The organism is Streptomyces tamarix, from assembly GCF_032423885.1.
GTDB classification, from domain to species: Bacteria; Actinomycetota; Actinomycetes; order Streptomycetales; family Streptomycetaceae; genus Streptomyces; species Streptomyces tamarix.
Window position 1 is genome coordinate 54,341 of sequence record NZ_JAWCTQ010000016.1, and the last position, 57,671, is coordinate 112,011.

The 57,671-nt window shown below is 34.4% G+C and carries 46 protein-coding genes and 17 tRNA genes (1 of these 63 cut by a window edge); all 63 read left to right on the forward strand.

The features are described from left to right. The first annotated feature begins 6 nt into the window (after positions 1 to 6). The gene (locus RND61_RS15055) at positions 7 to 471 is read left to right on the forward strand and encodes a hypothetical protein (protein WP_315878456.1); all 465 of its coding nucleotides are present in this window, start codon (positions 7 to 9) and stop codon (positions 469 to 471) included. A gap of 55 nt (positions 472 to 526) precedes the next feature. Next, complete coding sequence (locus tag RND61_RS15060) at positions 527 to 979, forward strand: hypothetical protein (protein WP_315878457.1); 453 nt, start codon at positions 527 to 529, stop codon at positions 977 to 979. A 29-nt stretch (positions 980 to 1,008) separates the two neighbouring features. Then, the gene (locus tag RND61_RS15065; RefSeq protein WP_315878458.1) at positions 1,009 to 3,846 is read left to right on the forward strand and encodes a hypothetical protein; all 2,838 of its coding nucleotides are present in this window, start codon (positions 1,009 to 1,011) and stop codon (positions 3,844 to 3,846) included. A 105-nt stretch (positions 3,847 to 3,951) separates the two neighbouring features. Next, a complete protein-coding gene (locus tag RND61_RS15070; protein ID WP_315878459.1) occupies positions 3,952 to 6,699 on the forward strand; it encodes a CHAP domain-containing protein in 2,748 nt (915 codons plus the stop codon). 12 nt (positions 6,700 to 6,711) lie between these two features. Then, complete coding sequence (locus tag RND61_RS15075) at positions 6,712 to 7,431, forward strand: NlpC/P60 family protein (protein ID WP_315878460.1); 720 nt, start codon at positions 6,712 to 6,714, stop codon at positions 7,429 to 7,431. Positions 7,432 to 7,436: 5 nt separating this feature from the next. Next, on the forward strand, positions 7,437 to 13,091 hold the full coding sequence (locus RND61_RS15080) for a hypothetical protein (RefSeq protein WP_315878461.1): 5,655 nt from the start codon (positions 7,437 to 7,439) through the stop codon (positions 13,089 to 13,091). Next, positions 13,088 to 13,336, forward strand: coding sequence for a hypothetical protein (locus RND61_RS15085; RefSeq protein WP_315878462.1), 249 nt, complete (start codon positions 13,088 to 13,090; stop codon positions 13,334 to 13,336). Before RND61_RS15080 ends, RND61_RS15085 begins: the two co-directional genes overlap by 4 nt. Next, positions 13,336 to 13,497 (forward strand): hypothetical protein, encoded by a 162-nt coding sequence (locus RND61_RS15090; RefSeq protein ID WP_315878463.1) that lies wholly within the window; start codon positions 13,336 to 13,338, stop codon positions 13,495 to 13,497. Before RND61_RS15085 ends, RND61_RS15090 begins: the two co-directional genes overlap by 1 nt. A gap of 75 nt (positions 13,498 to 13,572) precedes the next feature. Beyond that, positions 13,573 to 14,175, forward strand: coding sequence for a hypothetical protein (locus RND61_RS15095; protein WP_315878464.1), 603 nt, complete (start codon positions 13,573 to 13,575; stop codon positions 14,173 to 14,175). After that, a complete protein-coding gene (locus tag RND61_RS15100; protein WP_315878465.1) occupies positions 14,175 to 14,687 on the forward strand; it encodes a hypothetical protein in 513 nt (170 codons plus the stop codon). Before RND61_RS15095 ends, RND61_RS15100 begins: the two co-directional genes overlap by 1 nt. Beyond that, positions 14,677 to 15,375, forward strand: coding sequence for a baseplate family protein (locus tag RND61_RS15105; RefSeq protein ID WP_315878466.1), 699 nt, complete (start codon positions 14,677 to 14,679; stop codon positions 15,373 to 15,375). Before RND61_RS15100 ends, RND61_RS15105 begins: the two co-directional genes overlap by 11 nt. A gap of 37 nt (positions 15,376 to 15,412) precedes the next feature. Then, complete coding sequence (locus tag RND61_RS15110) at positions 15,413 to 16,435, forward strand: baseplate J/gp47 family protein (RefSeq protein ID WP_315878467.1); 1,023 nt, start codon at positions 15,413 to 15,415, stop codon at positions 16,433 to 16,435. A gap of 9 nt (positions 16,436 to 16,444) precedes the next feature. Continuing rightward, the gene (locus tag RND61_RS15115; RefSeq protein ID WP_315878468.1) at positions 16,445 to 19,087 is read left to right on the forward strand and encodes a hypothetical protein; all 2,643 of its coding nucleotides are present in this window, start codon (positions 16,445 to 16,447) and stop codon (positions 19,085 to 19,087) included. A gap of 1,169 nt (positions 19,088 to 20,256) precedes the next feature. Next, a tRNA-Lys gene (locus tag RND61_RS15120) sits at positions 20,257 to 20,328 on the forward strand. Between the two features lie 3 nt (positions 20,329 to 20,331). Further along, positions 20,332 to 20,405, forward strand: a tRNA-Lys gene (locus RND61_RS15125). 78 nt (positions 20,406 to 20,483) lie between these two features. After that, entirely contained in the window at positions 20,484 to 21,191 is a 708-nt protein-coding gene (locus tag RND61_RS15130) for a hypothetical protein (protein WP_315878469.1), read from the forward strand. A gap of 594 nt (positions 21,192 to 21,785) precedes the next feature. After that, positions 21,786 to 21,861: transfer RNA gene (locus RND61_RS15135), tRNA-OTHER, on the forward strand. Positions 21,862 to 22,217: 356 nt separating this feature from the next. After that, positions 22,218 to 22,299, forward strand: a tRNA-Leu gene (locus RND61_RS15140). 79 nt (positions 22,300 to 22,378) lie between these two features. Further along, positions 22,379 to 22,450: transfer RNA gene (locus RND61_RS15145), tRNA-Gln, on the forward strand. A gap of 64 nt (positions 22,451 to 22,514) precedes the next feature. Beyond that, positions 22,515 to 22,599 (forward strand) — tRNA-Leu (locus RND61_RS15150). A gap of 3 nt (positions 22,600 to 22,602) precedes the next feature. Then, positions 22,603 to 22,685: transfer RNA gene (locus tag RND61_RS15155), tRNA-Tyr, on the forward strand. A gap of 86 nt (positions 22,686 to 22,771) precedes the next feature. Continuing rightward, positions 22,772 to 22,844, forward strand: a tRNA-Asn gene (locus tag RND61_RS15160). A 34-nt stretch (positions 22,845 to 22,878) separates the two neighbouring features. Further along, positions 22,879 to 23,604, forward strand: coding sequence for an HNH endonuclease signature motif containing protein (locus tag RND61_RS15165; protein WP_315878470.1), 726 nt, complete (start codon positions 22,879 to 22,881; stop codon positions 23,602 to 23,604). A 14-nt stretch (positions 23,605 to 23,618) separates the two neighbouring features. Continuing rightward, positions 23,619 to 23,704 (forward strand) — tRNA-Leu (locus RND61_RS15170). A gap of 453 nt (positions 23,705 to 24,157) precedes the next feature. After that, positions 24,158 to 24,248, forward strand: a tRNA-Ile gene (locus RND61_RS15175). Positions 24,249 to 24,251: 3 nt separating this feature from the next. Then, a tRNA-Ser gene (locus RND61_RS15180) sits at positions 24,252 to 24,340 on the forward strand. Between the two features lie 444 nt (positions 24,341 to 24,784). Next, positions 24,785 to 24,855: transfer RNA gene (locus tag RND61_RS15185), tRNA-Thr, on the forward strand. Between the two features lie 75 nt (positions 24,856 to 24,930). After that, positions 24,931 to 25,003, forward strand: a tRNA-Met gene (locus RND61_RS15190). Positions 25,004 to 25,040: 37 nt separating this feature from the next. Further along, positions 25,041 to 25,111: transfer RNA gene (locus RND61_RS15195), tRNA-Trp, on the forward strand. Positions 25,112 to 25,187: 76 nt separating this feature from the next. Beyond that, positions 25,188 to 25,258 (forward strand) — tRNA-Phe (locus tag RND61_RS15200). A gap of 895 nt (positions 25,259 to 26,153) precedes the next feature. Then, a tRNA-Ser gene (locus tag RND61_RS15205) sits at positions 26,154 to 26,241 on the forward strand. Between the two features lie 15 nt (positions 26,242 to 26,256). Next, positions 26,257 to 26,475: a glutaredoxin-like protein NrdH gene (gene nrdH / locus RND61_RS15210; protein WP_315878471.1), complete on the forward strand. Its 219-nt coding sequence runs from the start codon at positions 26,257 to 26,259 to the stop codon at positions 26,473 to 26,475. A 9-nt stretch (positions 26,476 to 26,484) separates the two neighbouring features. Then, positions 26,485 to 26,555, forward strand: a tRNA-Gly gene (locus RND61_RS15215). A 156-nt stretch (positions 26,556 to 26,711) separates the two neighbouring features. Next, positions 26,712 to 27,230: a hypothetical protein gene (locus RND61_RS15220; protein WP_315878472.1), complete on the forward strand. Its 519-nt coding sequence runs from the start codon at positions 26,712 to 26,714 to the stop codon at positions 27,228 to 27,230. A 13-nt stretch (positions 27,231 to 27,243) separates the two neighbouring features. Continuing rightward, entirely contained in the window at positions 27,244 to 31,083 is a 3,840-nt protein-coding gene (locus RND61_RS15225) for a DUF4815 domain-containing protein (protein WP_315878473.1), read from the forward strand. 72 nt (positions 31,084 to 31,155) lie between these two features. Next, on the forward strand, positions 31,156 to 31,365 hold the full coding sequence (locus RND61_RS15230) for a hypothetical protein (RefSeq protein ID WP_315878474.1): 210 nt from the start codon (positions 31,156 to 31,158) through the stop codon (positions 31,363 to 31,365). Next, entirely contained in the window at positions 31,337 to 31,825 is a 489-nt protein-coding gene (locus RND61_RS15235) for a hypothetical protein (RefSeq protein WP_315878475.1), read from the forward strand. The genes RND61_RS15230 and RND61_RS15235 overlap by 29 nt, the downstream gene beginning before the upstream one ends. A gap of 86 nt (positions 31,826 to 31,911) precedes the next feature. Beyond that, complete coding sequence (locus RND61_RS15240; protein ID WP_315878476.1) at positions 31,912 to 33,639, forward strand: DEAD/DEAH box helicase; 1,728 nt, start codon at positions 31,912 to 31,914, stop codon at positions 33,637 to 33,639. Between the two features lie 34 nt (positions 33,640 to 33,673). Then, positions 33,674 to 34,906 (forward strand): hypothetical protein, encoded by a 1,233-nt coding sequence (locus RND61_RS15245; protein WP_315878477.1) that lies wholly within the window; start codon positions 33,674 to 33,676, stop codon positions 34,904 to 34,906. Continuing rightward, positions 34,899 to 36,428 (forward strand): DnaB-like helicase C-terminal domain-containing protein, encoded by a 1,530-nt coding sequence (locus RND61_RS15250; RefSeq protein WP_315878478.1) that lies wholly within the window; start codon positions 34,899 to 34,901, stop codon positions 36,426 to 36,428. The genes RND61_RS15245 and RND61_RS15250 overlap by 8 nt, the downstream gene beginning before the upstream one ends. Before the next feature lie 3 nt (positions 36,429 to 36,431). After that, positions 36,432 to 37,481 (forward strand): metallophosphoesterase family protein, encoded by a 1,050-nt coding sequence (locus tag RND61_RS15255; protein ID WP_315878479.1) that lies wholly within the window; start codon positions 36,432 to 36,434, stop codon positions 37,479 to 37,481. Between the two features lie 62 nt (positions 37,482 to 37,543). Beyond that, positions 37,544 to 39,427, forward strand: a complete 1,884-nt coding sequence (locus RND61_RS15260; RefSeq protein WP_315878480.1) for an AAA family ATPase — start codon at positions 37,544 to 37,546, stop codon at positions 39,425 to 39,427. A 7-nt stretch (positions 39,428 to 39,434) separates the two neighbouring features. After that, entirely contained in the window at positions 39,435 to 39,920 is a 486-nt protein-coding gene (locus tag RND61_RS15265) for a hypothetical protein (protein ID WP_315878481.1), read from the forward strand. A gap of 8 nt (positions 39,921 to 39,928) precedes the next feature. Beyond that, positions 39,929 to 41,002 (forward strand): CHC2 zinc finger domain-containing protein, encoded by a 1,074-nt coding sequence (locus RND61_RS15270; RefSeq protein WP_315878482.1) that lies wholly within the window; start codon positions 39,929 to 39,931, stop codon positions 41,000 to 41,002. 12 nt (positions 41,003 to 41,014) lie between these two features. Then, positions 41,015 to 41,329, forward strand: coding sequence for a hypothetical protein (locus tag RND61_RS15275; RefSeq protein WP_315878483.1), 315 nt, complete (start codon positions 41,015 to 41,017; stop codon positions 41,327 to 41,329). Further along, entirely contained in the window at positions 41,301 to 41,813 is a 513-nt protein-coding gene (locus RND61_RS15280; RefSeq protein ID WP_315878484.1) for a hypothetical protein, read from the forward strand. Before RND61_RS15275 ends, RND61_RS15280 begins: the two co-directional genes overlap by 29 nt. A 48-nt stretch (positions 41,814 to 41,861) precedes the next feature. After that, positions 41,862 to 42,536 carry a putative PDDEXK endonuclease gene (locus RND61_RS15285; RefSeq protein ID WP_315878485.1) on the forward strand — a complete coding sequence of 225 codons (675 nt, stop codon included), beginning with the start codon at positions 41,862 to 41,864 and terminating at the stop codon, positions 42,534 to 42,536. Between the two features lie 76 nt (positions 42,537 to 42,612). Further along, positions 42,613 to 43,329: a hypothetical protein gene (locus RND61_RS15290; protein ID WP_315878486.1), complete on the forward strand. Its 717-nt coding sequence runs from the start codon at positions 42,613 to 42,615 to the stop codon at positions 43,327 to 43,329. Then, positions 43,310 to 43,606, forward strand: coding sequence for an HU family DNA-binding protein (locus tag RND61_RS15295; RefSeq protein WP_315878487.1), 297 nt, complete (start codon positions 43,310 to 43,312; stop codon positions 43,604 to 43,606). Before RND61_RS15290 ends, RND61_RS15295 begins: the two co-directional genes overlap by 20 nt. A gap of 51 nt (positions 43,607 to 43,657) precedes the next feature. Beyond that, positions 43,658 to 46,732, forward strand: a complete 3,075-nt coding sequence (locus RND61_RS15300; RefSeq protein WP_315878488.1) for a DNA polymerase — start codon at positions 43,658 to 43,660, stop codon at positions 46,730 to 46,732. 61 nt (positions 46,733 to 46,793) lie between these two features. Continuing rightward, a complete protein-coding gene (locus RND61_RS15305; RefSeq protein ID WP_315878489.1) occupies positions 46,794 to 47,261 on the forward strand; it encodes a hypothetical protein in 468 nt (155 codons plus the stop codon). Between the two features lie 103 nt (positions 47,262 to 47,364). After that, a complete protein-coding gene (locus RND61_RS15310; protein ID WP_315878490.1) occupies positions 47,365 to 48,579 on the forward strand; it encodes a hypothetical protein in 1,215 nt (404 codons plus the stop codon). 60 nt (positions 48,580 to 48,639) lie between these two features. Continuing rightward, positions 48,640 to 49,857, forward strand: coding sequence for an ATPase domain-containing protein (locus RND61_RS15315; protein ID WP_315878491.1), 1,218 nt, complete (start codon positions 48,640 to 48,642; stop codon positions 49,855 to 49,857). A 3-nt stretch (positions 49,858 to 49,860) separates the two neighbouring features. Then, positions 49,861 to 50,322 carry a hypothetical protein gene (locus RND61_RS15320; protein ID WP_315878492.1) on the forward strand — a complete coding sequence of 154 codons (462 nt, stop codon included), beginning with the start codon at positions 49,861 to 49,863 and terminating at the stop codon, positions 50,320 to 50,322. Beyond that, positions 50,303 to 50,956 carry a hypothetical protein gene (locus RND61_RS15325; protein WP_315878493.1) on the forward strand — a complete coding sequence of 218 codons (654 nt, stop codon included), beginning with the start codon at positions 50,303 to 50,305 and terminating at the stop codon, positions 50,954 to 50,956. Before RND61_RS15320 ends, RND61_RS15325 begins: the two co-directional genes overlap by 20 nt. A gap of 71 nt (positions 50,957 to 51,027) precedes the next feature. Next, positions 51,028 to 51,495, forward strand: a complete 468-nt coding sequence (locus tag RND61_RS15330) for a phage holin (protein ID WP_315878494.1) — start codon at positions 51,028 to 51,030, stop codon at positions 51,493 to 51,495. A gap of 15 nt (positions 51,496 to 51,510) precedes the next feature. After that, entirely contained in the window at positions 51,511 to 52,185 is a 675-nt protein-coding gene (locus tag RND61_RS15335) for an Ig-like domain-containing protein (RefSeq protein ID WP_315878495.1), read from the forward strand. Between the two features lie 79 nt (positions 52,186 to 52,264). Further along, a complete protein-coding gene (locus tag RND61_RS15340; protein ID WP_315878496.1) occupies positions 52,265 to 53,164 on the forward strand; it encodes a hypothetical protein in 900 nt (299 codons plus the stop codon). A 256-nt stretch (positions 53,165 to 53,420) separates the two neighbouring features. Continuing rightward, positions 53,421 to 54,689 carry a metallophosphoesterase gene (locus tag RND61_RS15345; protein ID WP_315878497.1) on the forward strand — a complete coding sequence of 423 codons (1,269 nt, stop codon included), beginning with the start codon at positions 53,421 to 53,423 and terminating at the stop codon, positions 54,687 to 54,689. A 419-nt stretch (positions 54,690 to 55,108) separates the two neighbouring features. Then, entirely contained in the window at positions 55,109 to 55,660 is a 552-nt protein-coding gene (locus RND61_RS15350; RefSeq protein ID WP_315878498.1) for a hypothetical protein, read from the forward strand. Continuing rightward, positions 55,657 to 56,406 (forward strand): sce7726 family protein, encoded by a 750-nt coding sequence (locus tag RND61_RS15355; protein ID WP_315878499.1) that lies wholly within the window; start codon positions 55,657 to 55,659, stop codon positions 56,404 to 56,406. Before RND61_RS15350 ends, RND61_RS15355 begins: the two co-directional genes overlap by 4 nt. Continuing rightward, positions 56,390 to 56,947, forward strand: coding sequence for a hypothetical protein (locus RND61_RS15360; protein ID WP_315878500.1), 558 nt, complete (start codon positions 56,390 to 56,392; stop codon positions 56,945 to 56,947). Before RND61_RS15355 ends, RND61_RS15360 begins: the two co-directional genes overlap by 17 nt. Then, positions 56,928 to 57,671: the 5' portion of a hypothetical protein gene (locus RND61_RS15365; RefSeq protein ID WP_315878501.1), read on the forward strand. Its footprint extends 75 nt past the window's final position; the window shows 744 of its 819 coding nt (coding positions 1–744); the start codon lies at positions 56,928 to 56,930; its stop codon lies off the right edge, out of view. The genes RND61_RS15360 and RND61_RS15365 overlap by 20 nt, the downstream gene beginning before the upstream one ends.

The following is a 57,671-nucleotide window of genomic DNA, read 5'->3' on the forward strand; positions in this document are numbered from 1 at the left end:
TTAAACATGAATAATGAAGAAGAATTAGAAGAGCAAGAAACTCCTATTGTATCTAAAAATAGTGAAGCAGCCGAAAACATACTCGAGCAGGTAATATATAACACTAATGATACCTTCAAGAAAACGTATGATTTTAGAAGAGAATTAGGTATTACTGTTGATATTAGTATTAAGATGCCTAATGCTTTTGAGCGTGCAACACTTGTCAAAGAACAGGTTGGTTTATTTGATGAACTATTTGCATATGTTGACCCTGCTAATAGAATTATCTATGATACACTAACATTAATTGAAAAGTTTGGCAAGTATAAAGTATACAAGTATACTAATGATAAAGATATTGATGGAAATCCTGTTATTAACAAACAAGAGATACCTGATTACTTTTCTATGAAGAGATTCCCTCGTGAAGACCTAGTTACACAAATATGGCAGGATTATCAAGAGTGGAGGTCTCGATTTCTCGGATGAGTTATCAAGTCTAGGAACAATGGATATGGTATCTAGGCATGCCTACTCTAGGAATATGTGGACGATTATGAAAAAGTTCAATGTATTACCTACAGACCCTAGATTCAAAGCATTAACAGAATCTCAAATATCATTTATATTTGCTAATATTGTTAATGATAATGAGGACATTAAACGAGCAAAGCAAGGTCTTGACCCTCTAGCATTTGAAGATGTTGCATATGATAGTACGTTTGACTATGATGGGGACGTAGATGACTTCGAACTTGTTCCTGAATGGTTAGATGTAGAATCGTTCACCAAGACTGTTAGAGATAATGCTCCAAAAGATGAAACATATGAGAGAAAAATAGAATCATTATACGCAGATAAAGATAAGGTATCTGAGACAATCGATGCAGGTATTGCACAACGAGATAAGAACCTACAAAGATTGTATGATGAAATGGATGCCAAAAAGAAGAAAGCTTCAAGTACGGACGATGAAGATGATTTGCCTGTACTATGATTGGATGAATTATGCCTAATGAATCAAGAGTGATTAACTATAAAATAAGTGCAGATAGTAGTAATGCTGAGCAGAGCTATAATAAGTTAATCAAAAAACAACAACAACTACAAGAGAGAAGTAACTCTAATAATGGATTTATAAGTCAAAAAGACATTGTTAATGTAAATAGGCTTATAAACCAACTCAGAGAAGTAGATACTATATCTAGTGATGTTATTAACAAACAAGTTAATGCGTTATCACAAACAGTAAAAGGCGCTCGTGGTGTTTCTCCATCACGTAATTTTTCTAATGCAGATTATGGTGGTACGAGTAGAGGAAGAGCATCAAATCTAGAAGATTCTAAGAGGGAACTCAAGGAATTTGAGGATATGATAAAAGGCTTAAATAAGTCAACTTCTGCTACAAGGGATGGGTATATCTCTAATAAGCAGTATCAGAACCATAGAGAACTGCAAGGAAGAGCATCACAGTACTTCCAATCAGGAACTGATAGTAGTGGTAGGGCTGTGCCACCAACTATGATAACTCAACTTAAACAGGATTTAGATAATCTTCATAAGACGTTATCTGCTGAAAATAAAAGAATAGATTCTTTGACAGAAGCAGGAAGAACTGATACTAAAGGTTATGCATCTGCTGTTGGTCGTGCTGATTCTATTAAAAAAGAGATGAACAATAAGCAGACTATTTTAAATAAGGCTAGTTCATCAAACTATCAGAGTGCTTACACAAACAGTCAAATAGACCCTAAACAAGTAAGACCAGACAGAGGAAGTCTAGCTTACACAATGTATGAACGTGCAGGTTCTATTGGTATGGGTATAACCGCAGGTGTTGCAGGTGTTGCGGGCACATCATTTTATTCCGGTATAAATGATAGAAAGAACATGGCAGGAGATACTAATGCTATTGCTCTTGGTACTAATACACTAACAGGAAGTGGTGCTTACGACCAAGTAGCGGTTAGACGAGCAAATCAAAGTCGATATCTAGAAAATCTAGGAGTGACAAATAGTCAGGCTGCTGGAACTGAAAATAACTTCATGCAGGCAACTGGTATTAGTAATTTAGCTAGTCTTGTTAGCGTTGCAGGCAGAACAGGAAAGTTCGCTAATGCTACAGGTACATCATATGATGAATCTTCTGCATTAACGTCAACTTACGCAACATCTGTACAAGGAGCTGATTCTAAAGGTCTAAAAGATTTGCAGAATACTATCGTTGGTGGATTGAAACAATCTGGAATGATTTCGCAAAGTAAACAGCAAGTAACTGCATTTAATAGTTTACTCCAAAGTGTTACATCAACATCTGGAACTTTAAGTAATAAACAAGCTCAACAATTAGCTGTAACACAGAGCTCTTTGGCTGAAACTGGTAAAGCAGGTCAAGGTACAAGTGGTAATGATATTCTAAATACAGTTAACAGTTCTTTGGTTGGTAACGCCTATAGTGCATCACAGATATCCATGCTAAGAGCCTCTAATCCAAATCTTAGTGTTTTCCAAGCTATAAAGCAAGGTAAACAGGGTATCACGAATACAGACAATCTTAGTTCTGCATATAACATGGCTCAATCTATGGGTGGTGGTGATGATGCATTAGACATATACTTAGATTCTATGCTTGGTGGAAAATCATTAAGTGACCCTCAAATGAAGTCGCTTAGAAAGTTAAGTAAGAAGGCTGCGGATGGTACGCTTACATCATCTGATAGTAAGAAATTACAAAATATAGGGGCTACAACAACAGATTCTAATAACGATAGCCAAACAAGCTCAACTAACGGAGAGCTATCTGACTTAACAGCTAGTCTAAAGGCTGCTAATGACAACTTCTCTGATTTAACTAATAAGTTAATTGGTGCTACAGCTAGTGCTGTTGGTATTACAGGAGCATTTGCTGTTGCTGCAAAAGCAGCTCTAGCATTCGCTGCAATGGCTGCAAGCGCTGGAATATCTTCAGGAATTGCAAGTACTATCAGAAGTGGAGCCACAAGAGCATCAACTGCTACTGCTCGCTCTGAACAAGCTTCGATGTCACGTTCTAGCGTAGGTGGTGGCGGTATCTCAGGTGGAAACAGTGGTGGTGGATTCTTCTCTAGTGTAAAGTCAAAAGCAAGTGCTGTAAAGGCTGGAGGATATAGAGGTGTTGTCAACAGTGCTAAAAACACACTTAACAATGTCCGCTCAACAGGTGTTAAGGGAATAGTAGCCAGTGGTGCTAGTAAGCTAAGAGGAATGTCTGGTGCTAGTAAGTTAGCTGTAGGAGGTAATGCTCTTCTAACGGCAGGATTAGCTATCCCAGAACTTGTGGGTGACTTCACAACAACAAAAAAAGGCTCTAAGAAGAGACATCAAGCTGTTGGTGAAACGACAGGTTCAGTAATTGGTGGTGGAATAGGTACAGCCTTAGGTGCTATGGTTCCTATCCCAGGTCTTGATATCGCAACATCTATCGGTGGAGGTTATATAGGTAGCATGATAGGTGGAAAGATTGGTAAGGGAATCGGAGGAATGTTTGGGACTTCTAAAGATTCACAACAAAAGACCAATAAAGATACTGCTAACCTTAAACTTCGTGAAAAAGTTGTTAATGAAGATTCATCAGTAGCAGATAAGTGGAAGAAAGTCTTACAAGACAAGGATTCTACAAGTAGCTCTAGTTCAACAAAACGTAAAAGCTCTAACAGCGGTAGTGGTAGCTCAGGAGATGCACTTAAAATCGTTCTATCTGGAACTGTTAATCACCAAGGTAGTGTAACAGATATGTCTGCTCTACAGAGTTCTATAACAGGTGACACAGGAATACAATCTTACCTACTATCACAGATAAGTGGTAATGAGAGTACTATAAACTAATAACTAACCTTTTCTAAAGAAAGGGTTTTTATTATGCGTATTTGCTTTTAGATTACGGGACGAATGAGTTAAAATAGATATATAATCAAAAAGGTAAGATAATACATGGCTGATGCTAACTACGCTAGAAACGTTACAGTAAGCGTTAAAATAACAACTGAAAAAAATGAATTCTTATTGACATATGATACTGAAGAGCAGGGTTCTAAGGATACTTACTTTAAGAAACTATCTACAGGAGAGATATCTGATGGTATAATTTCTCTAACAACAGAGAACCAAATGTCTAACGATATGGGTACATTTAACCTAGTTATGGTTGGTACTCAAAGATGGGAAAACTTATTAACTAGTAATGACATTGTTGAAATTAGAATAAACCCCAGTCGCCCATCAAAAGTAGATAATGATTTAATCATGGTTGGTATGATTAGTGAAGTTAGAATGATTGGTCAATATGGCGAAAACTCTGCCGTTTATCAAGTAAATGGTAACTCTATGTCTAAAGCAATCACTCAAATGTCATTAGGAACTATTCAAGAGTTAAACGGTCTTATGGGTGATGCAGGATGGATGTATGGAATTCCTGGTATTAGTCAAAATGATAAAGGTCAGTATACTGAAACAGATGGAAAAAATTCCGCTGGTACATCTGTTGGCTCAGATAACAAATCAATAACTCAATTATCATTCATGGGACAAAAAGCTTCTGGTATAATTGACCAACTAATGAAGTGGTTTTTATTCCAACATAGTAGTTATCAATATGCTAACAACAGAAGTATATCTGACTACTTTGAACTTAATCTATCTAGCAGACCTGAGGAATTTTTAACTGACCCAACCAATATAACCAGTTATCAGGGTAGCCTTCTACAGTTGATTAAAGATAGTGCTGCTACACCTTATAATGAAATACGAGAAGATTACTACACCGATAGTGAAGGTAATGCTAAAGAAATCTTCTACTTAAGACCAACACCTTTTGAATATAGTGACTGGAATAGCCTAGATGCATACTCAGTTAGCAATAATGAAATAGTCGAAAGGACTGTATCTCGTTCAGATACAGAAGCCTACTCTATATTTGAGACACCTATTCCAAGTAATATTATTCCAAACACTGATGGGTCATTACTGGCAAATCCTGTTTACTTCCCTAGCCTTACATCTAAGTATGGATTCAACCTTTTATCAAAAGAAAATAAGTATATATTCCGTTCTGAATATGATAATAGTTCAACTTCATCATCTTCTGGTACAAGCCTAAAGGATGGAGGAGCACCTATTACTTCCGCAGATGTATCTAGCATACAAAATGCAACATTGAGATGGACTGACAAAAAGAATATAACCGTAGATAGTCTTAATGACTTTATGAACAAATATGGCGTTCCATCAAACTCTCCTTTCAGGGGTAATGGTTCTTACTTTATAAATGCAGGTAATGCTTCTGGTCTTAATCCAGTTTATATACTTGCTCATGCAGGTATTGAAAGTGCATGGGGAACTAGTAACATTGCGCAGTCTTATCATAATTACTTTGGTATATATGCCTTTGATAATAACCCAGATAATGCTAAGACACTAAGTAGCAATGGTGTTGAGTCAGGAATAATTAATGGTGCAAACTGGATTAGTAAAAATTATTATCAAAAAGGTCATACCACTCTTAACGAGATGAAGGCTGCTGGATATGCCACTGACCCAAATTGGGCTACAAGTATCGCATCGGTTATGGCAGGATATTATGCTAGGGAAAAATTCTCTAAGTCAAATAAGAAAGATTCAAATCCATTTGCACAAACGTCTCTCGGTGATGATAGTTTACTGGGTAATGCTATAAAAGCAAAAAAAGGTAAAAGTACTTTACCTGCTGATTCAGTATTATCACAATCAATTGGTCTTAGCAACGGTCTAAGCCCAGATTCTTTACTAGGACAATCAGTAAAAAAAGAAAAAGATAAAGCTAAGCAAAAGGCAGAAAAAGAGTCATCCAAGAAAAAAGAACAAGATGCTAATGATAATATCAATAAGCAGAATTTAAAAAAATATTCTATGTATTTAGCTAATTGGTATGCAGATAATTCTAGTTTCACTTCAGGGGAAATAAGAGTTGTAGGTAGACCTGGCTATAGAGTAGGGAATATACTAATAATAACTGATAACTCCGAGGTAACACAATCTGGAGATAGTGTTATGTGGAAGTTCTACATTGAAGGTGTTTCTCATGAGTTTAGTTTAACTAGTGGATATACTACTGTGTTGACTGTGACAAGAGGTCTTCAGTCAGATATAACTGGATTAGATAGATTTAAACACTATAATCAAGCAGTTGCTTTCACAGGTGGCTTATTCGGAGAAGCAAACTTAGCTACTTTGTATAGTAAGAGTGTTTCTTTACAAAATGATGGCTCAGGGAGTGATTCTAATGACTCATCAGATAATGTATCTAGTGGTTCTGGTGGAGATGATTATCCTGATAAATGGAGGAATGCTACACCCGATAGTATGGCAGATACATGGAACTATTATAATCGTGAGTGTGTCTCATTCTGTGCATGGAGATTATCAAAGTCGGGAGTTTCCCCAACTCTGTTCTCAAGTTTAGGTAATGCATCTAACTGGGGTCTTAAACGTAGCCAATATGTTACTAAAACACCTCACGTTGGTGATGTAGCATGGTTCTCTCCAGGATGGGGAGGAGCTGGTGGTGCTGGTCACGTAGCTATGGTAACAAAAATAGATGGCAACAATGTTAACCTAGATGAATATAACTGGGAAAACTTACACAACTTCCATCAAAGAACAGTCTCAATAAGTTCAGTAACAGGATTCATACACTTTAAATAATAAGGATATAAAATGGATATTGTAAAATCACTAACTCCTGTAGAGCTATCAACTCAACAGGGCACACAAAATACAACTAAATCAGATTTAATAGTTCAACCAGTTTCTCCGGATAAAAACCCTCAAGCTAGTATTTTACAATTTTCATACAGTGATGACTTTATTCAGAACTCAACCTTTTATTTAACAGATGACCAAATAAGCGAATTATCATATGGAACCAGCAATTATATGTTAGCCTATGCAAACTACTATTTATCTCAAAATTCTAGGATTGAATACGTTCATTCAAAAGGTCATGACCCAAAATTTAACCCTTTGCAAGTACCAACTACAAAAATGATACAGATAGACAATAGCAGTTTTGTTGGATGGTTATGTTATCAAGCTAACATAAACAATTGGACTTCTGAAGATGCTTGTGGCAACGTTGAAGATTTGCTTAATTCTCAAAAATTATTCACCATATCAACAGGTGAAAAAACCATGACGATTACAGAAAAAAGTTCAATTATAGCGAAAGCAACAATCGGTGATTTGGTTTTCTTTGATACACATAAGAAAAATGGTTCTGTTGGTATATTCACTGGATATAGAAATGGCAATTATAATTTTATAATCGCAACAGGTGTATCAAACAATATTACAAGAAGCGGAATTTATGAATTTCAATTCACAGACTACTGGGCACAAAGATTCAATGGAGGAATACGAGCAGTTATTGCTCGTTAATACATATGTCAGATTACGTAAGAAAATTAAAAGGTACAGCTACCCTACAGTCAAGCCTTGGTAGAGAAATAAAGGACGTTTACAAAACTGGTTCTAATAACTACAGCTTAATATTTGCTACTGTTACAAAAGTAAACTTTGTTGCTGGTACTGTTGATGTTACTACAGTTCAAAAATATGATACATTAGGTAATGCGGAAGGTACAAGTGGAGAATTAAGTGCTCGTGTTCCAAGTCCATTTAACGGTGTAACTGATACTGGTTTCCGTTATGGCGAAACATTCCCTATAAACATTGGCGACTTAGTATTAATTGGTTTTATAGATGGTGATAGTACCAGACCCGTTGTTATCAATGTCTATAAAACACCTGATAATGCAACTGCTTTATCCAATACCAGTGCAACAACAGGTAATCCTAGCCAGGGTGAATTATACAATGACACAATGAGTTCATTCAGATTATACCCAGGACAAGTATATGACTACGTATCTGGTGATGGTCATCGTGAAGTTACACTATCCGGTGGTAGCTTCTTTAAGACTGCTTCTGGTGAGAGTGGCGATGGTATCCTTAATAATTATGGTTATGGATATGATGATTTATACAAAACTGATTTAGTATCGGGGGATAAGATAAAACCTTATTCATCAACAGCATCACAAATGCTACTTATTCATGGGGCATCTACTAGCCCAAATAAGACAGCAGTATTATTTGATGACGATAATTCATTGTCATTAAGCCGATACGTAGTAGGTGAAGATGGTAGAGGTGATGTTAATCTTAAGGCTGACAAGAGTGTTGAACTTAGATATCAGAATAAAGATTGGGTTCCTGATGATTCTAAGTCAAATTCTTCTGGGGTAAAAGCTGACGATACTGGAGTCAACGTATGGTCTGGTGATTATAATCTATCTGTTGGTAAAGATGGAATTGTAAAAACATATAAGGGTGATGTCATTGAAGATGGTAATGTATCACAAGCAGACCTAGATGCCTTAGATAAAAAAGCACAAGGATATGCAGACAGTTCTTTAGACTCTGCTAATCAAAATATTAATAATGCTATAGCTGGATTCCAAGATACAACAGATGAAAACTATAAAGAAGTTATGAATGCTATTGATGAGGCTGATAAAAAAGCTCAACAGTATGCCAAAGATGCTGAGTCAAATGCTACTGTAGACCTATCAAATGAAGTTAAAGAAAGACAAGCACAAATTGATGCAGTTGACCAAAAAGCTAAGGGTTATGCGGATGAAGCAAAACAAGATGCAATGGACGCTGCTTCTAGTGCTGATGGTGTTATAAGGAAAACTATAGAGGATACCAACTCTGAATTAAGCACAACAATCCAGCAAAATAAGGTCGATGCAGATGGAAAAATAGAAACAGCTCAGACAACTGCTACTCAAGCTCTAGATGGTCTTTCTACTAAAGTAGAGAAGACAGACTATGACCAAAAAACAGATGAATTAAGCACACAAATAAATGCTACTAGTCAAACAGCAACACAGTCTAAGCAGGATATTGTTGATATTAAAAATACAGCCAGTCAGCAAGAATCTAAAATAAATAGTATTGTAAGTGATGCTAGTCAAACACAGCAAACTATTAGTGATATCCAAAAAACACAGAGTAGTCAATCTGATAAGATTAATCAGATTACTACTGACGTTGATGGCACTAAACAAGAAATAACTGATATACAAAAAACTAATGATTCTCAAGATTCTAAAATGGCTACCATACAAACTACAGTTGATGGTATGACAACTGATTTTTCTGACTATAAGAAAGATGCAGATGGTAGGATATCAGTTGCACAAACAACTGCAAGCAATGCTGTTGATGGATTAAAAACAAAAGTAGAGAAGACAGATTTTGATACAGCAACAGGTAATTTAACTACTCAGATAAACACAACCACCCAGACGGCTAATCAGTCTAAGCAAGATATTGTTGATATTAAAAATACCAATGCTACTCAAGATTCAAAAATAAATAGTATTACTAGTGATGCCACACAGACTAAGCAGACTATTAGTGATATCCAAAAAACACAAAGTAGTCAATCTGATAAAATTAATCAGATTACTACCGATGTTAATGGCACTAAGCAAACGATTGGTGATATTCAAACTGTTCAAGGAACACAGACAACTAATATTACCAATCTAACTACACGTGCTAATGGCTTTGATACTACTATTCAGTCAATGAATAATCAAATCAACAGTCTAGGTAAAATTAACCAACTGTTTAACACAGAGTTTAGTCCTGATTTTGCTGGTTGGTCTAGCACAGGTTCTGCAATTACAGGAGCTGTAGATAAATATGTTACTTCGTCAGGTTCATATAATGGTTCAAATGCAATATATATAGATAATAATACTGAGACATCAACATATTATACTAGACATTCTCAATTAGTTCCTGTAAATGGTGTTACAGTTATATCTTTATCTTGGGCTGTTAATACAATTACATTAAAAAACTATGCGCATTTATTTGTTAAATTCATTGACTCCACAGGTAATACTACAAGTAATATGTATAGTTGGGATAGTACAATTGGTGGTGGTTGGGTGACAAAAACGCTACCTAATATAGCTGTCCCATCAGGAACAGTTCAACTAATAATAGACTTTGAGACTAGAGAGGGGTCTCAGATGTACTTATCACAGCCAATGATGGTATTTTCACCGACAGTTGGTGACTATGTACAAGGCAATTATAACAATAATGCCCGTGTTCTTAAGATAGAGGCTAGGGCTGACAGTATTACCACAGAATTATCAAGTACTACAACTACAGCCAACAACGCACTATCTAGTGCTGCCACTGCACAAACAAGTGCAAATACTGCTAACAATAATGCAGGTAAAGCGCAGTCTAGTGCAGCTACCGCACAAACTACCGCTAACAATGCGCTATCTAGTGCAGCTACCGCACAAACTACAGCCAATAGTGCTAGTAGCGCAGCAATTGTTGCAACTAGCAATGCTGCAAAGGCACAGCTAACAGCAGACCAAGCTACGTTAGCTCTCAGTTCATATAAAACAGATGCCGATGGTAGAATAACAAAAAACACTAATGATATTGCAGCTACTGCTGAATCATTTAGTGTAAGTATATCAAATGTACAGTCTAGTGCTGCTACAGCTCAATCTACAGCCAATAATGCATTATCTAGTGCTGCCACTGCACAGACAAGTGCGAATACAGCTAATAGCAATGCAGGTAAAGCACAGACAAGTGCTGATACAGCCAATAATGCTATAAATAACCTGTCTGTAGGTGGTAGAAACCTATTGCTAGGTACATCTGTTAGTATTACAGGTGTTGGTAATAATTCTACAAATGGTAATTTTGACTCACAAGGCGGTAGATACTATCTTGCAGGTAGTAAAAAGGTATCAGACCTTTATAACCAATACGGATCATCAGGGTATCTAACTATATCGTTTGATTGGGTTGCTAGTGGTTCTACTTTATCAGGAACATTTTATCCTCAATGGGCAGGAGCGCCATATGGTGGGTTAACTGGTGCAGTTATAAAACCTAGTTCTACCAATAGCTCTGGTCATTATGAAAATAGTGTCGCACTAAGTTCAAATGGTTATTCTACTGGTACAGCTACTAGTGTTCAATTTAGACAGGATAACTTACAAGGAAACATAACAATTACTAACTTAAAGCTAGAGTCTGGTAATCAGGCAACTGACTGGACTCCAGCTCCAGAGGACGTACAGGCTGGTATTGATACAGCTCAGTCAGGTGTTAATACACTTTCTCAAGTAAACCTGATAAACAATTCTGACTTTTCTCCTGATTTAGGTGGGTGGACACAAAACAACAATGGAGCAAATGGTAACTATACAACCGGTGACTATGACTATTCTGGTGCAGTATATGTGCTAGAAAGTACAACAACAGGAATGGCACGGACAAACAGTGCCCCTATACCTATAAATTCCTTAAGTCCTGTTTCTTTTTCATTTAATTTCTATATATTCACCCTTCCTAGTGGGGGTTCAGTCTACAGTCAGTTAACATATCTAGACTCTAGCTATAATGAAATCAATGGCAGTGGCTATCCAGGAGGAATAAACTTAGCAACAGGTAATGCAACAGGTAAGTGGATAAACAGAACTGTTAATAACCTTTCCTTTACTCCACCAACAAACGCCAAGTACATTGTATTTTCTTTTGATGTTAGAGGTAATGGAACTAAGGCTGGATTCAATCGACCTATACTGGTTAAAGGTACTAGCGTAGGAAGTTATGTTAAGGGTGACTATGGGATGTCAACCACAACCACACTTCAATTGACAGCTAGTAATTTCACCCTAGGTATTGATTCCAATGGTAATCTTATATCTGGTATTACAGGTAATGCTCAGTCATTATCACTTAATGGTGCTACAATATACTTGAACTCTAAAACAGTTATTGCAGACGACTTTACTACTAGGCTGTTGTCTGCTTATGATGCTACTATTGGTAATACACTTACTATTGGTAGTGGTGGAAGTATACAGTCTGTTCTAGGTGGAAAGATATGGGACTTTACCCCTAATTCTGGATATTACTTAGTAGATAACACTAATCCTTGGTTCCAAGTAGACCAAACAGGTACATTCATAATGAACTCACTAGGGGACTTAGAGTTCAATGGTACAATTACTGCACCTGATAAGGGTAAGTTGCCTGACGGTAGTACCCCATATGCATATCCTACCCAGACGACTGATGGGAGTACAACAGTTACTTGGACTAATAAGTTAACAACAACAACTTCATTAGGTATACAAGGTCTACGTGTTGACCAACAAAACTATAATAGACCAGAATCATCTGGTGGTTTTGTTTATGTAACAGGTCATGGTATATTTACTGGTATGGACCAGGTTAACCCAAGAGGTGTTATGACACCTGATGGTAATTTATATGTAGACACTGTTAACCTAAACTCTGGTTACTCATGGAAAACTACGCAAGTACCAACAGCAGTAAGTAAAATATGGCAAGGTGTTTATAATGGTACAGCAAATATGTACCTAGACGCGGCTGGATATGTCCGTATAGCTAATGCTGCAGGTAACAGTGGTGGAAAGATATACGTTAATGGTGACGGAGTACAATTATTCAGTGATGTATCAACTCTTGTTTTAGGAATAGGACACTCTAGAAATGGGTATTTGTACTATGAGTCAAAGAAGTCTGGCTCTGGAGGTTCTGATGTAAAAATGGCTGGTGACGGGGCTTTCTTCGCTCAAACATCTGCTACTAAGTATAAGACGAATATACAGTATGATACTACCTCTACACTAGCAGATAGGTTAATGACACTTGACCTTGCTTCTTGGAATGATAAGGGTGAGGAGGATATGCGTGTTGCTTATAAGACCTATGGTGATGAGCCTGATTATGCAATCAACCTAGATGGGTCACGATACGTAGGTCTAATAGCAGAAGACTTAGTTAAGGCAAATCTTGAGGAATTTGTTGTTAGAGACCCTAGAGACGGTACAGTAGAATCAATAGAGTATGATAAAATAGGTATAGCTCTTATACCAGCAGTTAGACAACAAAGGGAAATGATTAACGAACTACGGCTAGAAATAGAAAGGTTAAAAGATAAAATAAAATGAATAATTTGCAAATGAAAAATGAAATTCCAGATAATGATAAGCAAACAGTTAAGCTTATGTTTGACGCCACATTTTCAGATGGTACACATATTGAGAATGGCTCTGTTACAATTACACGAGCAGACTGGCTAAATATGACTGGAACACAGAAGTTGGATAAGATTGCCAAAACAATGTCTGATAGATTGTTAGAGAGCATGTCTACTTATGTAGCACCTGCTGATACTACCACGGAGGGTAACTAATGCAAGAAGATAATCAAGAACAAAAAGTAGAACAGTCACAAGGAACACAAGTTGATGCTAGTTTAGTAATTAGCAATTTAGCACAAGATGTTGCTGAGAAGACAGTTCAAATAGCTACCTTAAAGGCTAGAATTTCTGAGCTAGAATCAAAAGTTAAATAAGGGCTTTGCCCGTACATATCAAATAAATCTATCTCTACTACTTGCTATATTAGGGAAGAAAGGATAAATAATACTATGACACAGGCAGATGGAACGCACTCACTAAAAAGAATGAGATTATCATATAATGGTGCTAACTATGATTTTAGAGTTAACCCAGAAAATTATGAAAAAACAATACCACAACGTGTCTCTGTTACTAGAACACAATCAGCGACAGTTGTTGAAGATTTTAACAATGATGTTGCTGTAATAACTATAAGTGGTACAACAGGTAATGATAAAAACCAAACAGCTATAAATGGCATGAAAAGTTTCCTTGATGGATTTAATAGGAAAAGTCCTAGGTATGGTCAAACACCAAAGCCTTATATGATATTTTATAATTTCACAGATGGTGAATATAATTATGTTACTATGCATAGTGATGGAGTAACATACACACGAGATGTTAATAATCCATTAGTGTCACAGTATAAAATATCTTTTTATGTTATAGGTGACTTAAGTGATGCTGACATAGATTCAACTATAACAAATGCTGAAACAACTACTTCAGATAGTAATAAAGGTTCTGGTAGTACATCATTACGTTCAGCAGGTTACTCTAGTGGCACAGTTAGCTCTGATAGTCAAGCTGGAACTAATAGAGCATCCACTATTATAGGAGCTAGATAATGAACACATCACAAGATAGAACGCTATTAAATTTTATATCTAGTATTCCAATGAGCTATTCTGGTGATATAAGCGCATCAAATTCTGGTAATTATATCTCAAGTAAAGTATACTACCCAACTTTTTCTGTATCTACTTTAGCACTCAATATGTTTAAATCGATTAACAATAATACAAGTGGGTATATTAGTTCAGATGATGTTAATTATAACACAGTAATACAAGAAAGTCTAAAATCAGAATGGGCTAAATCACAACCTAATTTGTTAACACTACTTAGAATGGTTTACTTAGAGTCATTTAGTGCTATCGATTGGGAAACACGAACCCAAAGAAATGTGCAAGTTACAAAAAATGATTCTCTAGTCCTTTACAATAACATAGGATACATTATTGAATCCTTGGAAGAATATGATGATAAATATGAGGTTATTATGGTATCACTACAGAAATTGCGCTCTGATATACTATACGCTCATTCAGTCATGAGGGGTGAACCTAGTGCGCTATAAAAAGTATACAGTCCAACAAGGCGATACATTACAAAGTATTGCACAATCAACATTAGGCGATTTAACTCAGTGGTATTCGTTAGCTTCTTTTAATGGTCTTAAGTTTCCTTACATTGTTGAACCTGATATGAAGAATGTTAAACGGGAACAGTTAGCAGCAGGCGATTTGCTATTAATTCCAATTGAGGAGTCCTATGCTCAGGTAGAAGATGCGAAATCAATTGCAGATAGAAAACAAGTTTCTGAGTATGTGTTCGGAAGGGACTTGTCTTTAATAACCGATTTAGACACAGCTAACTATCGAGCAGGCTCAGATGAAATAGTTGGTTTAGATTCTGATGGAAAAGGTTCAATTAATGTTGTAAAAGGTTATGATAATATTGTTCAATCAACCTTAATGAGATTAAATACTCCTATTGGAAGTTTGCCTCTTCACCCAGAATACGGTTCACATGTTTATGAATTCTTAGGAAATCTAAACTCATCTATAGAACTAGAAGTTCTTAAAAGTTGGATTGAGAAAGCAATTAAAGGTGATAGTAGAATAAGTGATGCAACTGTTACAAGCTATTACTCTGAAGATGATAGGGTTAAATTCAATATTAGAATAGTTCCTATATCAGAAGAAGACCAACAGACTATCATTATAAACATGGACTCTATTGGAAAATTTACGTTAGGTCAGTAATATGAATATAAAAAAACAATCTGAAGTCTTACTAGATATGTTAGACTTCACTAATGCAACTACAAACAAAGTAACAGATTACTCTGTTGGTTCTGCTGTCAGAAGTATATATGATGCAGTATCAATAGAAATAGACCAGTTATATATGTCTTCTTATCAAAACATACGGGAAGGAATTGAAAATGGTCTAATGAGCAGCTTCGGATTCACAAAAAAACGGGCTGTTAATGCATATGGATATTTACAGATAAGTTTTACAACACCTCTTGCATCAGAACAAATAGTATCTGCTGGTACATCATTCACAAGTTCTATCCCTTCTAAATCAAGCATTATATATCAGGTAGTTAAATCTGTAACCGTTCCTATTGGTTCTAATTCATTTTCTATATTAGTTCAAGCCGACACACCAGGAGAAGTTGGGAACATTATTAAAGGTGGCATAGATACCGTTCAATCTGGTCTTGCAAACGTATCTGCTGTAACAAATCTAGAAGATATATCGACAGGAAAAGAAGAAGAGAGTTATGAAAGTGCTTTAGCAAGATTCCAATTGTTTATTTCAGGTTTATCTAAGGCTACAGCCGTATCTCTAGAAAATGCTACACTAGCTATTCCTGAAATAAGTGGTGTATACGTTGATGAAAAGGTTGGAACCGTTAATGTCTATGCACACGATGGTAGTGGTAACTTGCCTAGCTTTTTACAGGCAACTGTTAAGGAAGCAGTTGATAAGGTAAGACCAGCAGGTATACAAGTAACAGTCCTTCCCATATTCAAAACCCCTATTGATATAGATGTTACGATTACACTTCCAGTGTCATATGCCAATAATCTATCTTCTGGTTATGATGACAGTGTTAGACAATATATAGCAGCATATTTAGATTCATTCACTGCAGGGAAAAGCCTAGTTAAGAATGAGTTGATTACAACTATAATGAACTTCGATGAAAAAATATATGATATCTCAGTTAATAACCTAGACAATAATACAAATACAATGCCATCAGATTTGATAAGAGCTGGAAGTATAACAACTCACTACCAGACTATTTAAGGATATAGTATGCTTAGAAACAATTATAACGCTACTCAAGATAAGAGAGGGCTGTTTGAAAGATTTTTACCAACAATATGGTTTAATCTTAAAAATGGTTCTGATACACATAATGGATTTTTGGGTGCTATTAAAAATGAAATAGATGAATCAAACTCCGATATCATTGAGTCTTATGGTGATAGCTTTTTAGATACTGCTACAGGAAATGCTCTAGATAAATGGGCAACAACCATTGGTTTAACGAGAAAAAACAATGAGATTGATGATACTTTAAGAAATAGAATCAAGAAATATATTACAACAGAACGTGGTACCATATCAGGAATAATTTCTGGTATAAAAGATTACTTTGATGATGATGACTTAGCAGTAGAAATATATGAACCATATACGAATATATTTTATCTAAACAAATCTACCCTTAATGGAAGAGACCATTTACAGGGAAATTATTATAGGTTCGCTGTTATAGACATTCATATTAGTACCACACTTGATGTTAACACACTTACTGATATTGTTAATAAATATAAAGCAGCAGGAATAAAGGTTTATTTCACCTATGTTCCTTCTCTCGATGGTAATTACAGTATATTTATTGGTTTCGATGACTTTAGTGTACAGTATATTCAACCTTCTGTTTATAAAACATTCTCTCTAGAAGATAGCACAAGAGAACAGACTTATCAAGTTGGGGATAATTTCTCTGAGTTCACATCTGAAGATGAGTTCACAACTAATAAGGACAATCTAAATTCGGAAAAGGTTCTTGCAGGTGGCAATGCAGGAAGTCCTAATGCGACTGCTGGTGAATCTATACAGATTAACAGCCAAGGACAACAGAACAAACTATTCAACACAGAATTTTCTCCTGATTTGTCTGGGTGGCGTTCAGCTAATGCCCCAGATTATTTGAATTATATTGACACCAGTACTTTTTATAATGGTTCGAGGGTTGTTCACTATAATAACGGTAAGTCAACGAGATTAGATTTTCAGTCTCAAATGATACCTATACCAGACCCAAATCAAACATTCTCATTTAGTGTTTGGGTTAAGGGACAGGTATATGTAATGGTTGAAGGTTTTCAAACCATTGATGATTCGTCAATAACTGGTTCATCGTGGACTAATGGAACTGACTGGTCAGATAATTACAAAGATTGGACGTTACTGAAAATAAATAACAAAACCTTGAACGTGGGGAAAATCGGTACAGCAAAATACATTTCATTTACATTAGCTTCTAATAGAACTGAATTTTGGGCTGCCCAGCCAATGCTCGTTTTTGATACAACGGTTAGTGATTATGTACAAGGTAACTACAATGAAGTTACACCATTTTTCTCAGATATAACGTCTAAAATAGGTACGACTATTAAGTATAATGATTATTCGTATTATACACTTAATTCCCTTGCTACTTATAGGTTCAATTACGATATTCCTTCTTTGATTCAGAATAAGTTTTCTAATAGTTATAAAGTACCTAGAAATGTAAAGTATCTTAAATTTATATTTAGGAAAAACCCTTATGGAACCAATATAGGGAAAGTCAATATTTATGACTCATCTAAAAATAACATCAACAGTGCTGGCAAATGGATTACAGACAACAATAGTATAAACGGTGATAATATTTATGAACCTGATAAGGCTTACAGTATTAATGTCCTGGAACTAGACAATATTATAGATTCGTTTAATTACATATCTATGGATGGTTTATACCCAGGTAATGTTCCAGTACAAATTTTATACAGTGAGAACAATATAGACTATAGTAATCTTTCCTATACGGATACTGACTCATTAAACTCATTAGTTGAAGTTTATTCTGATGATTATCAAGAAGTACTGAAGGAGATTTTTGAGAATATAAAACTTAATTTGACATTCTTAGATATTAAGAAGCCTAGTAAAGTAACTGTGTCATTGTCAGATAACTCTCAGAGCCAGACATTTAACCTAGATAGCAAAAATATGGTTTGCGAGTATACTCCTAATTACAGAGATTTCGCTATACTAGATGACAAATTTGTTTTAACATTGCAAATTAAGACAAACACTAACGTGGACTTAAACTACTCTGCATTAATTTTATCAGGTCAACCTAACTCAAGTGATAAACTAGAATCATCTGACGTTCATTCTTGGGTAAATTATACTATAAATAATGATGGTAGAAACCTACTATTAAACTCAAAATTGCTATATACATCTGGTCTAGGAAACAATGCTGGCAAAACTACTATCACAGTCGAGCCTTTTGATGACACCACTAACATGTGGCACCTTGTAGCACCACAACAATCTTTTGATAATGCGGGTATTTATATAGGTAATAGCAGTATCAAAAATGGCGACTCGTGGGCACTTAGCTTTGACATCAAAGGGACTGGTATATGGTCAAGTATTGGTGCACAAATTGAAGGTTCAACGGTGAACACTGTCGTTGAGCCTGTTACAACAAACTGGAGCCGTTTATCATCAACAGGTATAAAAACGAAAGATGGTGGGTCTACTGTAGTATATTTCAACCTTACTAACTCGCCTCTTGATGTATATATTAAATTGCCTAAGTTAGAAGAAGGTACTATACCAACTGATTGGACTCCAGCTCCAGAAGATTTTTCTCCAACTATTTAAGTTTCATGTTAAGATATGTAAAATTGCATATCTTTTTTATTTACCATTATAAGGCTATATAAGCCTGTTTAAGGAGTTTTATATTGTACTGGTATAATTATATACAAATGTGATTATAAGCTAAAAAACAAGCTTATATGAGCAATTAAAGTATTTGTAATTGTTGCTTGACATTTGTTTATGATATGTGCTATAGTAGAGTTACAAATAAATATGTTGATAAGTACATTTATTGTACCTATCGGTGGTTTCTTTCCTTGCGCCACCTTATCCTAGCAAGTAAAAACGGTACAGGAGTGTAGCCGTAAAGTGGGATGAAATTCCGACTAAACCACTTCCGAAAATATATGGTAGCGATATATTGGGCAATGAATTATTGGAACATAGGTCAGTGCGCCTGAGAAGTTATTGCTCAAAGCACGGTTTGAAGAATTAGCAAACTTCATTAGAAATACATAGGTATTTCTGGAAGACTGGTGTAGTAGCCTAAACAGGTGTTGTCGGACAGTCAGCAACATAATTACTATAAGCACGGGTGATACGAACAAAGTCGATACTTAACTGTACTATGTTGTATTTTTTTAGTCCTTTTTATAAGGGCTATCTCTCTGTCTCTAGCTTACTACCTATGTTGGTAAAACCATATCGAAATAATCGATTTGTTTTACGCTATCTTAAGTTATAGATGTAAATAAAGTTTTGGTTTTATGTATGAGCGCCTATATGGTATACTTACAATGTATCAATTATATGCCTTAGGAGAAAAAAATATGTCGTTGTCTGTAACTGTGATATCAATGAACATACTAATAATGATATTTATCATAAATATGAAGAAAGTAAATATTATATTAAACAAGTATTTATCTTATTTGATTTATTTTGTTACTTTTTCTAATATAGTCATAGAGTTGCCCATGTTAATAAAGTCATTTTATCCAAATTTAGTGTATAATTATTCATTAAGTAATCAAATAAGTGATGTAATAACTTCTGGAATAATACTATTATTGGTAATTATACTCTATTCTATAAATATTATCATAATAAGTGTATCTAAACATACAGAAGAACTTATTAAAAAATACTTAAAAACACTTGACTAATATTATATTGTATGTTATAGTTAGTAATAAAGTAAACTAAAAGTTATACTTTAATCATATAATGCCTTTGTAGCTCAATGGTAGAGTAAGCGCCCTTTAAGCGTTGTGATAAAGGTTCGAATCCTTCTAAAGGCATATGAGCCTATAACTCAATTGGTTAGAGTAGCTGATTCTTAATCAGCAAGTTGCAGGTTCGAGTCCTGCTAGGCTCATTTGAGGTAATCTCATCTCAATATTAAATAGTAGTGATGTTTGTTGTGTAGTGCGACATGTTCACCAAGGAGAAAATAATGAGTAAAACAAAAGAAAATATAATCGTTCTGAATTCGTTTAATCATGATTCAGAGATAAATTCAGATGGTAAGTATCCGTCAGGTGTTAGAGAAAAGATACTACCCTATAATCCCAATAACTCAATAAGTGGTAAGTTTGATGATGAAAAAGATACCATTATAGAACTATTGAGATTATCTATTAATGATAGAACACGTTCAAAGGCTACAGTTCAAATAGTAGAAAAGCTTTTTTATCAAGCCATGTGGTTATCAGAGTTAGTTGCTGGAGCGGTGTTCTTTAATGATAGTGATAAGGAACGCTTAGATAATGTATACGATACAGAATTAGAAAATCGATATGATGAAATGTTGTCTTCTGTTAAATATATAGTAAATAATCATTTAGATGAAATGGCTACTGTTAAACCTATTTCAGATAATACCATTGATAGTGACGAATACTCATTTTTAAACAGAGTTGATGACTTCCCAACAATAATGAGAATTTTTCTTACAACTGAAGTGTACGGAACTAAAGTAGAGTTTAATAATATAATTGCTATGATTACTGGAGATTACTGTATTCCTAAATCTGGAGTAGAAATAAGTGACATTGTATATATAAAAGAATATATGTATACAATCAGTGATAGAATTGGTCATTTATTAGATGATGGGTTCTCATACTTTGATGAATTTCTAGATTCTAAATTAAGGTATTGACATACTATTTATTATATGGTAATATAGTTATATTGATTAAATGAGATGTAGTGAACATCTATAAAACCTGAATTTATTACCGAACATCTAATATTATGTGTTACGGTCGTTGGCAAGCAACAGAAAAACTTGTGTATTTCCGGACTATGTGTGTCGGTGTGCTCGGCAGGAGAGTTTAAACTTCACAGACAGAAAGACATACTGTCATAAGGACAGAGAGCCTATTACTGAATTATCTGTCATTCGATTAGTGGTAGGTGTGGCATATGGCATAAATGGTAATGTAAACTATCATAGTTATGAGGTTCGAAACCTCACTATGTCATTCAACTGAATTTCTGGCAGGTGGTGGAATAGGTAACACTATGTACTGATACAAAAATGTATTGGGAGTTAGAGGAGATAGATTACTAACATTTCATAGGTCTGGTTGACTGTCGCCATTGAACAAGGACAGCTACAGAGTAATCAATGTAAGGTGCAAATCCTTGCCCTGTCATTAGTAAGTGAAATGTCCCGAAGTGGGAATATACGGTTTAGGTGGTTTAATTACTGGCTTTACTTTAAGGGGTGGCACCTTAATTACTATATTATAGCAAGATAGAGTAGTGGTCAACTCGCTTAACCGCTTGCAGGTAAGAGGTAATGGGTTCGAATCCCATTCTTGCAATTGGTTAGTGTTTATCCTAAATAAAAGCACAGGTGGTTATTTGCTTATCCTAGCTATATTTGTTAAAAAGCATACTATGATTCAGTTATCACCATAGCGACATAATGTCTCCTTCAATCGCGGTAACTCGTGTAAAAAGATTGCAGCTCGTTGCTTTATACTAGTTAGGTGGTTTCTGTTAGTGAATGCATGTGAGCCACGATTTGCTCCGGAGTGCAAGACGTTCGAGTCGTCTCATTCACATAAAATTCTATGATGGATACTCACATCCGAAAAATGCTGAGATAATGGTCATAATTAGCTACGTGTGGATATGTAGTAAGTGCTATGTGTTGGCACCTAAGTGACTATGATTTGGCGGTATGGCGAAATTGGTATACGCAATAGATTCAAAATCTATGGTCATATGGCATGTAGGTTCGAATCCTACTACCGCTATACTTGACATTATTAAGTAATTGTGTTATAGTTATAATTGTCATTACAGTTGTTGGGGAATACAATTGATTGACTTTATTGCCTCATAGCCAAATGGTAAGGCACTTCACTCTGAATGAAGCGATTTCTGGTTCGAATCCAGATGAGGCAGTTGACAAATAATATTGATTATGATATAGTATTATATGTTAGCACATTGAAAACTTAATAATTTAGCTCAGGTGGTGGAATTTGGTAGACACAGCAGACTTAGAATCTGCCGACTGAAAGGTCATGAGGGTTCGAGTCCCTCCTTGAGCATATGGGAATGCGCTAACGATGGTGAGTTAGAGCGGACTGTAAATCCGTTGTCTTTGACTTAGTAGGTTCGAATCCTACCATTCCCACTTAACGATGGAGAAATAGATGAAAATGGTTGACATACTACTTTGTGAAAGTAGGTTACTGAGTTCGATTCTCAGATTTCTCATATTGCCCTATAGTTCAGTTGGTAGAATGCTTGATTGTTAATCAAGATGTCGCTGGTTCGAGTCCAGCTGGGGCAGTCTTTTATTTTTTGTGGTACACAGTAGAGGAATTATGATAAAAATAGATTTATTTACAGATAAAGAGTTTAAAGATATAGTTAATTCATCTACATCTATATCAGATGCCCTTCAGAAAATAGGATATAGTCATAATAGCTACAGCGCCTCTAAAAAATTAAAAGAAAGAATGAATAGTTTATCTATAAGTATAGATAACTCTCATAGGTATGATTATCTAAAAATTCCTGACAGTGAAGTATATTGTAATAATTCCAACTCTAAAGGGTTCTCGATAGCAGAGCGTGTAAGAAAAGATAACTTTATGAACTATTCTTGTGCGGTTTGTGGCAATAAAGGAATTTGGATGGGTAAAGAAATAACTTTACAACTTCATCATATAGATGGAAACTTTAGAAATAATGAAAAATCTAATTTATCATGGTTATGCCCTAATTGTCATACTCAAACAAGTAACTATGGGAGTAAAAATAGTTTTAGGTCAAAAAATCCTAGAAGTAAATTTAAAGATATGAAGTGTATCATGTGTGGTAATTACTTCACCCCTAAGTATAGAGGACAAATATACTGTTCTAACAGATGTGTATCTAAGTCCCAAAAAAGAATTCCTCCTGTAGACAAAGACACATTATATAATCTTCTAATAAATCATAGTTTTATATATGTTGGAAGGCAGTATAATGTATCTGATAACGCAGTCAGAAAATGGTGTATTAAATATGATATACCTTCAAATTCAAAGTATTATAGAGATTTATAATGATTTTTATTAATGGGCTATTGGTGGAATTGGTAGACACGGGGGATTTAAAATCCCCTTAGGATAATTCCTAGTGCAGGTTCAAGTCCTGCATAGCCCATTTATACCACAGTACAAAAAGTTGATATTTAAGTATTTGACGACTTATATCAGAGGGCAACTACAGGTGGTCTGGTTGCCTATTATAGACTCATAGGTTTTAGACTCATGGTTTAGAGGTGGTGAGGTAGCTACTCATTAGCCTTTCCTAGTTATAGGAGAAAAGCTCACATAGCTCTATCTATGTGCGATTAAGCCTCTACGTTATAAGAGACGCCCAGCATTGGTAGATATGCTCGTGAAAGAAAACACGGTGAAGAAACTTACTGAGGCGACCAGATTTTAGCGGCAAACCCTCTGATTTGTCAGTTCCCAAACAAACTGATAGAGATGGAAAGATGGTTACTGAACTTCAAGACTTGAGAGCTTGATGCAGTGTAGGTTCGATTCCTGCTCATTTCATTAATGTCTTGACAAACTTTAAAAAGTATGTTATGATATTAATATATTATTTACTCCTGTAGTTTAATGGTAAAACAGCAGGCTTATACCCTGTATTAGCTCTAGATTGGGGCAAGTTCTTGGTTCGAATCCAAGTGGGAGTATATGGTGAGGTGTCAGAGTCTGGCTTATCGTGACGGTTTTGAAAACCGTTGAGCAGTAAAATGTTCCGTGGGTTCGAATCCCACTCTCACCATTCTCTTTGTTACAAGAGATAAAACAGTTCATGTTCAACTGGCTGGAGATAGCATCAAAGGTTTCATTATTTGGTCAGATACAACATTCTAAAAGCTCTATGTTCATAAAAGAGGTATGACCAGCATGCTGTCTAGGACAGTAAGTAGTGGTAGCAGAAAGCATAGGGTCTCTATGCAGGTCTGCATTATGGTTCTATGGTGTAACGGCTATCACGTTGGATTGTCTATCCGAAAATCCGGTTTCGACTACCGGTAGAACCGTATAGCGTACCAGTAGCATTAGCTGTAACTAACGGGCTACAAAAGAGACTAAGTAAGATAAAGTGGCAACTCTATCAAGGTCTTTAACCACCAAAAATCATCATATTCAGACAAGCACAGAGTTGGGAATGCGTTTACGTAACCTATTACAGTAGGTCTTACTTATGGTGCATGGTGTAATTGCCCGATTAATTTAATGGTAGAATGCCAACCTTGTAAGTTGGATACAGGAGTTCGATTCTCTTATCAGGCATATTGAATTGCGGGTTATATTTTCGGAGTAACCCTATAGCTCTTTGACCAGTCGGAGAGCTATTATTATTATTATTGGGATGTAGAGAAACGGTTATCTCGTAAGCCTCATAAGCTTAAAATAGTTGGTTCGACTCCAACCACCCCAATTAGGTTATCTGTTGCCTATATATTAAAATTCAGAATAGCTGATTGGTGTAGTGGTATCACGTTGGACTCCAACTCCAAAAACGAGGGTTCGATTCCTTCATTGGCTGTATCAATAAATTATTATTTGACAAACTTTAAAAAGTATGTTATGATAATATATGTTGATTAAGTTATTAATTATTTGCCTCCTTAGCTCAATGGTAGAGCGCTGGCTTGAAACCCCAGATATCTATGTCCGATTCATGGGGGAGGCATTTTTATACCTATAGTGTAGCCGGATAGCACTCAAGATTTCTACTCTTGCGACCCCAGTTCAAGTCTGGGTAGGTATATAAACTTATTTTAAAATAAGTGTTGACAAACTTTAAAAAGTATGTTATGATATTTATATAGTAAGTTAAGGTGGCTTAGCACGGATAAGCAATAGTAATGTTGTGAAAGATGAGTAATTCTCAATCAACTCATCACCATGAAAATGGTCAATCTAAGCAAGACATTATTCATAAGTTAGATAAAGCATGTTTTACTCCGAGGACAACGTTTTAGGAATCATATTACCATATGATGTGTGTAGTCGGCTTGAAGAATATAAGTCTGTTGTCTATTAGTTAACACCGCAAATGTTAGCGTTAGACACCTGTACAGTTACGAGTAGAGGTATTTCGTGACTACGTATCTGGAGCTATAATGTTTTGCAGACAAAGTAGTAATAAATGGCGTGAAGCATTCTTATCCTCAAAAGGGATTGGAACTTCTGACACAGCACGTCATGATTGAGAATACAATCTAAAAGGTAGATAATATTAATAATACTGTTAATGTATAACAAGCAAAAGCCTGTGTCGGGTATGCTGTGAAAGTGTCCTAATCCTGCTCCTATATGGAAAGCAGGGCTGATTAGCTCGCAAGGTGAGTCAGTTTCATAATAGATTAGTGCAAGTTAGACGATAGCTAAGTCTTTCCCAAACGAAATATGTGGAGTAACGCATACTCTATAGTGTGATTAAGCTTGATTAATCGGACATGAAAGATACTTGGAGGAATTCAAGTGGACAGGAAGACAAACTATAAATCTTCTAAAGGCTTTCTTTATATTACCAATAGTCTCATGGTTTTAGCAATCTTAACGGGTTGCTTTTTTTATTAAATGGTTGGGTACTCAAGTGGCTGAAGAGGCGCCTTTGCTAAGGGTGTAGACGTGTTAAAGCGTGCGAGGGTTCGAATCCCTCTCCAACCATACAGGAGTTATGTTATGATAGTATTATATTCTAAAAGAAATTGCATTCAATGCAAAGCAACTAAAAAAATGTTAGATAAAATTGGTGTAGAGTACTCAGAGGTAAACACTGATGATAATCCTGATTACCTTAACTCTATAAAAAGTAACGGGTTTAAGCAATTGCCTGTTATTGAGAAGAATGGAGAAATGTTATTTTCAGGTTTTAGACCATCTGAAATAAATAAACTCTAAATATATTATGCGGATGTAGTTCAATGGTAGAATTCCAGCCTTCCAAGCTGGCTATGCGGGTTCGATTCCCGTCATCCGCTTAAACTAATTATTATAATTAAACGAATTAAATATATACCTATAAAGTACATTTAAACAGTGTGCTTTTTTGCTTATTTAGTCTTATTGTTACTTAGATTAGCGTAAGAAAGAATGGTATACTATTAGTAGATATACAGAAGGAAAGGTGCTGCAAGTTGGCTATTATTACAACAGCAGGTCATGTTGATAATGCTTTAAGATTTTTTAACCAATCTAGTAATATGTGGGTTGGTTTAGGTAAGTCTGATTCATCATGGTCTAATGAAAATGTCCCAGACCCAGAGGACACTTCAACTATTAAATTTACAGGTTTACTTGGAATGAGAAAAGCAACTGATATTAGTCTAGCTTTAAAGGTTCCTACAGGTACAACTGGCTCAGATATCGTAACATATGGTGGAGAAACTTGGCAACTTGTTAGCTCTTCGGATGCACAGACTAAAGGTGCTAATTATGTCTATGTTTCAACAACTATAGGTAAAGATGAATTAACAAGTGGCACTTATAGACAGGTTGGTCTGTTTTTAAATCCAACCTTTAAATCAGGAGTAACGGCTGTTGCGGTTACTGGCGATAATGTAGTATCACAAGGTACACTAGAGATGTATGAAAATAGAACACCTCTTAACAAAACAAATGCAGATGTTATCGAAAGATTCATCTTAAAGTTCTAAAAGGAATATATAAATGGCTTCAGTAAATATAACAGGCTCACCTTATTTTAAGGCTATAGATACAAGTAAAGAATATTCAACACCACTGTTCGTTTCAGATAGACCAGTTGCTCAAAGAGACCTAAACGTTTTAGAAAGTACAATATCTCACTATATGCAAAATCTAGGAGATGGCGTATTTAAGGAAGGCGATATCGTATCTGGTGTTGATTTCCAAATAAATGGAACAACAGATGGATATACTTTAACTTTTGCACCAGGAATGATTTATGTTGGAGGTAAAGTTAGAGAATATCAGGGAGGAACTGCTAGTATAACAGGTGTTGGTAATGAGACTATCAACGTCTCAATTGACCAAGAAATTGTTACAGCAGATGATGACTCATCTTTGCTAGACCCTACATTGGGTGTGGCTAGTTCTTCTTCTAAAACAATAGATATGCTTAAAGAGCATGTTACACTTGTTGCAAATAACTCACAAGTACCAACTGTCTTTAAGTTCCAAGACGGAAAGTTATTAGTACAAAATAATCAAGGTGGCGCTAGTGTCATTCAAGACATGATGGCTCAAAGAACTCAAGATATCAACGGTACTTTTAAAGTTAGTGGATTTGGTCTATCTATCGATAATGTTACGTCTAAAGCACTAGCAAGTGCATCAACTCCACAAGTTTCAATCATAAGTGGTGAGGGTCTTGCTTATGTTAATGGTCATAGGGTTTCTAAGCCAACTGCTAGTCGTGTTAACTTAGATGCCCCCACTGATGTTAGAAATGTGCCAACAGAAGTTCACACGTATTATAATTCTTTAGGTTACATAAAGTTAATTAATGCCACTGTAAACGTTATTAATTCTGTTTCTGCTCAACACACTGTTGTTGGAAAATCAATAACACATGTTTCTGGTGTTAACGATGATGTTGGTTATACAAATGTACTTGCTCTAACAAAAGTACAAACAGCAGCTACCAAAGCAGCTTCATCCGGCTCAAACGTTGTCTATGCACAAATGGGTGTAGATTTTAATATGACAAATGATGGGAAAGTTTCTTGGATTACAGGAAGTAGTTATGCCCCTCAGTCTGGTGAAACTTATACAGCCAATGTTGCTTATCAAGCTGTTTTGTCAAATGGTACTGATTATAAGATAGTTAAAGATAGTTCTGATTTAGATGCATATGGTGTTCCTGCATATAAAATACAGTTCTCTGGAATGTCGAGCTCACAAAAGACACCAGATAATCTTTCAGTAGTCAATGTTTCCTATTCTTACTTCTTAGCACGTAGAGACGTAATTTACTTAAAGGCTGATGGAACATTTGGCTACATAAAAGGTCAGCCTGATGATGCTTCAGCAGTTACTGCTCCTGTTATGAACGATTCTACAGCATTATCTCTTGGTTGGGTAACTCTGTTACCAAATACAGATACCTTTGGTACAGTTAACTCATTTGCAGTGACAAACCTACCATTTAGTAAGTTGAATAGGCTTGAAGCCAGAGTCGCAACCCTAGAAAGTTCTGTTGTTAGTTTGGCGGAGTCTGTTAACTCAATTGCTGGGGCAGACCCAAGTTCACTTTCTGGTGTTATAACAGATTCATTTGTCGATTTCAACATGTTTGACCCTTCACTACTAGTAACAGATGACTCCCTATTGCCAAAAGAAGGAACAAGCACCTTGCTTCCTGTTGCTCTTAACGTTGATAACACAGCAATTTCTTTAAGAGAAAAAGAACCAAAGTCACATTCACAATCAATTTCTAGTTCTACTACACCAAGTGGATACAACCCAATGAATTCATTTGGAAATGGTGTCATTACAAGCCCCTATGTTGAGTATACTGCTGTTTCACAGCCAGTTGCTTCAGAGACTGTAAACGTTAACCCTTACATGGTTTTTGGTGACAGACTAGGGGTTATGACACTTAACCCTCCATATGCAGACCTATCATCAACAAAAGAAGTAACAATAAATAATACTGTAACTTCAACCTTGAATATCAGTCGTTATTGGGCTCATAGTGCAACTTATAACAATGACAACAAAACTGTAACAGACGATGCTCAATTCGTTTATGAAAATCAAAACGCAATTCAGTGGGATGGGAAGAATAACGTTAATAGTCATGATAAGTCAACCTCGACAGGAACTATAACAAAAAACGCAGGTACTATAACACTAGAAAACGCCGTAACAACTATTCCTTCTGCTACAATACAATTCTCTGTTACTGGATTAAGAGCATTTGCTGACAATCTATCTATTAAGTTTAATGGTATAGCAGTAGCTACTTCTCCAGCAGGAACTACTGGTTCTGGTACAACAAAGAACACAATTAAAGCAGATGCTAATGGTAATGCATCTGGTAGTTTCGTTATACCAGATGGTCAACCTTCAGGTACAGCTCAAGTTATGTTGACTAACACAGGAAGTGGCGCTGATTCAACATCAACAGCAATCGCTTCTTATGTTGCTAAGGGTACTGAAACAACAATTCAAGATATAGTTCAAACAACTCACTTGACCGTTAACTTCCAAGACCCACTTGCTCAGTCATTCCAAGTAGACCCATTCCTCGATAGAACAGTTACTGGATTTAATGTTTATTTCTCTAAGAAAGATACATCGACACCAATTGCTGCTAGAATAGTGACAGTATCTGATAGCGGTTTCCCAACTCAAGAAGTTGTAAAAGAAAAGATGTTGTACCCTTCTGATATTCAAACGTCAGATGATTCTAGTGTTGCAACAACAATCAAGTTTGATTCTCCTCTGTTTGTATCAGCAGGTAAAACTTACGCTATTGTTCTAATAACTGATTCAGCTAATTACGAAGTGTTTAGTGGTACTGTCGGTGCTAGAAGAATAGACAATGGCGAATTAATTCAAACGCAGCCTAACTTAGGTGTTATGTTCCAGTCATCAAACGCTCAAACATGGACTCCAATGCAACAAACAGACCTTAAGTTTGATATTATTGGTGCTAAGTATGATGCCTCTGTTGATGCAACCGTTACATTTACATCAATCACATCAATGACAGCTCAAAGTGTTGCAGCTTTAGCCGTTCAACTTGTTCCTGGCGCAACAAGTATTGGTGATTCTACTCCATCTATTTCTTGGAGTATTAGATACCTAACAGCATCACAGGTTGCTTCTGGGGCTACTGATATAACTAAGCAGTCTTGGACTCCAATAGCATCTGCACAAGCTATTGCTAATAGTAGTGAAACTATCTCGGTAGTTCAGCTTAAAGCATCTTTGAGACCTAGCTTATACATGTCACCTGTGTTCAGTCTAAAAAACCTAACTCTTGTTGAAATGAACCAAGAGTTAACAGGTTCATATATGACTAGAGGAATATCTGTTGACGGGCTTACATTCAACACAATTTATCTTAAGTATACATCGGCTGAAAGCCAGAACCTAGATGGTGCAAATGCCACAAAAGTTTTGCCTAAAATCTGGTTCGGTGGTACGTCTTCTAACTCGTACTCTGGCTCTGATAGGCAGTGGTATACAATCGATGATAGTACAAAATATGGTCAGTCAAATGGTACAACTGGAAAGTTTGAATTGACAGATTCAACATCTGGTGCCATTGTAGATTGGGATTCAAGTAGTTTGAGCACAGAAAATGCTACAAATCAAACTAGAACTCATATCATTAAGATAAAGTTACCTTCAGCAGTATCTGTTACTTCGAATGATATAACATCTGTCGGTGGTGTAAAAACAACCGCATCAGGTAAAACAAATGTAATATCATTCAGATTAGATTTAAAGAGCTCTACACCATTATATACACCAATGGTTACTGATTATACACTAGTATTATCAGATGAAGCTTAAACAAGCCCTTAGGGGCATACATAAAATTTTAATTTAGAATATGTTTAATGATATAAGTTTAGAAAGGTTATCATGCCAAAAGCAATATATGATAAGTCTACAGGATTTACTAGAATAGAAAGAAGCCCAGAGGAACAGCTTGTTATAGAAAATAGAAAAGCTCTTAAACAAGCTAGAATACGGGCAGAAGAATTAGTGAACAAGTTGCAACGGCAATCAGATTACTACGATAGGCTGATAAAGGATATAGAAAATGCAAAAGAAAATAACCCTATTCAGTAAAGATGAAATATCGTTTAAAAAAGGTGATACCAATCGTATTGTCAATTTTACATTTGTTGATGCTGATGGCAATCCATTTATTTTTCCGAATGGTACTGAGGCTAAGTTTTATATCAGTAATGGCTTATCTGGGTCTGCATTAAAAGCAACACTTGCAATTGGGAACGTTTTGAGGTATACTGGTGTTATAGGATTATCTCTATCTGATGATACGTATAGTTTTCTAGGTTCTGGAAGTTTTATAATGGGACTAGATATAAAACTATATGATGGAACAGTTGTATCGTTTCCAAATGATGTAGACTCAACTTCATATTTTAACTTATTCATAACACCTAGTTTAAAAGATGACTATGATGATTACACTTCTGGAAATAATCAAACAGATACATCAAGTCAATTCCCTAAGCCAGTAGTACCTTTAGAAAAAGATACTAGGGAATCAACTACATTTTATTAAAGACCAGAAGAGAATTATTTCTCTTCTTTTTGTATATTAGGAAAAAATAAATGATAATAGAAAAAAGAATCATGTATAGTGATATTGTGTTCGAAGACGAGAATAAAAATTTCATTAATCTCATAGATACATTACTATATAAAACATTAGGAGTTAAAGAACCTGGATATGAGCGCTCAGACCTGTACAAACGTCATATATGGGATGGTATAACTAGCTTTTATGATAAGGATAATCATCGTTTCTTGACAGGACTATTCCCCTTAGTAGATACAGCATTCAAACTTCTGCAAGAAAAACAGTACTTTGATTACTCTGTTAAAGAAGATTTTCCAGAACTATTTTTGGATAAAGATGACATACCAGAAAAGATAACACTACTTAATGGTGAAGAACAAGATATAACATTACGAGAGCACCAACAAAAGTCTGTAGAAAATGCTTTAATTCATAACATAGGAATCATACATGCTGCTACCAATGCAGGTAAAACAGAGATTAGTGCAGGAATGATAAAGTTATTATCACCATATCTTGAGGGTAATGAAAAGATTGTATATATTGTCCCCTCAAAAGAAATATTTTTTGGGGCTATAGAGAGATTGCAGAAGAGATTAGGGCACTCAGTAGGCTATTGGGGTGATGGAAAAAAGAAGATAGGTAAAATAAATGTTGTTTTAGTAGATTCTTTAGTTTCAGCTGTTAAAGACCCTCTAAAAGGAATGCAACTAAAAGGTAAAAAAAGAGAACTTCAGCTATTAGATGAAGAAATATTATCCGCACTTGAGCCATATAAAATAAATCTGGATTCTATCATACCTGCATTTATTAGAAGTTATCAGTCAAAAGAAAGTTCGATGTCTAGGGCTAGACAAAATAACATAAATTGGTTGTCTTCACTTGTTAGCGAAGGTAATAGTAACTTTTATATCAGAAAAGAGTTAAATGCTAAACATGCTGAATATGTTAAAATGGTTAAAGACTTATCTAAGAGAAAATATGATAAACAACAAAGTGCACTTGACCTAATAAAAGATACTGCTGTTCTCATATGGGATGAAGCTCATCATATAAAGGGCATAGGGGCATTCAACTTAGCTCAAATGTTTGTTAATGCCACCTATAGGTTCGGTATGACTGGAACGATAGATACTAAAGAAAAAGTATTATTACGTAGAATAAACGGAATATTTGGTGATGTTGTTTATAGAGTCACTAATGATTATATGATTGATAAAGGATACTCTGCAAAGCCCTTTATACGATTTGTTGATATAAAAAACCAAAGTGAAGATATATTTAAGAAGAAGAAATTTATTGATGCATATACATTGGGAATAGTTAAGAACGATGTTAGAAATAATATTATTGCTAAAATAACAGAGACTATGTATAAGAAAGATAAAACTGTTCTTATAATTGTATCAAGGATTGAACATGGTGAGTCATTGGTTGAAAAACTATCTAAACTAGGTGTTCACTCAGAGTTTATAAATGGGACATTAGACACAGATGTTCGTAAGAGACAACTAGCTGATGTAGCCTCTGGTAAATTGAAAGTCATAGTTTCTACTACTGTTTTAGATGAAGGAGTAGATATCTCAGGAATTAGAGTTCTTATAATGGCGGCAGGCATGAAATCTCTTAGACAAACATTGCAGAGAGTTGGTCGTACATTGAGAGTAAAGAAAGAGGACAATACAACCTTGATATTTGATTTCTATGATAGAACTAACCCTTATCTATATAACCATTCAAATCAAAGGTTGAATATCTATAAAGAAGAAGGCTTTGACATAAAGTTCCTTAATTGACAATCTTGTTAAAATGTGTTATAGTTTAGTTACTATGATAGCATTTGATAAACTAAACAATTTAATATCTAACATTAAAGCAGCATCAAACAAAATTAAAGTTGATGGTGCTATTTTGCATGTGGTTTCATATACTAGCATATCGGATAATGAAGAACTTGATTCATTAAAGAAGTTTGCAAAGGTAGAGGATTATAACGATAAAGCATTAATAGTCTTCAAGGATGATAGTAATTACAAGAAACTGTATAGAAAAAAACTATCTAAGCTGTATCAGTCCTATCTAGATAATGAGCGAGATAAGAATCTGTCAGAATTAAATCGTGTAAAATCTTCGCTTATACTATCTTTAAATGATTCATCTTCATTTTCGCCTAGTATAGAAGACAAGATAATATTTTCTTTGGTCAGGCTCTATGAATCAAATGATGTTCTACTAGGAAATCAAAGCAAGACAAAAACTAAAGTTTTAGATTTTGATTTTGTTAAAAGTCAGAAGTATATTGTCTTTAAACGTCTATTCTCAAGAATGTTGAATGAAAATAGTTTGGAAGATATTACATATTACATATCAAACTATCAAAGCTACTATACCAATAATAAGAAATACGTTTATAACAAACTTGGATATAGAGGTCTTGAAAGATATTATAATGAATTTTCATCATATAAAAGACAGTCTATGGAGCATATGATTGGATATAAACACATCTATACAACATTACGTTCACCTATATCTTCACTTATAAACGCTATTATTCACGATTATATTAGCAATGAAGATTTACTGTCTCTGTATTGGACTAATAAGGTTTCAGGTAGTAAAGAGAGTTTTTTGGCAAATAATCCATTTGCTAAAACTGAGTTTATCAATATGTACGCTAACCTACTAGACTATTGTAGCAGTGAGAGGTCTAAAGTATTCTTATCTTTTGTTATAAGTGTAGTAAAAGATGATTATTTAAAGTTTATGTACTATAGTTCTGACCTATTTTCCAATCTTTTGGAAGAAAATGAGTACTTTGTTCGTGATTTCTCAGGAATAAAAGAATCAGACTCAAGTAGATTTAAAGAAGAGAAATTCTTTAAAATTTTACCTGAAATGCGAGAAATAAGGTCTATCTTTGGCATAGAGAATATAACGTTAGAAGATTACGAACTATTTATAAACGATTTAGATAAAGAAACATATAAGGCTATTACATATGATAGCATTGATTTTATAAATATCCCCTTAATTAGAAAGGTTTTTTACACAGATGATTGATACTGAATCAAAGTCAATTCAAAAGAGAATACTATTCAAAGCTATATACGATTTAGATTTTGCTAAAAATGTTATTGATATTAGAGAAGATTTATTTGCTGATAATGATACTTATGGTACTATATTTTCTGCCATAAAGGATTATTATCATGAGCAGAATAATAATATGAGTCGAGACTCCTTAGAGTTATATCTCTCAGCTAAACTTGATAGAAAGAAAATTCCAGAAAATGAACGTTCTAACTTTGAACTAGCTGTTGATGATATATTTAAAGCTAATCCAGCAGATGAAAATGTATACTCAGAAAAAATCGTGAAATATATTCGTAACATTCGGTTAATATCTTCGATGAAGAGTGTTGCTGGAAGTGAATTTTCTGATAAATCAATGGATGATTTTTTTGATAAAAGGATTCCTGCTATCATGAGGTCTGCCTTTGATACAGGTCGTCATGAAATTATTGATGTCAATGACCCAGATACATTAAATAAACAAGCTAAAGCCATTGATGAGGTCGATAAGGGTATTATTCCAATACCAATTAAACCATTAAACTCTGCAACAGGTGGAGGTTTAGCTAAGGGTGAAATGGGTGCAATTGCAGCTTCATCTGGTAAAGGTAAAACAATGGTTATGTCTAACTTAGCCTCTGCATACACACTAAAAGGATTCAATGTGTTTTATATAGCACTTGAAGAATTGTCAGGTCGTATGTATCATAGATTTTATAAAACCTATCTAGGATATATGCAAAAAGAGTTTCCAGAACTGATAACACCAAAGATACAAAAGTTATCTAGCATGGAAACAGCTTTAAATTATTCTTTGTCAGGTAGAATATCAACCCTGAAGAATAACTTATCAAAAGCGATATCAACTAAGCTAGGAAGCCTTTACTTTACAAAATACTCACCACAGGAATTATCTGTAGAGGGATTAGACCAGATATTACAAGACCTAATAGTATCTGATGGCAAAAAGATAGATGTTATTATTGTTGATTATCCAGATATGTTAAACATTAATGACTTAGCAAAAAGAGAACATCTTGATAGTGAAAGTGCTATTGGAGGAAGACTGTATGAGCACCTACGTTCCATGGCTCAAAAATATGATGCTGTTATGTGGGTAGCTAGTCAGCTTAATCGTTCTGCAGGGTCTGCGGATATCAAAACAGGTGATAATATCGAAGGCTCTTTCAAGAAGAAGAACGCTCTTGAGTTCCTAGCTGTAATGAATACAAATTCTGATGAGTATGAGAAGGGATTTGCAAGATTGTATGTAGATAAATCTCGTAACACAAAAAATTCTGGTGAAATGACTCATATGAAGGTTGATAATTTTACAAGTTTGATTCATGAAGAAAGTTTGGAAGAATCTGCTATCCATAGAGAGATATTAGAAAAAGGTAATAGCGATAGACGTAGTGGTGGAAAGAATAATAATAGAGATGACGACTCGTTGTCAGAATTTGTTAATAACAATGTTATTGATGGTTTAGGAAGAGAAGGGAGTAGATAATTTATGCTAGAAAAGTTTGTAGTTTTTAGTGATTTTCACGCAAATACTTTTTCTGAATTTTCACACTCAGACCCTGTTTATGGGAATTCTAGATTTTCAGAACAAATAGCTGTATTGCAACAAGTAATAGATGTTGCTGAAAAAGAAAATGCAACTATCTTATTTGCGGGTGATTTATTTCATACACGAGTAAGGGTTGATACATTGGTATTTAACCACGTGTATGAGTTGATAGCAAATAGTAAGCAGCCAATAATTATGATAAAAGGTAATCATGATAATATTACTAATATGATTGATTCTCCTAGCTCTTTAGACCCCTTTAAGTATTTGAATAATGTAACTGTGATAGAAGGTGTTGGCAAGACTAAAACTGAAAAGGGTAATGTTATTGTTGGAGCCTGCTATGGTCAAGAAATAGACTATATAAAGTCAGAGATGGCAAAGTATAGTGGAGACATATTTATGGGTCATATGGGTGTCTCAGGCTCCCTAGGTGTTGGTTCCACAGAACTTGAAGGAGATTTCTCAAAGTCTGATATACTAGAGTTAGTTGATAAGAAGTATGAAATCGGACTACTAGGTCATTACCATAGGCAGCAACAGTTAACGCCAAAAACAATGTACGTTGGTAATACTGTTCCAATGTCATTTTCTGATAGTGGATTGATTAAGGGATTCTATACTTTTTCAATTACAGATGAGCATAAGCTAAAAGACTTAGAGTTTATTCCTCAGGAATATGCAAAAGGGTTTTTAACAATTGATTTAGATAAGGGAATGACTCTAACCGAAGATGATACTATAAATAATTATATTCGTATAAGAGGTAATTCTGATGATTTAGACTTAGCAAAATCTTTGGATAAATCTTCTACTGGAATACCAGATACTATTAGACTAGAAACAATCAAAAAAAGCTCATCTAATAATAGATTAGAAATGGATGATGATAGTGATTTTTCTCCACTATCATTCACAAAAGCCTGGGCTAAGGCTAATATGCCAGAGATGGAAAAGTACTTGGAGGAAGAGATAAAAGAAGCATTGTAATCACTTGACATGTACACTTTTGTATGATATACTTTATGTATAGTATAAGGCGGTGAAGTGTATTGGAATTTAAAAAAGTAACTATAGATAACTTTTTATCATTTAATCATGCAGAACTACAACTCTCAAATAGAGGTGTAGTTTTAGTTGATGGGGATAATAGAAGCTCTGGTTCTGCATTATCTGTTAATGCAGCAGGTAAATCATCATTATTATCTGCTGTATTTTATGCTATATATGGAGAATTACCAAATGGGGATTCTGCGGATAAAGTTATCAATAGAAAAGAAGGTAAGAATATGGTTGTCACACTTGATTTTAATCAAGGTGGCAATGAGTACACGATTTCTCGTGGAAGAAAAAAGAATTACGTTAAATTAATGTCGGGGGATACTGATTTAACTCAAGGTACAGTAAAAGAGACAAATGCAAGAATACTAGAACTTATCAATATATCAAAAAATCTGTTTATGCTTGCTATATATTTTGATGGTCATAACTCAAGGTCGTTTTCTGAATTAACTGATAAAGAGAAAAAAGAATTTCTTGAAAGTTTAGTTGATATTGGTATTTACAGAAGAGCACATGATAACGTTAAGGAGAAGAATAAGGACTTAAAGCAAAAATTAGAAGTAGTTCAAGAAAAAAAGCTATCTCTTAATAATATGTTATCTCAAATATCTGATATGAAAAAGTCAAATGATGAAAAGAAGAATCAAATGTTGTCTAAGATTTCTTCATTGTCTGATGCGTTAAAAATATCAGAATCAGATATCATAGGCTTTAATGAAAAGTACCCTAGCTCTAAGTTTGACGACTTAACTGAAAAGTCTAACGGTGTTGATACATCTGCTATTGACTTACAAATATCTGCATTAACTTCAGAGTACAATAATTTATCTTCTGAGTTACAAAAGTATCAGTATTATAAAAGTCAGTATGCTACTAATCTATCAAAATTGCAAAATGATATTAAAGAAAAGAACTCTCAGTTCAAACAATTAGAGACGAGCGAGTTCTGTCTTGTTTGTGGAAATCCGATAGATGAAGAGCATCGTAAATTGGAAAGAAATAGATTAGCCAGTGATTTGAATGGTCTTATAGCAGACTACAAGAAAACTGAATCTGATATAGCTAAGTGTAATGAGTATCTAGAAGAAAACGAAAAAAATATACCTACAATTAAATCAAACATATCTGATTTAGGAAAACAAAAGCAAGATATGATGTCAGATTCTCTTGATTCTGCAAAAGAGTTGAGTAATCTGAAGACAGAAAAAATGTCTTTGAAGTACAAATATGATAATATCAATACTCAGATTACTAATGCTAAAGAGCAGCTTGAACTGATTAATAGTGCAAATGTTGATGATAAAGACGTAAAGTCTAAGATAAGTGCTGAAAGTGATAAAGAGAAAAAATTAGTTAGTGACATATCAAAAACTGAAAAAGCATTAGTAGCCTTTTCGGATAAAGGTATTAAATCTAATGTGTTAGATTTGGTTGTACCAACTATTTCTGATAAGGTAAATACTTATTTAGCAAAGCTATCTAGTGGTAGTCTTGTGGTTGATTTCACAACAACAACCTTAAAGGCTAGTGGCGATGAAAGTGATAAACTAGATATAAAAGTTACCAACCTCGGAGAAGAGGCAACATATAGTTCATTATCAGCAGGAGAAAAAAGGCGTGTTGACATAGCAATTGCATTATCATTTCAAGATATAATTGCAGAACGTTCAGACCTTAAGACAAATGTTTTGTTCTATGATGAATTGTTCGAATCTTTAGATAGTGTTGGTTCAGACAATGTTGTTGAAGTATTATCAGATAGATTAGATACAGTAGATAGTGTATTTGTTATAACACATAATGAGAGTTTAAAACCACTATTCCCCAACTCCATAAAAGTTATTAAAGAAAAAGGAATATCAAGGTTGGAATAAACGCTTAATGAAAATAAGAAATAGAGATGTAAAGCTTAGTAGTATTACGCTTGAACTAGGAAAAGGTAATCGTTACTATAATGATAACATAACAGAGATAACTGTCGGATTTTTAGACCCTATCTTCTGGTATCCGTCACTTAGTGATTGGGAATGGCGAGTAGATTCAGACGAAGACTCCATAAAGCTAGTCTATTTCCCTGATTGGGGAACGGACACTAATGATAAATATATGTATCAAGAAAAGGTAGTTACAAAATCACAGTATAAATTAGGAATTATCGATAATAATATTTATCGTCATAATCTTATGATTGCAAATAAACTACTAACTCTAGACATAATTGATTTGTTCGATAAATCTCAGCTTAGAAGAGATAACATTGAATTGGCTATAAAAAAGGTCTTATCTATAATTGATAAGAATATCGAACAGTACAATACAATTGGAGAAATGTACGTATTGCTTTCTGCATACAGAAGACTATATTAGGATAAAATATGTTCATAGAATACTTAGAAGAAATATTAGAAAATGAAAAGAAGGCAATGGGAGAGTATAGATTCAATTGTCCTTTTTGTGGAGAAGAGAAAGCTAAGTTCTATGTTCAATCAGATGAGCCATTTTTATGGCATTGTAAACACTGTGACCAATCCGGTAATCCAATTAAATTCATTATGAAGTACAATAGTGTTGGTTTTGATGAAGCGAAAGAAATACTAAAAGATTTTGGCTATGACGTAGATAATATTAGCTCATCTAATTTTGATAACTCATTTTCATCAGAGCTTACTGATTCAGAGAAAATGATTTTAGCAATTAAACATCGTCATGATTCTAAATCTGATGCTGAATCAGACAGTGCTATCGAACTTAATCCTATAAATCCACCATACAATGTAAAGCTTTTACCTCATAATATGAATAATCCAGAGGCGCTCCCTTACTTAGATTATTTGCACAAAAGAGGTATAACTGATGATGAAATTTATAGATATAATATTGGATATACCCCTCTTAGTAGTGTAACAACAAAAGAAGGTAAAAATGTAATGATTCATACTTCAATCGTCTTCTTTACATTTGATGATAGTGGTAGGATGATTTACTGGAATACAAGAAGCATTGATAAAAACGCCTTTATAAAGAGTTTTAATGCTCCTGCAGGAAAAGATGAATACTCAAAAGACACTAGTATATTTAATCTTAACAACGCAAAGAAAACAGGCTCTATAATTATAACTGAAGGTGTTTTTAATGCGATAACAGTTGGAATATCTGGGGTAGCAACATTTGGTAAACAAGTTACAGAACATCAAATAAACTTGCTAAAAGATGTATATGAAGAAAACAATGATACAAAATTTGTTGTATTTCTAGATAATGATGCATATGAACAAAAAGAAAGGTTAGGAAAAGAGCTATCTAACTTTTCAGATAATGTGTATATTGTATCTAACCCCTACAAAGAAAAGGATGCTAATGATATAGGTAGAAAGGAAGCACAACGGTTAGTGAGTGAAGCTAGAAAATATAGTTATAAAAATAGCTTACTTGCAATGTTCGGAGTGTGATATACTTAAGTTATGAATAAAGAAAATATTACAAAATTATCTATGTTTCTTATGGCAGATGCCAAGGCACAAGAAGAAATATTAAAAGGTTTAGAAGATGTGCCAGTAAATCTATCAGACCTATTTACTGCAAGTTCTCTGGTCGCTAAATTGTTAGTTGATAATGACTCCCATGTTACTCAAGTATTCCTTGAGCAGCAATCTTTAATGATAGAGATGTTAGTAAAAGAGGGTGTCATTAGTCAAGAAGTGATTGATAATTATGTTGACAAGACAGTAGTTGATAATGAGGAAAAAGATGACGGAACTAAAAAAAATGTCAAATAAAGCACAAGAATTAAAAAATACAAATGATATCGAAGCAATAAAGTCAGAGCTAAAAACGGTTACAAATATGGTTCTTAGTAACAACACAACGTTATCTTCAGCCGTAACTAGCGTTAGTGCACTATCAAAAGAAGATATCAGTTTAGATGATTTGAAAACAATCATTGGTGTTATTACAGGAACGATAAAAAGTCCTTCTGATGAACAACTTGAACTAGTAAAGTCAAAAAAAGACTACAGAATAACTTTGGAACAAGCAACTTTAGTATCTGATGCTATCTCTTCCGAACGAAGTGCTGTTGCATCATCAGTACTAAAACAAGTTGTGGAAGCTCTTGCCCTTCATAGAGAACTATTGGCAAAGCTAGGAATTACTGATGAAGATGTTGATGAAGTATCTAAAAAGTCAACAAAAACAAATGTAAGTGATTCTAAAGTCAAGCCCCTAAGTCCTAAAAAGAATCATGGGAATAAACGTAAATAATATGTCAGTCACAATTTTTTGTGGCTTTTTATTTAGAGAGGAATTATAATGGCATCAAATGGAGCAGGAGCAAATAGAAAAGGAAAAGGCTATGAGCTAAAAATAGCTAAAATGTTTAGCAAGTATTCTGGAAAAGAGTTTAAGAGAAGTCCGATGTCTGGTGCGTGGTCTTCTACTTGGGCTGGAGGCGGTCATGATGAAGTGGCGGGAGATATAATTGCACCAAGTGATGAAATTTTTCCCTATTCATTAGAACTTAAAAATCATGAGTCATTCAGCCTAATAAATTTATTTACAACTGGAGGAGAAATACCTCAATTTATCAATCAAGTAATGGGAGATGCTATTAGGACACACAAGATACCTGCCCTGATACTTCATAAAAATCGGAGTAAAAATTATTTTGTGCTACCATACTCTACTGAATTATTTAAAAAACTAGATGATAATCTTTATAATTATTTTGTCACAAGATTAGTTTACACATCTGATATAGACGATGAGGTTAGAAGTTACAAGGCTATAGTTACTACTCTTGATGATATCATGGTTTTATATAGCTATCCTGAATTCGTAAGTCTTGGTTTAGAATGCTACTCTAATTGGTTAAACAATGATAATGAGAAGACTGTTGATATTCACAAGAATAAAGCAGGCAATAAAGAAACGAAAAAGAGTAAGTTTGATTTAGATTCTGATTTAGCAAAAGAATTAGGTCTATAGTGTTAAATATTATGCAGTTGATATGTTATACTTATGACATAGAGAAAACAGGAAATCTCCATAAAGTAGAAAAAATATGTCTAGGGTAAGACGATTAAATATACAGAATACAGATAGAGCATTTAATCTAAACTTAATTAGTTTAGATGAGTTCTATCTAAACAGAATAACAAAATCAAACATTAAAAAAACGATAAAGAAAATTGAAAGCAATCATCAGGAAGATTCTAAATTAGGAAGTCTGCTAGATGAAAGAACAGATGGGAAATACTCTCTTGATGAAAGTAATGCTGATTTCAGCTTGATTAAGTTACTTTTTTCAAAAGCTAGTTACACTAGATATTTTCCTAAGAATTCCTTATCAAAAGTTGTTATGTTCGAGGCTATAAAGAATAGACATAATTCAGAAATAGTATTCACTTACTCAGATTCAATTAGTCCAAGTCTACAGTCTAGTATTGAATGGACTAGCAAAGGTGCTAGAACATCACTACTTATAAGCATAAAAGATTATGATGACTTTAATACATACTCAATTCTAAAAGAGTTGTTCAAACTGAGATATATGCTAGATAGAGTATATTTTGATTTTACTGATTCAAATATACCAGATTATATAGAATACGAGATGTTTGCTAGACTAAACGAGTCGATGTCTACATGGAAAATGAATGCTTACATAGTATTAGATGATTATAATAGGGAATACTTTTTGCAAAAAAAGTCAGAACTAATTGATAATAAAGAAAAGCCAACAGGAACATTTGATAGATATGCTAAAAAACCGAGATAGACTGGCTGATGACATCAAAAAAAAGTTACTTCTTAAGGGTAATAACATTAATAAGTATGACATACTTGATGTCTTATATGCTTTAGAGGATGTTTTAGAAGAGTCATTATCTAAAGGTTATGATGTTAAAATAGGCTCATTAGTAAGGTTATCGAATCAAAAAGTGACTAATAGAAAACGATATGATGGTCTTAATAAGAAATATTTTTTATCTAGTGCAAACAAAATTGTTGTAAAGAAGCTAAAAAGACTAACTGACTTAGAAGCAAAGAAATAAATCTTTGCTTTTTTTATGTTATTATGTTATGATAATAGTATAAATAAAAGGATGGTAGATATGACAAGAATTTTAGTAGTAAATGATTTTTTAAAAGTTCATTATGTTCAGAAGACAGCTTCAGGTGGTGTAAGAGACATATACTTTGACACAAAAGAAGGTAAGACTTTTAAACAGTTTTTAGGTAAAGCATTACAGGAACAGCAAAATAATGGTAATAGGGTAGAAAAATTTGATTTAGACCTTAAATATGCATATCCACTTATCCCGAAAATTGTTAGGTCTAACCCACGATTTCCAGAGAATAACTCTTATAAGCCTGTGACTCAGACTGAATTTAAGCCTTATGAAGAATCCTTATATGAATATATCAAGGAAACAGACCCAGACATTATTATACCTACAGGAACAACTGCTGTTCGTGTATTATTTAAAACAGGCTCTATCTCAAAAAGTAGAGGTCTTCCAATTAAGATGATGCTTGATGGAGACACGAAAAAGAGGTGGTTCTTGCCAATGTTTAGTATGAGCTATTATTTGACCAAGCCATCTAGAGAGCCTCTTGTTTTATCTGACTTTAGACTGTTAGCTGATTTTATTGCTAATGGGGAATCTGCATTTGTGGCAAAGCCCGTTCAGTATGTTACTGTCCTTGATTTTGAAATGGCTAAGAAAGTTCTTAAGACTGCTGCTATTAAGGGCGTATCTCCAGAATTAGCTCCCGCATTTGATTATGAGTCTAATGTGTTGAGTGCAGAAGCAAAAACGGCTAAGCCCTTAAGTATCTCAATTTCATGGAAAGAAAGAACTGGTTATACTATACCTCTTGCTCATCGGAGCGCACCATGGACTAAAGAACAGTTAAATGTCTTATACGCTTTAATTGTGGAGATGTTATCTAGTGATAATTATAAAGTCGCTCATAATGGTGGATTTGATATCAAGCTAACAAAGATTGATATCGATAAAAACTTATATACTAGGCATATATTAGATACAAAAATAGGGTATTTTATCACCACATCTCAAGCTCAAGAGGTTAGCTTCGGTCTAAAAGAATTAGCATATCAGTTTACAGATATGGGTGGTTATGAGCACCCATTAGATGAATATAAGAAATGGTTTTTATTACAGAAGGTTCGTAAAAACACTTTTGTGGGTAAATATTTCTCTTACAAGAATGGTGAATACGAATTAAGTGATGATGACTATTTAAGTTGGTTGACTGACGAGAATAAGTCTTACGCTTTGATGATTGCGGAAGAATTATACGAAGAGTTTGGTGGTAAAATAACATCAGTTAGAAACTCTAATGACTCATCAACATTTAATTATGAATGGATTCCGCTTGATATCTTATGTGTTTATGCTTCTGGAGATGTTGATGCAGCATATAGAATTAACCATAAGTTGTATACAACGCTAATCGCCCCAAATCCTGATTGGGTAGATTTGTATACAAGGCATTACCCAGAAATTCAAGAAGTTGTATCTAATTTAGAAGCTGAAGGAACTCAAGTAGACCGAAAGCGATTAGAAGAAATAGGTGTCTTTTACTCTCAGCAAATAGAAAAAATACTTAGTGATTTAAAAAAGTTGCCCTTGATACAAAAAGTCCATGAGTATAAAGAAGCTCTTTATGAAAAAGGTTTAGATGAAAAGCCTAAGCCAAAATCAGAGCGTAATGAAGAACTCTACAAGTTGTACACGAAGTACCGAAAACCAGAAGATAGAGAATTCAATCCAGGCTCTACTTCAGATACTAAGATGGTATTATTTTCACTTACAGGGTATACACTTCCTGCAGAAGATGATTATATTACTGCTGCTGCTAAGACAGCAATAAAGACAAAGCAAAAAAAGCGTGAAGACCTGACCGTTGAAGACTACTCAACTGGTGCCAAAACAATGGAATATATTCTTAAAAATTATCCAGATTTTAAAGAAGCTAAAATGATTTCCAACTATAAGAAATATATTAAGCTAAATAGTTCCTTTGTTAGTGGTATACTTAGTAAGTTAGATGAGAACGATAAGGTTCATGGAAGTTATAATTTGACTGGTACAGAGACAACTCGTATGTCCTCAGCTAACCCTAATATGCAGCAATTACCTAGGTATGTAGCTGACCCAGAAGATATAACGTATAATTACCAAGTGAAATCAGCTCTGATACCTTATAAAGAGTATAATCATGATACACTTGTTCTTGCTGATTTTTCAAGTCAAGAAGTCCATCTAGCTGCTGTTTTAGCTCATGATGATAACATGATTGAAGATTTTATTAACGGAGAGGATGTTCATACAACTACTGCCTCTATGGTGTATCATGTAAAGAAAGAAGATGTTACACCAGAACTTAGAACAAAAGCTAAGGCTGTTACTTATGGTCTTTTATATGGAGAAACACCTGAGTCGTTCGCACCAAAACAACATGACCCTGAAATGACATTAGAAGAGTCTAAAGAATTGTTTGATTCCTACTTCTCATCTAAGCCAAAGATAAAGCAATTAATCGAAGATGCCAAAACTTTTGTTGAGAAGAATGGGTATGCTGTTATACCTGGCTCAGGATTCAGAAGAAAGCTGCAAGAGGTTAACTCAAGTATGTACTCAGAACGTAGTAAAGCTCTAAGACAGTCTCTGAACTCTCAAATTCAGGGTGGAGCTAGTTATATCACTCAAGTTGCTCTGATTAACTTAGATAAAGCAATTAGAAAATTTGGTCTAAATGCCAAAATATTTATTACTGTTCATGATTCCATCGGTGTATCGACTGAAAAAAAGTTAGTTCCAACTGTAGTTAAAGTAATGAAATATGTTATGGAAAATCTTCCTATGGATTACCTTAAGATTGAACACAATGGTAAAAATATACAGTTTAAGATGGAGACTGAAATAGGGGTAACAGATACCTATCAGCATGAATATGATTTTAATGAAGATGACTTTAAAAATGCTGTATCAACCAAAGCATACGTTAACTATTATGGAAAACTAAATGATTTGAAAAATAGGTTGAAGCATCATATCATGTCAGATGAGGACTATGAAGAGGAAAAGGCATATGTCATTTCTCATAAAAATGATATTCTTTCTGGAAAATCTGTTGACACATTAAAATAATTGTGTTATACTTATATAAGTAAAGCCGTATTCTATATACGGTGTACATAGAGAGGTAATTATGGAAAACGTAAAACAAGTTTTAGACAAAGATAGAGTAGCCATTATGAGTTTCGTTGATGTTGATGGTCAACCATTTGACGTTGACTTATCTCAGCAATTATCAATTTCTGAATCAGAATTTGTTCGAGACTTAAAGGAACAACCTGCATTGTATGATTATTGGGCTAGTATACTATCGATGGCAATCCAAAAGAAGAAAGAATTAGCATTAACAGTTGATTTGATTAAAGCCCAAAAGTCAAATCAAGCAAGAGCAACATTTGATAAGATAACTGTTAATGCTGTTAATGATTATGTTACAGTTTCTCCTGAATATCAAAGTGCAATTAATGAACTAACTAGATGGGAGACCCAAGTATCTAAAATTCAGTATATTGTGAAGGCTTTCGAACAAAGAAGTAATGCATTAGCTCAACTTGGTGCTCAGATGCGTTCTGGAATTCAAAGTGATGGCAAGATACATTAATACCTTGCAATTTATAGATTAGTGTGATATACTTATATAAGACCTAGGCATGTCTATAAAGGGCAAATAACAAAATGTAGCCGATTGGCAGAAAGATATACTCATGGATAATAATATTTTTGACGCATTTAATAGCGCAGCTAAACAAGCGTCCCCTTCATCAGAGTCACGTAAGCCTAAAAGTGGTTTAGACATTTTGCAGTTTGGTAACAAAGGCAAAAAAATCACAGACTTGTACTTCCGAATCCTACCTGGAAACGGAATCCTAAATAACGACATGCAAAACTTATCTGATTTTGCAAAACCATTTAGGACAATCTTCTTAAAGGCATCCGACCCAAGTTCAGATAAAAAAGCTTCTTACTACAATCCAGTTCTTAGTTCTGAACCAAACGAGAACTCTAAAATTGAACAAGCTATCTCTAGGTGGGAACAAAACGGTGCTCTAGAATCAATGGTAGCTCAAAATTCAAGTTATGGTGCTCCATCTATTCGGACACGTGCATACTTGAATGTTATTCCAGTACTGTCAGCAAATAATAACTTTTCATACAAGGTTAATCAAGAAACAGGTCAACCAGTTGTACAAGTTATGGATGTGCCAAGTACTGTAGTTCGAGACATTTTAGAAAAGCTTGGCAATAAGTTAAATGCCCCTGCTGGTTCACAGTATAGTTTCGTTGACTTGCAAAATGGTGCTTTAGCACATATTTCTTTGAAGGATAACAAGTATCAATTTGATGTATACCCACAAGTAGTTATGCCTGCACTAACTGCTGATTGGGTTCGTAACAATGCAGAAGACCTAAATTATCTTGCAGAACCAACGGAATCATATAAAGGTGGATTTGAAGAACACTTCATCAAGTTGGTTGATAACTCAGTTAACTCTACTAGTGCAGTTGACCCATCTCAGATTACTCAACCTTCACAGTCATTCTTTAGTGGTGTTCCAAGTGGAAATGATGCTAACACACCTGACCCCTTTGGCGTAAATCAGCAACGAACAGTTACTGATATGCCACAAGCACCTACACCGAATATTGCCTATGGTTCTCAAAACCAACAGCCAACAAGCCCATCATTTAATGGTGTGCAACGTCCATTATCAAGCCAACCCTCTGATTCATTCCAAGATGGAAGTTTCCCTAATACATCAACAAGTGGTGTATTAAATAGTAACATGCCACAAAATACAACCCAGAATCAAGCTACTGTCCCTAATCCAACACCAACAGCACCAAAGCCTGACGTAAGTGATGGAAGTGATTTGATTGATATGGATGAATTGGCTCGTATCGCTAACTCAAACTCTTGATAAATGTAAATCGCCAATTGGCGTTTTTTGTCTTTATCAGTAAAGGAATATAAATAATCAATGGCAAGAAGTAAAACTAAAAAAGCAGTAGATGGTGTATCTATAAATGATGTTAATGTAGATGAGTTAATTCAGAATGGATTCTCTTTGCTGAAGGATTCAACTTGGGCTTCTGTTGATGATAGAATTCCAACAATGATACCTCAATTAGATGCACAACTTAAGGGTGGTTTTCCAATGGGTCGTGTATTCTCAGTAGCTAGTCCTGCGGGTGTTGGTAAGAGTAACCTAGCAGTTCAGATAACAAAAGTAGCTACACAAATTGGTCTACCTGTTGTATGGATGGATGTGGAAGCTACAACTGAGCCAGAACATTTATTGGAAATGGGTGTTGATACATCTAAAGTGCTTGTAAAGCAACCAGATAAAGACCACCCCGAAAACATGAGTGTGGAAGAAGTCGCTCAATCTATCGAAGATGTAATTAACTACTTTAAGAAACAAAATAAGCCCGCTCTGATTATCTGGGACTCTGTTGGGCAGACACCTGCTAAGACAGAGTTAGATGGTAGTTATGAAAGTAAACAGCCTGGTTTGCAAGCTAAAGCTATCACACTTGCTATGAAGAAGCTAAGTAATCTTATTACATCTTCATCGTCAGCGTTGTTTGCAATTAACCAAGTACGTGATGATGTTGGTGGTCAATCGTTTGTTAAGACTTATAATTACCCTGGTGGTAAAGAATTTATGCACGTTCTATCAGTGTTCTTCCAATTAGGTAAGGGGACATCTATTGAACGAGATAAGCAGTATTTTGCTCATAAGGTTAAGTTTACTCTAAAGAAGTCAAAAGTATCTACACCATTCACTAAATCTGAAGCATTCTTATTTGGTGCTCAAGGATTTAATGATTTGATGAATACAGTATTTGATGCAGTTGACCTAAACATTATTAAAGAAGTCTCTCATGGAAGTGCTGGAAAATCTTATGCTATTCCTGATGAGAATGGTGAAATTGTTGAATTTCCTAAATGGGAGTTCTTAGACGGGTTAGCTGAGGAGCCAGAAGAATACATTGATATTATGAGACCAATCTTTCAAAAGGTTCTAAAATCATACTTCCCTATTGAGTATCCACCTCTTAAAAATAAGACAATTGATGTTACTACAGCTCCTTTATTGCAAGGAATCGAAAAGTTGTATGAAGATACGGATGCGCTTGCAGAATCTGTAGAATCAGATGATTCTAAGGGAGCTACAGAAGAAGAAAAGGAATAACTAGTGAAAACAACTGATAAAGATACTCGTCTGCCTGCAAATGTTGATACTCTAATTGAGATAAATGAAGAAGAGTTTACTCGTAGAGCTAATCTTAATATTTATAAAGGTATGGAAGATAAACGTAAATATACTAAACAGCAAGGCAGTACTGTTACAATGGGAGACCCCTTTGAACAAGCGATGAGATACTTTATGAGTAAGTTGGCTAGTCAAGAATCATTAGTAGTCCAGTTCGATGGGGATTCTGATACAACAGTAGTTGTGATAGATTATGTTGGTGGTCGATTTGCAAAAGGTCATTATCTATCACCAGCATATGTCATGGAAGGTGAGAATCCAGTAGAAATACCAATCACAATTAGCTATACGGATTGGGTAGCTGGTCTTGTGTCTATTATGGACTCAGACTATGAAGATTCATTTAATAAGGTAATGCAAGACTATGAAAAAAGAACTCATTAAAGAAATAGAATCATCAAATGTTGGTAGTAGGTGGACTCCTATAATGGATGATGATAGTATTGTTCTTGAACGAGATGTTGATAGACAATATGCTAAGTTTGAGCCTTTAAGGAAACGTGTATTTTATTCCAATAGGGTTGTTAATGGTGTTCAAGTAGATTCTGGTATCCTTAAATCATATATCGATGAGCAGTTTGTTCGTCTTGTAGCTGAGTATGATATTGGCGGAACAATCGATTTTACTGGATATATAGCTAAGCTTTTACCTTTTAGGGTTCATTACTCTTTTGCAAAGAAGGAAGTCAATAGAACTATTAAACAGTCTCTAATTGGAGATGATAATGTTAATTTTATATCTGATTTACAACAAGAAGACTCGAATGATATTATACTAGAAGAACAGGACTTAATCGTTCATTTAGTATCAGAGTTCATTGTTTCTAGTCAGGGATATGATAAGAGCCCTTTAAGAGAGGAAGTTTTAAAAAGACTGTCTCAAGGAGAGCAAATATCACGTATCGTAGGCGAACTAACTAAATCAACTAAATTTTCTAGGAATGCTATTTCTAACGAGATTAAAGAACTAAGAAATGATTTTAAAGAGTTTGCAAAAACAAACTTAACAAAACATTAAGAAAAAATAAAGTCATACCCTTATGTTATATTAACTATGAAGTTAAGAAAAACATGAGGGTATTTTAAAACATGGCAGACGTAGAAAACACACAAACAGATTCAGCGCAAGAAGTAGTTTCATCAGAGGCACCCTTACAAGCCCCTGAATTAGCTTCTAAGGCTGTTGACTTAAACTCAGTATCAGACGTAATAGATAAAGCTAAAGACGTTGTAGATAACGTTCAAGAGGCTGAAAAAGAAGCAAGCTCTACTGACGATGATAACAAAGAAACAGTTGTTATCCCAGATGTTCCTGCTAAAATTTCTCAGAAAACAGTTATTGCAGTTATTGCATCAGTTGTAGCACTTGTAAATGCTATTATTGTTATGTTTGGTAAAACACCATTGAACATAACTGATGACAGTATTTACACGATAGGCTCAATCCTATTCCTTATTGGAACATCTATATGGAGCCTATGGAGAAATAATGACATTACAGCAATCGCTCGTAAAAAGGCAGATGTTGTAAAACAAGTTGAAGACAAAATTAAGTAATAGGTATATAAAGAAATGACAGAAAAGAAATTATTAGATGTAATTTATGATAGTGCAGCACTATCAGAACTACCTACATCATTGAAAGCAATTGTTCATCAAAACGGTGTTGGTAATCAAGTAGCAGAACCATCAAAGTCATATGCTGTGGTTGATGGTGCTATTTATGAAGTTAAGGAAGATGGCTCTAGAGCAGCATCTCCAATAATTCAACATATAGGTAACGATATTATTCGTTTGACAGTATCAGACCCAACAATGCCTGTTATTCCTGTTGCCGTAGCTGAAGAAATTGGTGCAGGTCAGGATGTTAATAAAGCATTGCTATTAGGATTCATTAAGTCAGTTAATGAGATGATGGACTATTTCCCTGCTCATAGCTTAGTTATTGATTATACAGGAGAATTCTCAGGCTCTTCGGAACCGGAAGGCATTTCAGTATCAGGTATATCTCTTGACAAAACAGCTAACACTATTAAGGTCGGAGATTCAGTTACAGCTATTGCAACTATTACACCTGATAATGCGACAAACAAAAATATAGTTTGGGATTCATCAGATAAGTCTGTTGTTACTGTTGATTCAAATGGTAAGTATACAGGTGTTAAAGCAGGTACTTCTGATGTCTCTGCTACAACAGAAGACGGAAGTAGGGTAGCTGTTGCAACAATTACTGTTACAGAAGCTTAATTATAAAAGACCTAATCAAGGTCTTTTTTTGTTGCATTATTTTATAAAATGTGATATGATATTAGTACGAGGTATTAAAATGATTAAGTTAATAACTAAAGGAACATCATTTACAGAGGTCTATATGGCTATTATTATTAAAGGAATGGAGACCAATACCCAAGAAAAGTTTGAGTGGATTCATAATTTTAACGTTAGAAACTTAGTATCAAGTACTCCTAATGATGATTTGTATATCTTTATGAATTACTCAGATAGGGATATTGAGGGAATTCGTAGTAATGTCTCAGCCCATAAAAATAGTATCGTAGCATCTGATTATATGAGTGAATATTCTGATATTAAAGTTGTAAAAACAACATCAGATGGTTCATCCATAATAGACTCAATACTATCATCAATGCCTTTAGGAATATCTGTTAATATTTCATCTGCATCATTTGACATAATTGATGCTGTTAAGAGATATCTAGTATATAATATCTCTGATTTAAAGCCCTTAATGGCATATGCCATGTATCAGTTCCACAAAGAATTCTTATTTGATAAATATATCAATTTTATTAATAATGGTTATACAGATAATAATGGTAATAAATATGCCCTAATCATAGAAAATTCTGCATCACTGTATATGCAAATGAAAGAGGCTATTGATACTGTTTATAAGACACACTCAAGAATATTTGATTTTATGGGCATAAAGATGTCTATTCTTCTAGTAACAGATAATAGTTTTATTAATGAAAAGGCACATAAACTGTTGACACTTGGAGTAAATTGTGCTATACTAGTTGTATTGGATAATAATAACAGTAGAGTTTCAATAAGAACAGATGGTTCAATAGATGCAGTAGACGTTGCTAAGCTATTTGATGAAAATGCAAAAGGGAAAAGTAAAGTTTCTACTGTATTTGTTCACTTTACTACATTTGACTATGAGACCTTAATAAATCTAATCGTAAATTATAAAAAGTAGGTATCAAATTGTATTATAGGAATAATGTTATTTTTACAGTCAAAATAACTCTTCTGGATGTAATTTCCAGTTCATTATTTGCATATGGCGTTTATGCATATTACATCACTAATTCTTTTATGTGGTTTATGCTAATAATGTTAATTTCAGCCATCACACATTCCCTAAGAAATGATTTGATATATTCAATTGCTAGAGAAGACGTGTTGTTAGTTGGTAATATACCAGAAGATGATAAAGAAGAGGATAATAAAAATTGAGTAATAGACCAGAACCAATGTCAACTTTTATGATAGTATTAGCAAATATCTATCAGCAAGAAGGCGCATATAAGCGTAGTAGCTTTAATAAAGTCATTAAATCATTAGGATATGAACCCATGTCTAAAGATGACTTCGACTATACAATAGTAGAACAAATTAAAGATGACCCAGAACTGATTAACATATATAATAGAGCGCTTGATAATGAATTGACCTTGAAAGATACTGTTAAAGAGACTGGATATGCCCCTACTGATGGCGAGTTATCCTTTGATAATGTGTTGTCAACATGGCAAACTGATAAACAACGTCAGTCCATTCAAATGTCTCAACTTAGAAAGTTCAAGAAAGAAATTAGTGGTGCTCAGATTGCTACTCAAGCAGTATCTGATGGCATATTGGATGCCATTTCTAAGTCAACATTCACTCAAGTAAAGCCTAGCAAAAAGAAGCAATTAAGAGAAGATAAAACTATGGTTGTTGTTTTATCAGACTGGCATATTGGTGCTACAGTAAAAGCTTCTGAGATGGAAGGAAATTCTTATAATTTCGAAATTGCCAAGGATAGAATCAGTAAGTTTATCGATGAGACCTTAAAACAAATTGAATATGAAAAGCCTGAAAGAGTGATTCTTCTTCATGGTGGAGATTTGGTAGAAGGAATCGACATGAGAACAGTCAACCAAGCTTATGATGCTGAATTTGATGCCACAACACAAGTATCAAAGGCAACTAGACTTATGATTGAAGTTATTAACAGCATTCAACCCTACGTGAAATCTCTTGAAGTAGGGATTGTTGGCGGAAATCATGATAGATTCAGTTCAGATAAGAAGTCTGCTGTGTATAATGATAACTTAGCCTACAACATTATTGACTCTCTACTACTGTTACAAGATGCAAATGCATTCCAAGACAATGTTAAGATATTAGATAACAGAAATAATGTTTACACGTTAGAGTTCTCTATATTTGGTAAAACATTATTGCTGATTCATGGAGATACACTACCATCAACTTCTAAGCCTAAAATCCCGTTACTATTAAAAGACCACCCTATTGACTATGTTGTTTTTGGTCATTACCACTATAGTATGTCAGTACAAGAGAACAAGTATAGAACAAGTTATATGGTAGGTAGCCTTCAGGGGTTTAATTCTTATAGTCGTCAATTGAATTTGCCAGATACACAGGCAAGTCAACTAATTCTAGTATTTGAAAATGGTAGTGATACCGTTAAAAATATTCCAGTTATGCTTTAGAAAGGAAAGTTATGCTGTTAAAAACATTTGTATTTACATTAGCTTTAATAGTGTCTCTCTATGATTTCTTAACAGCAGCTTACTCTTATAAGAAGCAACTTAGGATTGCTAGATATAAAAATGAGCTCTTAGATAAAAATTATGCAACGTACTATTGGGTTATTATAGCGTTGAAAATGTTTATAATGTTAATACCATCGATTGTAATGTTTACTTATGAGAAATATATTGATGTTATGGTAATGTCTCTTGTGACCTTATTGCTACTAATTATACGTAACAATACTGCTATATTAATTGCGAAGTATCTATTTACACCATTAATGTATTGGTCTTATAAACGAAAGATTAAAAAGATGAAGAAGTAATTTCGAGACTAGGGCTAATTGTTCTAGTCTTATTTTACTAGAAAGGGAATTATGGAATTACAAGAATTTTATATGTATCGGGATGGTTATGTAACCTTTAGGGAAAGACCACAGTATATTATAAGACAGTATACTAATGCGGGTCAAAGTTGGATTTTTGCCTACGATATATCTAAACCAGATTATGATGCAGGCAAGATAATCAAGCGAGCATACTCTGAAGTTTCTCCCAAACGAATTGGCGGTAGTGCAATAGCTGATGCTATTCAACAGCTAGTTGATAAAAAGCCTAAAGTATTTAAAGAGAATCCTTATATATTCTATTCACCAATAGTTGTTGGTGTCAGTACAATTACAGGATATAGTGGAGAGGGATTCTACGAAAAAACACCTAGAAAGTTTAATCCACTAGAAAGAAAATTTGAACCATCTAAACCAACAGGTGTCTTTATCCTACTAGACGATGAAAAAGTAATTACCTGGATTGATGATTCACCTAAATTAGCCAAAGAAAAGTTTCCAGGAACTGTTCTTCCTCATCTTAATGATGGCAATATAAAGATAAATCCAGATGATAATCCATTTGAGGTTGTAGGTAAATGAAAAAGATTGATGATGAAGCACAGCTATATGAACGAGCGGTTAAAACCCTCTTACTGACAAAGCCCCATATATTTGGTAATCTCGGTCGTTCATCTGTTGTTTTTGAAAAAGCTATTGCTTCACATAGTGTCATTGCCGATGCTCTTATTTTTTCTGAAAATTATGGTATTATAGGAGTAGAAATAAAAACAGACCATGATTCAACTACAAGGCTAAATCGCCAGTTAAGCGCATATAAGGTCGTCTGTGACCAAGTGTATGTATTGTGTCATGACAATAAGTTAGAAGCCGTAGAGAGGGTATTAGAGCGTTATAAGCATACATCAGTAGGAATTGTAGCTTACTCTACCTATGAAGGGGAGCAGGCGTTAGGAATTGTAAAAGATTCTTATCCTGCTGATGAATATAAACCGGAAGCAATATTGGACGTTTTATGGAAAAGTGAAGTTAGGGCATTGGCTGATGTTGTATCTAGTCCAACGAAGCTAACTATTATAGATATGAAACGTAAGTTAGGAGAGTCATTTAATAGGTTTGCTATGTCTGTACCTCCTGTTTTTACAAATAGAATGCCAAAAAAGTCACTTATAAATCAGATAATAACTAGAATCGGAAAATATCAGGCTCATGAAATTGCAACTATGATGTTCTATGAACATATTAAAGACCCAGAAAAAGCGCTTAAGTACTATATGTTCAGAGATGATATTAGTTTGAATGAGGTTTTAGATGGCAAAAAACAATAAGTCAACAGGTCTTAATAACATATTACCAAAGCCAAATTTATCTACCATGAATTTCTCAACTCTTAATAAGAAGGTGTTGAGTGATGGCTCAGAGTTCATAGAGTCGAAGAAGAATACGGTTGCTAGAGAATATGTGTTAGAGTTTGTTAAGTCATATAAAGACGTTGATGATGAGATAATTAATCTTAAAGTAGATTATGCGAAGAGTATGATTTCTAATTATGAAGGAATTGATAAGAAGGCTATAAGAGTACGTCACAAGTCAAGCCATAACGGAATTATATCGCAATCAGATGTTTACTATGTCGATTTTTTAGGTAAAGGTGCTGGTAGATTATCAATCAGAATTCAGCCAAAGTCTGCTAAAGGTAAATATGACTTATACTATGTTTATAAAAAGCCAACAAAGGTCAAATCTTATGAAATCGGTAAAAAAGTAATATTACCCTATAATCCCTATAAAAAAGATATAAAGAAGAATCAATCTATAGCAAGACGTAAGCGTTCAGAAAGAGATAAGTATGGCGACAAAGAAGTATAATGAAACAGAAGTACAAGACCTATTTAAGAATAATAAAGTTGCAGGTATTAGGTATACCTTTGATAATGGTGATAGCATTTTACCAATAATGCCAACGAATGAATTTTTTATTGTTCCTATCGTAGGTCATCAAAGTCAGTTTTTAGCAAAGCTGTCAATAGTTCCAGTTTCTCAGTTGCAGACATCGATAAGAGACTTAGTAATATCAATGTTAGATAAAGTACATGCAGGTGAAGAACTACCTGATATGAGTGTCAGAAATTTATTAAACAAGCCTGTTCTAAAAGAAAAGACATTACAACCAGTAGTAATTGAATTTAATGAGCCCTCTTATGAGTATACTGATAAGCTTGTACAAGGCATAAGAATGAAAAAGCTAAAGGTATCTTCTAGCTCTATAGGAGACCTTGAAGATATAACCCATTCACTAGAAATTATATTTGTAGAAGATAGCAAATTATTAAATGGATTTGGTGCATTTAGCAACACAGAATTACGTACCAAGGCATTGAAAGACATACTGCCTTTATTGCTTTCTTATAATTTAGGTCTGTTTCCATATCAAGTTATTATGGAAACACCTAAAGCAACATTTGATTTTCTACCAGAGGATAGGTTGTATTCAAATATATCTGTTTTGGAGGATGACCTAATTATAAAGTCAGAAATTGGTCTCTATAAATTCTCACTTAAAAATATGGTAGGTATACTAAAGCCTATAGAT

Coding starts and splice junctions, on each gene's coding strand:
- RND61_RS15270 (WP_315878482.1), top strand. CDS start 39,929: ATGTTCATAGAATACTTAGAAGAAATATTAGAAAATGAAAAGAAGGCA.
- RND61_RS15265 (WP_315878481.1), top strand. CDS start 39,435: ATGAAAATAAGAAATAGAGATGTAAAGCTTAGTAGTATTACGCTTGAA.
- RND61_RS15330 (WP_315878494.1), top strand. CDS start 51,028: ATGGCAGACGTAGAAAACACACAAACAGATTCAGCGCAAGAAGTAGTT.
- RND61_RS15310 (WP_315878490.1), top strand. CDS start 47,365: ATGGATAATAATATTTTTGACGCATTTAATAGCGCAGCTAAACAAGCG.
- RND61_RS15080 (WP_315878461.1), top strand. CDS start 7,437: ATGTCAGATTACGTAAGAAAATTAAAAGGTACAGCTACCCTACAGTCA.
- RND61_RS15100 (WP_315878465.1), top strand. CDS start 14,175: ATGAACACATCACAAGATAGAACGCTATTAAATTTTATATCTAGTATT.
- RND61_RS15355 (WP_315878499.1), top strand. CDS start 55,657: ATGAAAAAGATTGATGATGAAGCACAGCTATATGAACGAGCGGTTAAA.
- RND61_RS15115 (WP_315878468.1), top strand. CDS start 16,445: ATGCTTAGAAACAATTATAACGCTACTCAAGATAAGAGAGGGCTGTTT.
- RND61_RS15350 (WP_315878498.1), top strand. CDS start 55,109: ATGGAATTACAAGAATTTTATATGTATCGGGATGGTTATGTAACCTTT.
- RND61_RS15225 (WP_315878473.1), top strand. CDS start 27,244: ATGGCTTCAGTAAATATAACAGGCTCACCTTATTTTAAGGCTATAGAT.
- RND61_RS15295 (WP_315878487.1), top strand. CDS start 43,310: ATGCTAAAAAACCGAGATAGACTGGCTGATGACATCAAAAAAAAGTTA.
- RND61_RS15130 (WP_315878469.1), top strand. CDS start 20,484: ATGAGTAAAACAAAAGAAAATATAATCGTTCTGAATTCGTTTAATCAT.
- RND61_RS15285 (WP_315878485.1), top strand. CDS start 41,862: ATGGCATCAAATGGAGCAGGAGCAAATAGAAAAGGAAAAGGCTATGAG.
- RND61_RS15335 (WP_315878495.1), top strand. CDS start 51,511: ATGACAGAAAAGAAATTATTAGATGTAATTTATGATAGTGCAGCACTA.
- RND61_RS15325 (WP_315878493.1), top strand. CDS start 50,303: ATGAAAAAAGAACTCATTAAAGAAATAGAATCATCAAATGTTGGTAGT.
- RND61_RS15275 (WP_315878483.1), top strand. CDS start 41,015: ATGAATAAAGAAAATATTACAAAATTATCTATGTTTCTTATGGCAGAT.
- nrdH (WP_315878471.1), top strand. CDS start 26,257: ATGATAGTATTATATTCTAAAAGAAATTGCATTCAATGCAAAGCAACT.
- RND61_RS15315 (WP_315878491.1), top strand. CDS start 48,640: ATGGCAAGAAGTAAAACTAAAAAAGCAGTAGATGGTGTATCTATAAAT.
- RND61_RS15250 (WP_315878478.1), top strand. CDS start 34,899: ATGATTGATACTGAATCAAAGTCAATTCAAAAGAGAATACTATTCAAA.
- RND61_RS15235 (WP_315878475.1), top strand. CDS start 31,337: ATGCAAAAGAAAATAACCCTATTCAGTAAAGATGAAATATCGTTTAAA.
- RND61_RS15060 (WP_315878457.1), top strand. CDS start 527: ATGTGGACGATTATGAAAAAGTTCAATGTATTACCTACAGACCCTAGA.
- RND61_RS15165 (WP_315878470.1), top strand. CDS start 22,879: ATGATAAAAATAGATTTATTTACAGATAAAGAGTTTAAAGATATAGTT.
- RND61_RS15280 (WP_315878484.1), top strand. CDS start 41,301: ATGACGGAACTAAAAAAAATGTCAAATAAAGCACAAGAATTAAAAAAT.
- RND61_RS15245 (WP_315878477.1), top strand. CDS start 33,674: ATGATAGCATTTGATAAACTAAACAATTTAATATCTAACATTAAAGCA.
- RND61_RS15075 (WP_315878460.1), top strand. CDS start 6,712: ATGGATATTGTAAAATCACTAACTCCTGTAGAGCTATCAACTCAACAG.
- RND61_RS15340 (WP_315878496.1), top strand. CDS start 52,265: ATGATTAAGTTAATAACTAAAGGAACATCATTTACAGAGGTCTATATG.
- RND61_RS15055 (WP_315878456.1), top strand. CDS start 7: ATGAATAATGAAGAAGAATTAGAAGAGCAAGAAACTCCTATTGTATCT.
- RND61_RS15230 (WP_315878474.1), top strand. CDS start 31,156: ATGCCAAAAGCAATATATGATAAGTCTACAGGATTTACTAGAATAGAA.
- RND61_RS15255 (WP_315878479.1), top strand. CDS start 36,432: ATGCTAGAAAAGTTTGTAGTTTTTAGTGATTTTCACGCAAATACTTTT.
- RND61_RS15360 (WP_315878500.1), top strand. CDS start 56,390: ATGGCAAAAAACAATAAGTCAACAGGTCTTAATAACATATTACCAAAG.
- RND61_RS15070 (WP_315878459.1), top strand. CDS start 3,952: ATGGCTGATGCTAACTACGCTAGAAACGTTACAGTAAGCGTTAAAATA.
- RND61_RS15090 (WP_315878463.1), top strand. CDS start 13,336: ATGCAAGAAGATAATCAAGAACAAAAAGTAGAACAGTCACAAGGAACA.
- RND61_RS15085 (WP_315878462.1), top strand. CDS start 13,088: ATGAATAATTTGCAAATGAAAAATGAAATTCCAGATAATGATAAGCAA.
- RND61_RS15095 (WP_315878464.1), top strand. CDS start 13,573: ATGACACAGGCAGATGGAACGCACTCACTAAAAAGAATGAGATTATCA.
- RND61_RS15110 (WP_315878467.1), top strand. CDS start 15,413: ATGTTAGACTTCACTAATGCAACTACAAACAAAGTAACAGATTACTCT.
- RND61_RS15290 (WP_315878486.1), top strand. CDS start 42,613: ATGTCTAGGGTAAGACGATTAAATATACAGAATACAGATAGAGCATTT.
- RND61_RS15300 (WP_315878488.1), top strand. CDS start 43,658: ATGGTAGATATGACAAGAATTTTAGTAGTAAATGATTTTTTAAAAGTT.
- RND61_RS15305 (WP_315878489.1), top strand. CDS start 46,794: ATGGAAAACGTAAAACAAGTTTTAGACAAAGATAGAGTAGCCATTATG.